The following is a 55,507-nucleotide window of genomic DNA, read 5'->3' on the forward strand; positions in this document are numbered from 1 at the left end:
CGCTGACCGCGCTCACGGGCCGCGGCGCGACGATCTTCTCGGACGAACTGAACCACGCATCGCTGATCGACGGCGCGCGGCTGTCGCGCGCCGACGTAGCGGTCTATTCGCACGGCGACATGCACGCGCTCGAAGCGCGGCTCGCCGCATCCGACGCGCAAACGAAGCTGATCGTCTCCGACACCGTGTTCAGCATGGACGGCGACGTCGCGCCGCTCGCGCGCCTCGTCGCGCTCGCCGAAGCGCACGGCGCATGGCTCGTCGTCGACGACGCGCACGGCTTCGGCGTGCTCGGCCCGCAAGGGCGCGGCGCGCTCGCCGCATACGGGCTGCGCTCGCCGAACCTCGTCTACGTCGGCACGCTCGGCAAGGCGGCGGGCGTTGCGGGCGCATTCGTCGTCGCGCACGAGACCGTGATCGAATGGCTCGTGCAGCGCGCGCGCAGCTACATCTTCACGACGGCCGCGCCGCCGTCCGTCGCGTGCGCGGTGTCCGCGAGCCTCGAGGTGATCGCGAGCGACGAAGGCGACGCGCGGCGCGCGCATCTCGCCGCGCTGATCGACCGCACGCGTGCGATCCTGCGCGCGACGCCGTGGCGGCCGGTCGATTCGCACACGGCCGTGCAGCCGCTCGTGATCGGCAGCAACGAAGCGACGCTCGCCGCGATGGCCGCGCTCGACGCGCAAGGCCTGTGGGTGCCCGCGATCCGGCCGCCGACGGTGCCGGCCGGCACGTCGCGGCTGCGGATCTCGCTGTCGGCCGCGCATTCGTTCGACGATCTCGCGCGCCTCGAAGCGGCGCTCGTCACCCCGGTCGAGGCCGCCGCATGAGCGCGCCGCTTTCGCTGTTCGTGACGGGCACCGATACCGAGATCGGCAAGACCTTCGTGTCAGCCGCGCTGCTGCACGGCTTCGCGCGCGCCGGGCTGCGCGCGGCCGCGCTGAAGCCGATCGCCGCGGGCGCATACGAGCGCGACGGCGTATGGCGCAACGAAGACGCGGACCAGCTCGACGCCGCCGCGAACGTCGCGCTGCCCGCCGCGATCCGCACGCCGTTCCTGCTGAAAGCGCCCGCCGCGCCGCACATCGCCGCCGCGCGCGAAGGCGTGACGCTCGACATCGACACGATCGTCGCCGCGCATCGCCGCGCGTGCGAAGCAGCGGATGTCGTCGTCGTCGAAGGCGTCGGCGGCTTTCGCGTGCCGCTGACCGACACGCGCGACACCGCCGATCTCGCGATCGCGCTCGGCTTGCCCGTCGTGCTCGTCGTCGGCGTGCGGCTCGGCTGCATCAGCCACGCGCTGTTGACCGCCGACGCGATCGCCGCGCGCGGCCTCGCGATCGCCGGGTGGGTCGCGAACCGCGTCGATCCGGCGATGCGCTTCGCCGACGAGAACGTCGACACGCTGCGCGCATGGCTCGAACGCGAGCACTGCGCGCCGCTCGTCGGCGACGTCGCGCACATGCGCCCGCCGTCGCCGGAGGCGGCGTCGGACGCGCTCGACGTGAACCGCTTGCTGAACGCGCTGCGCGCCGCCGCGCCGCGCTGATTTTTTGCCGGCTTATCGCCGATCGCCCATGATTTTTCGAATCGATCCCTGTTCCGAAGGATGACCGACATGACCCAAGCTCAAACCGCTTCCGCGACGACCGAAACGCCGGTGGCCGCGCCCGTCGCGCCGCGTTGGCGCGTCGCCGACGTGATCGCGCTCTACGAGCTGCCGTTCAACGATCTGCTGTTCCGTGCGCAGCAGGTGCATCGCGAGCACTTCGACGCGAACGCGATCCAGCTGTCGACGCTGCTGTCGATCAAGACGGGCGGCTGCGAAGAGGACTGCGGCTACTGCTCGCAGTCCGCGCATCACGACACCGGCCTGAAGGCGGAGAAGCTGATGGAAGTGGATGCGGTGCTCGCCGCCGCGCGCGCCGCGAAGGACAACGGCGCGACGCGCTTCTGCATGGGCGCGGCGTGGCGCAATCCGAAGGATCGGCACATCGAGCCGATCAAGGACATGATCCGCGGCGTGAAGGAGATGGGCCTCGAGACCTGCGTGACGCTCGGCATGCTCGAGGCGCATCAGGCGAAGGCGCTCGCCGAAGCGGGCCTCGACTATTACAACCACAATCTCGACACGTCGCCGGAGTTCTACGGCCAGGTCATCTCGACGCGCACCTACCAGGATCGCCTCGACACGCTCGAGCGCGTGCGCGACGCGGGCATCAACGTGTGCTGCGGCGGGATCATCGGAATGGGCGAATCGCGCCGCGAGCGCGCGGGCCTGCTCACGCAGCTCGCGAACATGAGCCCGTATCCGGAATCTGTGCCGATCAACAATCTCGTCGCGATCGAAGGCACGCCGCTCGAGAACGCGGAGCCGCTCGACCCGCTCGAGTTCGTGCGCACGATCGCGGTCGCGCGGATCACGATGCCGAAGGCGATGGTGCGGCTGTCGGCGGGCCGCGAGCAGCTCGACGATTCGATGCAGGCGCTGTGCTTCCTCGCGGGCGCGAACTCGATGTTCTACGGCGACGTGCTGTTGACGACCGGCAATCCGCGCGCGGAAGCGGACCGCAAGCTGCTCGCGCGGCTCGGGATGTCGGCGAGCGAGGCGACGCAGTTGAGGGCTTGATGGCTTGATGGCTTGATGGCTTGAGGGCTTGAGGGCTTGAGGGCTTGAGGGCTTGAGTACGAGGGCCGATGTCGGCGGTGCGCGCGGAAATGCGGCTGCCGGTCAACGCAGGCTCGGCGCTTATCGCTCGGTGCTCGGTGCTCGGTGCGGAAGTTGAACGCCGAACACCAAACGCCAGCATGATCGATACAAAAATGCCGGGACGATGAACTGCCCCCCGAAAGTTGGACGCCGATCCAATCTTTGAGGTGTTTTTCATGATCATGAGATCCCGGTCCTTTTTGTCACGCATCGACGAATCCTCGCACGCACACGTGCCCGCGTTCGATCGGGGCCCTACTCCCGCCCCGCCGCATCGAGCGTCGCACGCGCCTTCGCGACGAGCCGCTCGTCGATCGGCGCGAGCACCTCGCCGCGCTCGCGCACGCCCGAGCCCAAGTGCACGGCCCGCACACCTGTCGCGCGCACGAAGCCGCCGACCGCATCGACAGTAAGCCCCGCCCCCGCGAGCACCGTGCACGTCGAGCCTTCGGCGCGGCGCACCATCCGCGCGACGACTTCGCGTGCGTCGAGCACCGACGGATGCCCGCCCGACGTCAGAACCGACGTGACAGACGGCACGCGCAGCAGCGTGTCGAGCGCGGCATTCAGATCGCGTGCAACGTCGAAGGCACGATGAAACGTGAGGTCGCGCCCGTCGGCCGCATCGGCGATGCGCTGCAACGCATCGAGATCGACGTCGCCGTGTGCATCGAGCATCCCGAACACGACGCCGTTCGCGCCCGCCGCGACGGCCGCGCGCACGTCGCGCGCGATCGCCGCGAGCTCGCTCGCGTCGTAATGGAACGAGCGGCTGTGCGGCCGCACGATCACGTTGACGGGAATCGGCGCCGCGGCCGCGACGGCCTCGATCACGCCGATGCTCGGCGTCAATCCGCCTTCGCTGATCGCGGTGACGAGTTCGAGACGATCGGCGCCCGCGCGGGCGGCGGCTTTCGCATCGCCGATCGTCGTCGCGATGACTTCGAGAAGGATCGAGGAAGCTGGCATCGAAGCGGCCCGGGTCGAATTGAACCAGCCAGCATCGTAACCGACGAAAAACCCGCGTGCGCGTGCGCGTGCGCGGCGCAGCGCGGCACGACGAAACGTACCTACGCGCGCCTTGCCTTGCCTTGCCTTGCGCAGCATCGCACGCGAACGTATCGCGCTTCGCACGTCAGTCGAGATAGTCCGCGTATTCCTTGCGCGCATACGACTGCAACTGCTGCCACGGCAGCACCTTCGCGCGCGGCGCCGGCGTGAGCGTCAGCTTGCGCGCCGCGTGGCCGTCCGCGCTGCGATACTCGATCGCGAGCGGCGCCTGCAGCGTGTCGCTCCACAGAATGCGGTTCATGCCCTGCGCGCGCGGCGCGCCGACCGTCTGCTCGTACCAGCGCGTGCCGGGCGTCGGCCCCGGCTTCGACTTCGCGGCGAAGCGCTTCAATTGCGACGGCGGCGTGATGTAGTACGCGTTGTCCCACGAGCCGTCGAAGCCCGTCGTCTCGTACTCGGTGGACGGCACCGCGACGATCGTGCGCTGCGCCGCATCCACGTATTCGATGCGGACCCGGCCGCCGTCGTACGTCACGTGCCGCGTCGCCGCATCGAAGTTGAAGTGCTTGTGGCCCGCGTGCGCGTCCGTCGTCGCCGCGGCGGGACGCACGCCGCCGCGCGGTGCTTGCGCACGCGCATCGTCGTGCGCGTGATCGCCATGCGCGTGCGCGTCGTTTGCTTCGGCATGCTTCACACCCGCAGGCAGCACGCGCTCGATCCACACGTGCCCGTCGCGGCGCACCATCCGCTCGCGATAGACGACGGTGCGCGTCACGCCGTCCGCGCTCACCGATGTACTTTCGTGCAGCAGTACCGCGTCGAGATCGGGTGCGGAAGACGCGGCAACCGCTGACGCAGTGGCGAGCGTAACCGCCGCACCAAGTACAACACACACGCGCCGCGCGACGGTTCGTTTCATCGCGAACATCCGCATCGCCTCCCGTTTGCTCAGAACCCGAACGCCGACTTCACGAGGCCGAACACCTTCGTGTTGTCGAGCGTGCCCTTGAACGCCTTCGCATCGGCGCCGTCCGCGAACAGCATCACGTCGCCGCCGCCGTGCGTCTCGGAGCCGGGGCTGCCCATCCGCACGCCGACTTCCTGCAGGTACGCCTCGCCCGTCGCGGTCGCCGAATCCACCGACGCGCGCAGGTTCGGCCGGTTCGCGCCGTTGCCGAACACGAGCGTCGTATACGTGTTGCCGTCCGCGTCCTTGCTGGGCTGGCCGTCGCGATAGCTGCGGCTGATGTCGAGAATCGGATTGCCGCGCTTCGAATAGCCGTTGATCGTCATCGTGTGGTCGTGGTCGGCCGTTACGACGATCAGCGTGTTCGACAGATCGACCTTCGCGAGCGCGGTGCGGATCGCCTCGTCGAACGCGACCGTGTCTTCGAGCGCGCGCTTCGCGTTCGTGCCGTGCAGCGCGTGATCGATCCGGCCGCCTTCGACCATCAGGAAATAGCCGTTCGGATTCTTCGACAGCACGTCGATCGCCTTCGCGGTCATCTCCGCGAGGCTCGGCTGCGCCGGGCCTTCTCCCTTGCCCGCGACACGATCGAGCTCGTACTCGAGATGGCTCGTCGTACTGAAGAGTCCGATCAGCTTGCCGCCGCCCGCCTGCGCGAGCTGGTCCTTCGTCGCGGCAACCACGTAGCCCTTCGCCTGCAGCTCGGCGAGCAGATTGCGCCCGTCCGGGCGACCGCGCTTGTTCGCGACCGGATCGAACGGCGTCCAGTGATTTCGGCCGCCGCCCATCAGCACGTCGACGCCGTCGCCGAGCGCCGCGTTGTAGCCCGCGCCGCCCGGCACCGCCTGCGCGGCGATGTCGTACTGCGCATCGCGATGGCAGATGTGCGAGTAGGTCGCGGCGGGCGTCGCGTGCGTGAGCTCGGTCGTCGTGACCGCGCCGACCGCCTTGCCGCGCGCCTTCGCGAGCTCGAGCAGCGTCGGCGCGGCCTTGCCGTTGTTCGCGCCGCAGTTGTTCACCGTCTTGTTGCCGTTCGCGTCGCTGCCCGGCGCGATCGCGCGCGTGTCGGACGACATCGACAGCACTTCGTTGTTCATCTTCACGCCGGTCATGTACGCGGCCATCGACGGCGCGCTGTCGGTCGTCTGCGCGTCATTCGAGAAAGTCTTGATGCGCGCGGTGCGCGGCAGCTTCTCCATCGTCAGTTGACCGGCCTCGCCGACCTTGTAGATGCGGCTCGCCGTCACGGTCGTCGGGCCCATCCCGTCGCCGAGGAAGAAGATCACGTTCTTCGCCTGGCCCTCGGCATGCGCCGCGTTGCCGAAACCGCCCGCGAGGGCCGCCGCGGCGAACGCCGCCGCCGCGATGCGCTTCATAGTCGACATCCTGTTTTCCCCTGTTCCGTCAAAGCCGCGCTCAGAGCTGCGCCGCGCTGCGCACGAGCTCGAACACCTTATTGTTCTCGATCACGCCGTGGAAGCCGTCGGCGCCGCGCCCGATCGCGCCGAGGAACACATCGGTGCCGCCGTGCGTCTCGCCGCCCTTCGCCATCCTAACGACCGCTTCCTGCCGGTAGTCGTCGGCGCCCGTCACCGCGTCGGTGAGGCTCGTGCCCGCGCGACTGCCCTGCACGCGGTTCTCGCCGTTGCCGAAGCCGATGATCGTGTACGGCGCGCCGTCCGCGTCCTTCGCGATCGCGCCCGTCTGATAGTTGCGCAGCACGCCGAGCACGCCCGGCTTGCCCGCTTCCGTCTTGCCCGTGCGCGCCGCGTAGCCGTTCAGCACGAGCGTGTGGTCATGGTCGGCCGTCACGACGATCAACGTGTTCTTCAGATCCGGATCGGTCTGGCGGACCTTGTCGAGCGTCGCCTTGATCGCGCCGTCGAACGCGACCGTATCCTGCAGCGCGCGCTTCGCGTTCGTGTCGTGCAGCGCGTGATCGATCCGCCCGCCTTCGACCATCAGGAAGTAGCCGTTCGGGTTCTTCTGCAGCAGGTCGAGCGCGCGCGCCGCCATGTCGGCGAGGCTCGGCTCCTTCGTCGCGCCGCGGTCGAGGTCATAGCTCATGTGGCTCGATGCGAAAAGGCCCGCGAGCTTGCCGCTCTTCGTCGCATCGGCAGCGAGGAGCGCGTCGCGGTTCTGCGCGATCGCGTAGCCCTTCGCCTTCAGCTCGTTCACGAGATTGCGGCCGTCCGCGCGCTTGCCGCCCGCGTCCTTCGGCACGAAGAACTGCGTGCCGCCTCCCAGCACGACGTCGACGCCGTCGCCGAGCGCCGCGTTGTAGCCCGCGCCGCCCGGCACGAGTTGCGCGGCGATGTCGTTCTCGGCGTCGCGATGGCACACGTGCGCGTAGGTCGCGGCGGGCGTCGCGTGCGTGACGCGGGTCGTCGTCACGACGCCCGTCGCGAGTCCCTTCGCCTTCGCGATCTCGAGAAGCGTCGGCACCGATTTGCCGTTGTTCGCGCCGCAATTGCCGGTGAGGCTCGCGGTCGGCTCGATCGCCTTCGTGTCGGGCGTCATCGAGATCACTTCGTTGTTCGTCTTCACGCCCGTCATGTACGCGGACATCGACGGCGCGCTGTCCGTCACCTGCGCATCGTTCGAATAGGTCTTCACGAACGCGGTCTCGGGCAGCGTGTCGAGCGTGAGCGCGCCGTCCTCGCCGACCGCATAGATCCGCGCGGCCGTCAGCGTCGTCATCCCCATCCCGTCGCCCAGAAAGAAGATCACATTGCGCGCGGCGGTCGTTTGCGCGCCGTCGTCCGATGCGGCTGGGCTCTTCGGCTCGTCGCTGCCGCAGCCCGCCGCCCCGAAGACGCTCGCGCAAAGGAGCGCCGCCAGTCTCACTCGCTTCATGTTTTCGGCTTCCCGTTGGTGTGGTTTCTTTCAAAAACGAAAGGACGATACGGGGGAGATATGACGCCGACATGAATGAAATTGAAAGAACTGAGATTGGAAATTGAATGGTTTTGTGCAGCGCAGAAGGCTTCGCGCGAAGGATCGACGGCGTCACGGGCTGAGCGGCGGACGGCGCGGCCAGGCACACCGACTCGGCCGTGCTTCGCCGTCGTGCGGCAGACAATCCGCCGAGGTTCCGGCAAGCGTGCGTCAGTCGCCGCTGCGCGTAGCAAACCGCCAGCCCGCGACGCCGATCGCAAGCGCGAGCAGCGCCGCCCACACGAAATCCTGAAGCGAGAACGCAAGCCCCGGATGCTGCGCGGTCGCCATCGCGAGCAGATCCGGCGACAGCCGCAGCCCAACCATCGCGAGCACGTCGAGGAGCACGAGCCCGGACGACACGACGAGCGCGATGCCGACGGGCCGCAGTCGCGGCCTGAACGCGCCGATCGCCGCACCGGCCGCATACAGCGCGCCCGCGCCGACGAGCAGCGCCGCAATCCAGACGAGCCGCCGCGGCATCGCGGGTTGCAGCCAGACGATGAGCATCGTCGCGGTGATTGCGAAGAAGCTGCCGAGCACGTGCAGCAGCACGGCGAGCACGTCGCGCAGCACGTTCATGACGCTGCCTGCCTGAAGTAGGCCGTCGCGGCCGGGCGATACAGAATGAGCAGAAACAGCGCGATCAGCGCGGCGACGACGATCAGCATGCCCTTGAACGGCGTCGTGAACGCGGAGATCGCGAATCCGACGAGCGCGACGAGCGCATAGAGATTGCGTCCCCAGATCCGTCCCTTCAGGATCGCGACCCCGGCGACGAGATGCAGCGTCTCGCTGACGACGGCGAGCGCGACGGTCGCCTCGAGCGGCAGCGGCGAGTGGCGCAGCACCGCGAGCGAGGCGGGATCGCGAAGCGAAAACGGCAGCGAGATCAACCCGATCACGTTCGAGACGATGGCGAACCACCCCAGGACTGTCAGCGAAAGCGGTCTTTTCATGATCTTTATCCGCGTAGTGCCGATGGCGGGATCGCGCGACATCGGCCCGGCGCAATCCTCAGCGCATTCTCGGCCTCGCATTCTGAAAAAGCAACGCCGCGTGCTCGCGGCTCCGGAGCGCGCCGCTTCGTGCGAACGAAGCGCCGCCGTCGTCGATGTCGGAAAGCCCGACGCACGAGACACGGGATACTGTTCGTCGCGCTTCGAGAAGCGGCGGCCGCCGCGCGATCCGCACGATGGCGCGAATCGGCAGCCACGCCCGCGACAGCGCCCCCTGGCGCCTGCGAAGCACGCGCCGGCGGCCGCCCCGTTACTATCTTCATGCCCCGATAATTGGGGATTTGGCCAGCCAGGCCCGGCATGATTCCCGCCCCCAGTCGCCCATGATCCGGGGGGTGTTGTCACCGGGCCTGGTGGGCGGCTGGTGATCGCTAATAGGGGCTCGGCTGGAATATCTTGAGGCCGTCCGTAACGTGGATGCCGAGACTTGCCACTGTTGTTGCAGGCCAACCAGTTCAATCTGCACAAACTTCGATGCAAGAAAACCAACAACATGACAAGTGTTGAGCCTCCAAATTATTCGATTAGTTTAGATCATCAGGCTTCCGCATCTATCTCAAATTTATTGGAATCATATTTTGTAAATTATTATATTTGATATTTCTGTGGTGTGCGAACTGCTACCAAAATGGGTGGCTTTTTTTTCATGAGATGGATATATATGCTTTAAGTGCCTTGATGTGATCGGGGTGTGTGATAAATCGATTGAATGTAATTCGTAAATTTAAGGAGTTAGCCATGCCGCGTCGAGATTTTTTGGCTGGAGGGCCGGCCACGATTGATATCGTAATGCTTTTTGACATTTCTTTAATTTTTCACGATTTCCCGCCTACGCAAAATACTGTGCGGAATCCGATTGGCCTTCCTCACGGGGACAGTGTTCAGAAATATGCTTATATGGTTGCGCCGGACGAGTATCTTTATAATATTAAATCTAATGCTACCCCCGATCTTGAGATTGCTGCACTCACCAACGATCAGATTAATTGGCGGGCGCTTACCTATAATGGCAATATCAATCATGGTGTTGGCATAGCAGAGTTGATTCATTTTAATGGCCCCCCCTGTTGTTAATGGATTCAGTCCGCTTGACAATCCGGGAGCTTATGTGGACTATGATCCGGTAAAAAAGGAGCCGTATGTCACCAAAGAAGTTACGGACTGTCACTTTAATTCTCTTGTTGTTGGGTATGGAAAGGAGTACTACGGCGTAACGGTATTCCTTGGGGAGGTTAGTCGAAGGACTGGTCAACTTGATAAATTCGGATATTACTATTGGGATCCGATTATTCACTGCGTTCGCCCCTAGTCGATTCTGATAACGAGATGAGGGGCAAGCCAAGCGCTAAACAGGTTCCCCTCATTGATCTAAATCGCATTACGCGCGGCCGGATATTCCCGCCCTCCCGTTACACACGGCGCGCGGCGGCCGGCATGGCCCGGCTCGCCGACGTGCCGGCCGTCAGGTGCCGAGCGGCTCCTCGTCGTCGATCCAGTCGATATCGCCGCAGAGCACGCACAGCGTGTCGTTCACACGGACCGCGATCGACAGCGTCACGCACGGCAGCGCCTCGTTGATCGACAGATACGGCCGCGTCACGTGCACGCGCCCCGGCTCGGCGATCGCCGTCCGAAAATACGGGCGCCTCAGCCAGTTCGCGCCCTGCGCGTCGGCGAGCGGCAGAAAGCGCGTCTCGTGCGCGGCGCGATCCGCGCGCAGCACGACATTGCGGCCCGCCTGCCGCCCGCGTTCGTCGAGCAGGAAGCAGCGCGCGGCGTGATCGAGCGCGAGAAAGTTCCAGCAGACCTCGTCGAGCGGCTCGCTCGCCGCGAGGCGCTCGGCCGCGCGCTCGAACGCACGCTGATACGGCGCGAGCCGCTGCGCGTCGCGCCGCTCGGTCGCTTCGGTCTGCTTGCGATAGCGTTCGGTCAGCTCGCCGATGCAGGCGGACACCGCCGCGCCGTCGGGCAGCCCCGGCCCCGGACGCGCGAAAAAATAGCCCTGCACGAAATCCGCCTCGCACGACAGCGCGATTTGCGCCTCGTGCTCGGTCTCGATTCCTTCGATCAGCACGAGCTTGCCCGCCTCGTGCAACAGCGTGACGAGCCCGTGCAGGATCGCGGTGAGCCCCGTGCGATGTTGCGCGTGCGACAGCATGATCCGGTCGAGCTTCACGATGTCGGGACTCAACTGCCAGATTCGTTCGATGTTCGAATGACCCGCGCCGAAATCGTCGAGCGCGATCAGGAAGCCGTGCTCGCGAAACTCGCGCAACGCGTCGGCGAGCCGCTCGAGATCGTCGGCGCACTGCTCGAGCACTTCGAGCACGACGCGCCGCGGCGGGATGTCGAGCCGTTTCAGGTTCGCGAACAGCGCGGCGGCCTGGAACGGATCGGTGAGCGCGCCGGGGTGCACATTGAGGAACAGCCACTCGCGCTCCGCGCCGAAGCGCGCGAAGTTCTCGAGATGCAGCGCCTGCGCGAGGCGGTCGACCTGCGTCGCTTCGCCGTGGCGCGCGGCTTCGCCGAACACGTCGAGCGGCGACACCGGCCGGTCGAGCGCATCGTGCGCGCGCAACAGCGCCTCGTAGCCGACCGCGCGCATGTGCGACAGGCTGAAGATCGGCTGGAACACGCTCGTCAGCGTGAGATCGTGGTGGTGCGCGGCGACGCGCTCGAGACCCGACGTCATCTCCGATTCGAAGCGATACGGCGACGCGGCGACGGGACGCTCCTGCTGGACGGTGGTGGTCATGCGGCGGCCCTCCTCATGACGAAAACGTCTGCAGGCGAAACATGCGGCTCGCGGGTTTTCATCGGTGATCCTCGGTTGTTCAATCGTAGTTGTCGCATTGCTCCAAGCAAGCTCCGTGCTCAGTCGTCCGAACCCAGGCGCCGATGCGTCGGCCCCCGATACGTTGCGTATGCGTTCGAACGGGGATTGTGCGCACCATGACAGTGCGGCCGTGCGCAACCCTCGCTTCCCGACGCGCATTTCGTGCGCACGCTACACTGCGTACCGTCGTTTCATCCCCGTTTCAATCATCGATGGCAATCGTCTTCACTGTTTTGATCTTGTTGCTCGCGGTCGCGCTGTCGGGCGTCGCGACGCGCGTGCTGCCGCTGCGTCTGCCGTTGCCGCTGATGCAAATCGCGATCGGCGCCGTGCTGGCATGGCCGAGGTTCAACCTGCACGTCACGTTCGATCCCGAAATCTTCATGCTGCTGTTCATCCCGCCGCTGCTGTTCGCGGACGGCTGGCGCATTCCGAAGCGCGAGCTGTATCTGCAGCGGCGCGCGATCCTGATGCTCGCGTTCGGCCTCGTGTTCATGACGGTACTCGCGGTCGGTTACTTCGCGCATTGGTTGATTCCCGGCCTGCCGCTGCCGATCGCATTCGCGCTCGCCGCGGTGCTGTCGCCGACCGACGCGGTCGCGCTGTCCGGCATCGCGGGCAAGGGGCGCATCCCGCCGCAACTGATGCATATTCTCGAAGGCGAAGCGCTGATGAACGACGCATCGGGCCTCGTCGCGCTCAAGTTCGCGATCGCGGCCGCGCTGACCGGGATGTTCTCGCTGCGCGACGCGTCGATCAGCTTCGTGATCGTCGCGTCGGGCGGCCTCGCGACGGGCGCGGCCCTCGCGTGGCTGTTCAGCGCGCTGTCGACGCGCTTCCTGAACGCCGCGCAGGAAGGCGATCCGGCACCCGGCATCGTGATGACGCTGCTCGTGCCGTTCGCGTCGTATCTGATCGCCGAGCACCTCGCATTGTCAGGAATCCTGTCGGCCGTCGCGTCGGGGATGATGATGAACTACACGAGCTTCTCGAAGAGCAGCACGGTCGCCGCGCGCGTGCGCGCCGAGAGCACGTGGGCAATGATCGAGTTCGTGTTCAACGGCATGGTGTTCATCATGCTCGGGCTGCAGCTTCCGCACATCATCGGCCGCGCGCTCGTCGACGCGCACCATACGAGCGATGCGCTCGTCGGCGCGCTGATCGGCTACGTCGCCGCGATGCTCGCCGCGCTCTACGCGATCCGCTTCGCGTGGGTGTGGCTGCTGCGCTGGATCGCGAGCCGTCGCGCGGCGAAGCAGGGCCTCGCCGGCACGATGGCGGGCGTGCGCACGATCGCGGTGATGACGGTGGGCGGCGTGCGCGGCGCGATCACGCTCGCCGGCGTGCTGTCGATTCCGGTCGCGCTCGCCGACGGCGCCCCGCTCGCGGGCCGCGACATCGCGATCTTCGTCGCGTCGGGCGTGATCCTCGGCTCGCTCGTCGCCGCGGTGATCGGTTTGCCGTTCCTGCTGCGCGGCGTGCGCCCGATGCGCAACCCGCACGCGGAGGAAGAGCGCGCCGCGCGCGCGGCGGCCGCGCAGGCGGCGATTCGCGCGGTCGACGCGGCGCACGACACGCTCGCCGTCGATCTCGACGAGACGGCTGCCGCGCGCTGCGCGGACGTGACGGCGCGCGTGATGGACCTGTACCGCCGCCGGCTCGCGGGCCTGGCCGACGACGGCGCGACGCCGCGCGAGGAAGCGCGGCAGACCGAGAAGATGGAATTGCACCTGAAGATCGCGGCGATTCGCGCGGAGCGGACGGTGCTCTATCGGCTGCGCGGCGAGCAGAAGATCAACGATGAGACGCTCGCCAAGCTGATGCGCGAGGTCGATCTGGCGGAAACGGCGCTGTCGACGCGCAAGAAGGGGATCGTCTGACGCAGCGCGCGCCGACGCGCGTCATCGTCGCTCGATGAGCGGACGGCGGAGCGGCGAAACAACGGACGGACGAAGGGCAAAACGAAGAAGCCGAAGCAGCGCAAAAACGGCGGGCTGCCGCGCGATGCCCCGCGCAGCCGCCCGCCGCTGCTCAAACGGCGCTCACGCCGCGCTCAAGACTTCGCGACGACGACCGGAATCCCGCGCAGCGCGCCCGCGCCCTTCATCTCGTCGAGCGCGCGCTGCACGGCCGCGCCCGTCGCCGCGTCGATCGAAAGACGCGCGGCCAGTTCGCGCTCGGCGCGCTTCACGCTCGCGACGTTCGCGAGCTTCACGTGCCCGTAGCCGCGCGCCTTCGCGTGCAGCTCGGCGAGTCGCGCGACCGTATCGGCCGTCTGCGGCGAGAGCGCCGCGAGTGCGCGGCGCATCGTCGCCTCGTAGTCGTCGGCGAGCGCGCGCTCCATCTTGCGCTCGACCGTGCCGCCGAACGGATCGAGCCACGTGCCGCGCAGGCTGCGCACGCGCGCGAGCAAGCCGAGCACCGGCCACAGCCATTGGCCGAACACCTGCTTTCTCGGCGCGGCGCCGCCCCGGCCAGCCTTCGCGGTCGCGGGCGGCGCAAGATTGAACCTGACGCGAAAGTCCTTGCCCGCGGCACCTTCGAACTGCGCTTCGAGCGCCGTGCGGAACGCGCCGTCCGCATAGAGCCGCGCGACCTCGTACTCGTCCTTCACCGCGAGCAGCCGATGGAACGTCGTCGCGACCGCGCGCGCGATACGCTCGTCGCCTGCCGCGCGCGCTGCGCCGACGAGCGCGCGATAGCGCTCGACGTAACGCGCGCCGCCATAGTCGGCCAAGCGCGCCTCGCGATCGGCGACGAGCGCGTCGAGCGTCTGCGGCGGCAGCGGTTCGTGCACCGGATGGCGCGCGTCCCACAGCGCGTCGAGGCCAGCCGCATCGCCCGCCGCCATCCGGCCGATCGAGAACGCGAGCTTGTTCATCGGCACCGCGACGTCGTTCATCTCGATCGCGCGCATCAGCGCATTGAGCGACACCGGCACGCGCCCCTGCTGCCACGCGAAGCCGAGCATCAGGATGTTCGCGCCGATCGTGTCGCCCAAGAACTTCGTCGCGAGCGCCTGCGCGTCGCAGCTCGACAGGAAGCCGTCGCCCGCCGCGTGCCGCATCTTCGCGACGAGCGCATCCGCGTGCAGGTTCGCATCCGGATCGCGAACGAACGCCGCGTTCGGGATCGCATGCAGGTTGACGACGATCCGCGTGCGCTCGCGGCGCACCGTCTGCAATGCGTCGGCGCTCGCGCCGACGACCATGTCGCACGCGAGCAGCACGTCGGCCTGCTGCGTGTCGATCCGGACTTGATTGAGCCACGCGTCCGACGACGCAATCCGCACGAACGACAGCACCGCGCCGCCCTTCTGCGCGAAGCCCATGAAGTCGAGCACCGACGCGCTCTTGCCTTCGAGATGCGCGGCCATGCTGACGAGTGCGCCGACCGTCACGACGCCCGTGCCGCCGACGCCCGTCACGAGCATGTCGTACGGCGCGGCGTCGAGATGCGTCGCGGGGCGCGGCAGCGCATCGACGCGCGCGGCGAGCGCGGCCTCGTCGAACGCGACGCCCGCCGCCTTCTTCAGCTTCGCGCCCTCGACCGTCACGAAGCTCGGGCAGAAGCCGTTCACGCACGAGAAATCCTTGTTGCACGACGACTGATCGATGCGCCGCTTGCGGCCGAGCACGGTCTCGACGGACTCGACCGACAGGCAGTTCGACTGCACGCCGCAATCGCCGCAGCCTTCGCAGACGGCTTCGTTGATGAAGAGCCGCTTGTCCGGATCGGGGAACGCGCCCTTCTTGCGGCGGCGGCGCTTCTCGGCCGCGCAGGTCTGGTCGTAGATCAGCACGGTCACGCCCGGCGTGTCGCGCAGCTCGCGCTGCACCGCGTCGAGCTCGCGGCGATGGTGGAATGTCGTGCCTTGCGGGAACAGATCGTGATGGCCGTCGTACTTCTCCGGCTCGTCGGACACGACGACGAAGCGCGACACGCCTTCCGCTTCGACTTGCCGTGCGATCTGCGGCACCGAGATGCTGCCGTCGACGGGCTGGCCGCCCGTCATTGCGACCGCGTCGTTGTAGAGGATCTTGTAGGTGATGTTCGCGCGCGCGGCGACCGCCTGCCGGATCGCTAGGATCCCTGAATGAAAATACGTGCCGTCGCCGAGATTCTGGAACACGTGGCGCGTGTTCGTGAACATCGCGTGCGCGGCCCAGTCGACGCCCTCGCCGCCCATCTGGATCAGCCCTGTCGTGTCGCGCTCCATCCACGACGCCATGAAGTGGCAGCCGATCCCCGCCTGCGCGATCGAACCCTCCGGCACCTTCGTCGACGTGTTGTGCGGGCAGCCCGAGCAGAAGTACGGCGTGCGCCGCACCGCATCGGCTTCGTTCGACAGGATCGTCGGCGCGACGAGATCGACGACGCGCGCGCGGCGATCGAGCGCGGGCTTGTGGCGCGCGAGCCAGCCGGCGAACACGGGCAGGATCCGCGACGGCCGCAGCTCGCCGAGCTCGGACAGGAGCGGCGCGCCCGCCGCGTCGTGCTTGCCGAGCACGACAGGCCGCGCGTGTGGCGCGCGGTTGTACAGATGGTCCTTGATCTGCTGCTCGATCACGGGGCCTTTCTCCTCGATCACGAGCACTTCGGCGAGGCCGTCGACGAACGTGTCGATCCGCGACGTCTCGAGCGGGAACGACAGGCCGACCTTGTAGATCCGCACGCCGGCCGCGTCGAGATCGGCGAGCGTCAGGTCGAGCCGGCGCAGCGCCTCCATCAGATCCAGATGCGCCTTGCCGCACGTGACGATGCCGACATTCGCGTGCGCGCTCTTCGCCACCCACTTGTCGATGCTGTTCGCGCGCGCGAAGTGCCGCACCGCGTCGAGCTTCGCGGCGAGCCGCGCCTCGATCGTGAGGCTCGGCAGATCGGGCCAGCGGTTGTGCAGGCCGCCCGCGGGCGGCGCAAAGCCTTCGGGCGCGGGCCAGCGCATCGTCAGCGCGTCGAGATCGACGGTCGAGCCGGACTCGACCGTCTCCGAGATCGCCTTGAAGCCGACCCACGCGCCCGAGTAGCGCGACATCGCCCAGCCGTACAGGCCGAACTCGAGCATGTCGGCGATGTTCGACGGATTCACGATCGGCATGTGCCACGCGATCATCGCGAAGTCGCTCTGATGCGGCATCGACGACGACACGCAGCCGTGATCGTCGCCCGCCACCACGAGCACGCCGCCGTGCGGCGACGAGCCGTACGCGTTGCCGTGCTTGAGCGCGTCGCCCGCGCGGTCGACGCCCGGACCCTTGCCGTACCACATCGCGAACACGCCGTCGACGGTGCGCTCCGGATCGGCCTCGACGCGCTGCGTGCCGAGCACCGCCGTGCCGCCGAGTTCCTCGTTGATCGCGGGCAGGAAGCGCACGCCGCACGCGTCGAGCTGCTTCTTCGCCTTCCATAGTTGCTGGTCGACCATTCCGAGCGGCGAGCCGCGATAGCCGCTGACGAAGCCCGCCGTGTTCATGCCCTGCTCGGCGTCGAGCGCGCGCTGCATCAGCAACAGGCGCACGAGCGCCTGCGTGCCCGTCAGGAAGATGCGGCCGCGCGTCGCGGAAAGATTGTCGGTCAGGCGATAGTCGGCCAACGCGGGCGGGCGGTCGATCGGCAGGCGAGCGTTCATTGTCGTCTCCTCGATGTGCTGTTCGCGATTGCGGCATCGCCTCGCGCCGGAAAGGCGTGGCTCTCCATTTCGATGCGCAACCCAATACACTTTATTTTTTTACGCCAATAGAAGAATTTCTTTGCTCATCTTGATATCGATCAGCGTTTTCGAGAAAGACGGCTGAAGCTTTGCTTGCAATTTGAGAAGGATTTCGCTTCGAGCCGAATCAGCAGGGTCAGACCAGGCGGGCGCCGCCTTCGGCGGACGGCGTAGTCGGCGTGGTCGGCGTACCGGCCGTGCCGGACGCATCGGTCACGTCCGACACGTCGGCCGCCGGCTGCGATTCGATCGGCTCGACGTCGTTGAAGCGCGTGTAGTCGATGTGCGTCATGCCGTCGACCTCGCTCATCAGATCGACATAGCGGTGATGCCAGCGGATGTCGCCGTGCTCCCACGCGTGGCGCGCCTGCATCATCTGCGTGGTGGTTTCGTCGGAGCCCTCGATCATCACGAGCAGCAGCGCGCGGCGAGCGGCGAGCGATTCGGCCGTCTCGCCGAACAGCGGGCTCGATTCGTCGATCACGTGCATCAGGTTCCAGCCGAGCAGGAAGATCGGATGCTCGCTGCGCACGAGCGTCAGATCGTGGATCTTCAGCAGCGAATAGCCCTCGGACGATAGCTCGCGCCGCATCAGCCTGGGCTTCGCGCGCGCCTCGGCGATCACGTTCTGCCGCGCGTTCGCCGCGCGCACCATCAGCGTCATCCGGCCGTTGAGCGGACGCACGATCGCATGGCGCGCGAACATGATCTTCGCGCGCGGCCGTGCGAAGCGCGCGAACACGAGCCCCGTCGACAACGCGATCCCCGACATCCCGACGAAGATCTCGAGCGTCGCGACGACGTGCGCGTAGACGGTTTGCGGATGCATGTCGCCGTAGCCGACCGTCGCGAGCGTCTCGACGCTGAAGAAGAACGCGCCCGCGAAGCCGGGTGGCGACTGGTTCGCGATCGGCGCGTCGCCGAGCAGATACAGCAGCGCGAACAGCGTGTTGTTCACGACGAACAGCGCGGCGAGCGACGCGAAGAACACGGGCCAGCTCACCTTGAGCGCCCAGTAGTAGAGATCGCGCCAGACCGAGGCCGGCATGCCGTACGCGATCACGTCGCGCGTGCCGGACCAGAGCCTGCGGCCGCCGCGCGGCGGCTTGCGCGCGCCTGAGCCGCTGCCGGCGGGATGCTCGGGGGGGTGCGGGGAAGAGGAATCGACGTTCATCGCAGTCTCGCCGGGGTCGGGTGCGGCGAGCGTAGCATGCAGCGCTTACGATGCGGTCGTCACGCCGCCCGGCTCGCTCGATGCGCGCGACGCGCCCGGCCTTCCGCGGGCAGGTGCCGGGCCCCGCCGCCCGTCACTGGCGCGGCTGCTCGATGAATTGCTGAACCTGCTTGAGCGTGACCTTGCCGGTATGCGCGGCGTCGATTTCATCGAAATGCTTCGCGACGTAGCCGAGGCCGCTTGCTTGCGCCTGCGCCTTCGTGACCGCCGCGCCGTTGCCGAGCGCGCCGCTCGCGCCGAGGCTCGCCGCGAGCCGGCTTTGCGCCTGCTGCTGCAACTGCGCGCCCGTCGTCGCGGAAGCCGACGCCGGCACGGCGGAAGCGTCCTTCGGGAAGAACGGACCGTCGACGCCGCCGTGCAGCGGCGGAACGGACGAGACGGCCTGCAAGGTTTCAGCGGATGCGCTCAACGCGAACGTCGCGGCGACAATGAGTGCGATAGCCGGGAACACGCGCTGCAACTGAAGAATCTGGAACATGACGTGACTCGCAATATCGGGTTTCAAGGAGCGGGCCGCCGATGGCGCGGTCCGCTCGCCGCAAACTCAGCGGGCCGCGGCGGCCCGCGCGATTTTCGCCGTCGGCGTATTGGCCGGGCTCTCGTCGGGCCACGGCGACGGCAGCGCCGCGAGCGTCAGCGCGTTCGCCACGGGCTGGTTCTGGTAGAACGCGACGAGATCCGACTTCATCTGCGGCCTCGCGGCATCGTCGAGGTAGATCATGTGGCCGCCCTGATAGAACGTGACCTGCAGATTCGGATCGAGACCGGACACCGTCTGCAGCCGCGCGAGCTCCTTTTCCGTTTTGAAATACGGCGTCGCGAGATCATGATAGCCGTTCGACGCCAGCACCTTCAGCTTCGGATTCAGTTGCAGCGCGGCGAGCAGATCCGGGATCGTGTCCGGATACGGCTGCCCCGCATGGCTGAAATTCCACGCGCCGATGATGTCGGGATTCAGCGTCTGATACGTCGCGTTCGGCGCGGTGTAGCCGAGGTCGTTCGGCATCTGCGACGCCAGCGCCGTCGTGAACGGCTTCGAGATCAGGATGTCTGACGGGTCGTCGTCGCTCGCAAGACGCGGATCGCCGTTCGGCAGCGACACGCGGCCATCGTAGCGGCCGATCGTGTAGCCCGGCACGAGCGTCGTCTGACCGGGCGAAGCCTCGGTGTCATAAAAATACAGGAAGTACGCGTTGAGCGATGCGGTCGTCATGCTCGTTTGCGTCGACCATACCGCGAGCGTGCCGCCGTCCGGAGACACCGCCGTCGAGGCCGTCGCGTAATGCACGATCGGCGTGTACTGCGCGGTTGCGAAATCCTGAATGCGCTGCGCATACGCGCCCAGATTCGTCGGCGACGGCGACACCTGGTTGAAGTACGCCGCCACCTGCGCATACGACGGGAAGGCGCCGACCGCCTGATCCCCGGTCGCCGCCATGTAGTTCAGGATCGACGACTGCAACACGATGCCCGTCAGCTGCACGCCCGCCGATTCGAGCGCAAGCGCGAGCATGTCCGTGCGCGGCGTGCCGTACGATTCGCCGTACAGGTAGATCGGCGATCCGCTGCGGCCGTTGACGGACAGATAGCGGCGAATGAAATCGCGCATCACCTTGACGTCGGCGTCCGCGCCCCAGAACGTCTGGTTCGTGTTCGGCTGGATGGCCTCCGACAGGCCGGTGCCGGGCGGATCGATGAACACCATGTCGGTGGTCGCGATCAGGCTTTCCGGATTGTCGACGAGCGGGAAATTCGGCCAGTTGGTCATCAGCGGATCGGGCGTCGCGACGCGCGTCGGCGCGAACGAACCGAGCCGCAGCCACACCGACGACGAACCGGGCCCGCCGTTGTAGAAGAAGGTGACGGGCCGCGGCGAACCGTTCTGGCTCGGGGCGGTATAAGCGACATACGACATCGTCGCTTCCGCGTTGCCGTTCGGATCGCAGGCCGTCAAATGTCCTGTCGTGGTCAGGTAGTCGACCGACGCGCCGTTCGACGACCATTGATGGCTCATCACCGCGGCGCGCTCGGATGCCTGCGACGCGGGGAGCCCGTCACCCGCCTTCGGCGAGTAAGCGGTCGTGTCGGTGTACGGTTGATTGAGCTGCGCGGGCGTCGTGCTGCTCTGCAGATCGTCGCCACACCCTCCCAGTGCCAGCAGCATCGTCGAAACAACCGCCGCCGCCGACATCCGGCGACGCCATCCCGCCGATCCGGCGCGCCCTCCATCCATCGATCTTTTCATTTTCGCTTTCTATTTATTTCAATACGTAAGGCATGACGACGCAATGCCTTCCTCGGTATTATCTCAATTGATTTACTCAATTTTTCGCATCGTAATTATGAAAAAATGGCTCGTCAACCACCATTTCCACCGTTGATTATTCGATGGCAAAAGGATAAATCCGGCCGCATTTGCCTCTTGCTGGAACGCAATCTCGTGCGACGAGCGAGATGCGATGCACACGACGCGCATCTCGATATATGGACATCTGTCGCGCCAACAGAGAATCGGCGAACATCGAAGAGCCGCAGCTCGGCGAGTTGCGATAAACCGCGATTCCGCCGCAACAAGACACTTATCGGGAAATGCCAAAGCGCGCGGACGGAATCGGCATCCAAACCGGAGAATGAAAACAAAACGGGCACATTCCGATTGAATGGAATGCGCCCGTGAATTTCCGAAAGAATAATGCAAGCATCAACCAGCGGAAAACAATGAAACGGTCGCGCGGCAATTCCGATCCGGGCGGATGCCGAGCGGTGCGCGCGAACCGTCGACTGGCCGACGCTTACTTGCGATCGACGATGATCTTGTCGAACGTGCCGCCATCGGCGAAATGCGTCTTCTGCGCGTTCGCCCAGTTGCCGAAGATCTGCTCGACGCTGAACGTCTTGAGCGGCTTGAACTCGCTCGCGTACTTCTTCAGCACGTTCGGATCGCGCGGACGCAGATGGTGCCGCGCGACGATCTCCTGCGCGGCGGGCGAGTACAGATACTCGAGATACGCCTGCGCCTCTTTGCGCGTGCCCTTCTTGTCGACGACCTTGTCGACGATCGCGACGGGCGGCTCCGCGAGGATGCTCGCCGACGGATAGACCGCGTCGAAGCTCGCGCCCGCCGCGCCCGTGTCGATCAGCGCGACCTCGTTCTCGAACGTGACGAGCACGTCGCCGATCCCGCGCTGCGTGAACGTCGTCGTCGCGCCGCGGCCGCCGGAGTCGAGCACCGGCACGTTGCGGAAGATCGCCTTCTCGAAATCGAGCGCCTGCTGATCGGTCGCGCCCTTCAGCTTCTGATAGCCCCACGCGGCGAGATACGCGTAGCGGCCGTTGCCCGACGTCTTCGGATTCGCGATGATCACCTGCACGCCCGGTTTCGCGAGATCACTCCAGTCCCTGATCTGCTTCGGATTGCCGTGGCGCACGAGGAACACCATCGTCGTCGAGTACGGCGAGCTGTTGTTCGGCAAGCGCGTGCGCCAGTCCTTCGGCAGCAGCTGGCCGCGCTCGGCGAGGAGATCGATGTCGTTCGGCTGGTTCATCGTCACGACATCCGCCTGCAGCCCTTGCAGCACCGACAGCGCCTGCGCGCTCGACGCGCCGTGCGACTGACGGATCGACACCGCCTCGCCCGTCTTCTGCTTGTACGCGGCAGTGAAGCTCGCGTTGATGTCCTTGTACAGCTCGCGCGTGACGTCGTAGGACACGTTCAGCAGCGACGTGTCGGCGTGCGCGGCCGTCACGAGCATCGCCGCGGCGATGCCGGCGAAGAGCCGGCGGCCGATTCCTTGGGTGTGCTTCATCGTTGGTGCTCCGCTGGTGGTTCGGGGTGATTCGTCAGGTTTTGGTAAGCGACGATTTTAGCGGCGAATGCTGCGATACGAGCCAATCTGTCGTGGATAGCGATGCGCGAAAGCTGATTTGGCGGGACAGGCGGGGAAGGTTCGGCAGCTCGATGGTCGGGCGACTCGGCAGCTTGGCGATTCGACGGTGTGCGCCGAGCCGCGACGCCCCATCGCACCGCGCACCGGTGGAAGCGCCGCGCACGACGCTCGAACCTGATACCACCGGGCCAGTACAACGAGCCGCGCACGCAGCGTATTGAGCGACGGCAACGGAGAGGTGCCCGCGAAAATTCGGACAGTCGGATAGTCAAGCGTCCTGGCCGCGACAGATCGCTGCGGTGTGCCGATGCGGTTTAAATCGGTTCGCTGTTCCGTTGCTCCCCCCACCCGATCTTGGCCGATCTGGCTGATTCGACGCACACAACTTGACATAGGAGCGTCGATGCGCCAACCGAAAGCCTGTGGGGTTCGCTGAAGGTCGCACGACTGCACGGTCGGCACTTCGCGACGCGGCGTGCCGCGATGGATGAAATCGTCGACTGGCCCGGCTTCTACAATGCTCGCCGACTACATTCGACATTGAACTACGTCAGCCCCATGACGTTCGAGAAGAATTGGGCTGCCCCTCAACAGGGGCAAGCGGCCTGATAGCCTCGGCTATGGGATTCGTGAAACGGTAGCACGCTCAGGAATTGGCGCGAACGATTTCAATATCGAAAAAATAAATTTCAATATTTTAAGTTTTGCGAATATCAAAATTAAGATTCAAATCCTTACGAGTCAATTTGATCGGGTCTGGTCGATATTGATTTGCGGTTGTTTTTACTTGCATTGCGCCTTTTAAATTCATGCTGGAATTATAGAATGGGCATTGAGGTTTGCGGTTTATGCCCGGATGCGATACCGCCCTCAATTTAATAAATTGATTGGTCAATTAAATCAAATAGGAGTTTTCATCATGAGGAAAGTTCTCGATAGAATCCGCGTAAAAAAAGAATCCCTTGCCGATCATCCGTTCTTCCCGCAGCTCGCCAACGTCACAGTTCCGGAAATCAAGGAATTGATGCGGACATGGGCGCCGCTTCTCATTCATTTTGCGATGACGTTCAGGGACATCAACCGGATGTACTACCACTACAAGACGCCGGCGGACAAGCTGCAGCGGGCAATCAACGAGCATGTCGACGTCGACAGCTCGCATTGGCAGCTGATGGTGGCCGATCTCAAGACCCTGGATGCGAACGACAAGGCCTTCGATTGCGAAAGCGCGATCAAACTGATCTGGGACGATACCGGCGAACCAGTTCGCGAGTACATGTATTCGGTCATGGCTCGCGCGCGGCGCTGCGGCGACTGCCCGCTGTTGCGAATGGCCGCGATGGAGGCCGGCGAAGCGACCTCGAAGATCTTCTTCACCACATCCCGCAGGATTGCGGCCGCTTACGAGGCGGATACGGGCGACAGGCTGTGTTATCTGGGGGCCGAGCACATCGACAGCGAGATGGATCACCCGATTGATTCATCGGTCTTCCTCGAACAGCCGTTATCCAATGAAAAGCGGGCCGAAGCGATCGCGCTCGTCGACGAGCATTTCAGCAGCTTCCGGGCGTTCCTCGATTACAAATATGAAATCAACCAGCTCACTCTGACCGATCGACATTTCGAACATTCGCCAGGCTGAGGCTCGCGCGGGCGCACGCGTGTCCCGATAGGGGTAATCGTCCGATTCGCGCGAAATCTGCGGCTACCTAGCGCCGGACCGCGGCCGGCAAGGCTCGCGGGTCTTGTTGATCGCCCGCCCCGCTAAAGACAGCAGTCCATTGAGATAACGCCTTTCTGGACAAAACCGCCAGAAATTGCACGAATCGGACGATTACCCCTTGAAGCTCGGCTGCTGTTTGATCTGCTGGAATACGCTCAAGTGTGATTCGCAGTCTTGATGAAACCGTTTCTTACCCGCCTCCCGCGAGCAATTTCAGAATGCGGCTATCGTGCGGCGCTTGCACGATTTCGACAATTCGCACGACACCGGCGTCAGGATGGGCAGGATTCAGCAGGCAGTTATGCGCGAACGGCACGACCGCGCTCGGCACGCGCAGCAGGGCGCTCGGTTGCGCGCCCAGCCATTCGGTGCCCGCGCCGCGGGTCCAGCCGGGATTCTGCCGCCAGTCGACGGGCGTGTCGGCCTCGGCAATCTCCGCCACCGTCACCGCGTCGGGGATCTCGACGCGCAGCAGCTGATAGCCGTCCGGCAGTTGGTCGACGCTGCGAATCTCCAGATGCACCAGCGTCTCGAGCAAGGCGAGCGCCGGATGCTCGGCGAGATAGACGACGGGCTGGCCCGCGTAGTGCCATCGCCCCGCCGCGCGCAGCCCGCCGATGCCTTTCAGATCGGCATAGTTACTGATTCGCCATAGCAGCATCAGGCAAAGTACCCTTCGTCGATCTGGATCAACGCCTCTTCGACCAGCCGTGCGCCATGCTCGGTACTCGCCATATCGAGGGCCGATCTGCCACCGAAGCGCGTCAGGCCTTCGCGCAACCACGTCATCGCCTTGTCCGGCGAGCCGAAGGTCGCGGTCGCCTGCGCGAGGATCTTCGCGAGCCGAATCGCCTTGTCCGACTCATCGGTCGACAAACGCTCGTGATGCTGGCGACGATGGGTCAGCGTACGACGCGGAATGATGAACGCCAATTCGTCGTTCTTCAGCCCCAGCTCCGAGAACCGGTCAATCACGCTGACCTCGACTCGCGCGCTGGCAAGCTCGGCCAGATCGGCGCCGGATCGGACGCGAGCCTCCAGCAAGCGCTCGAGCACGCCGAATTCGGTGCGGCGGGGATCGGCGGTGCCGGTCGGCTTGAATGCGATGGTGGTCATCGTCATCTCCGTGGCAATTTGCCCGTTCATTATAGGCGTTTTGCCGACGCAGCGCACTGACGGGAAGCGTCGCCAGCGCTCACCCAACCGCAGGCGCCGGCTCGACGTGCCTCGTCCGGTCGCCGTCGCTTGCCCGATCGAACCCGCTTGCGCCGCTGCGCGCGCCATGTCAACGTCCCCGGCCATCCGCTTCGGTGCTCGTCCGAAAATGAAGGGCGGATAGCTCCAACTATCCGCCCCTTCATTTCGTTCGCGCCGCTCGGCTGACGCGCGCCTCACGTGCTCGTTCGCATCCAAATAACGCAGCTATGTCACGACAGCAAACGGGAACTGCGGGGAGATCATGTTCAATTCCCTTTTCATCGATATGCTTGGAGATGGACTTGGCAATGTAATCCGTGGCACCGCCTTTCGCCGACTTGACGTGCTCGAAACGAATACGGTGAATCCACGTGTCAGGTTCGTCAGACAAGTCGTTCAACAGGAAATGGCGATTAATGGCCGCGCGCGAGAGCTTCACGTGCGCAGAGTCGCGGACGAACACCATGAGGCTCCAGTGCAGCGGACCATCCTGATGCGCTTCGATCGTTCTCATCCCATAGCAGCAGACCTGCTGGCGATGCAGCCACGCACGACAACGGCTCCATTGCCATTGAAGGTAGTTGTGCGTATCACGCGGCGTTGCACCGTCTCATCGCTTCTCATGAACAGTGCTAAAGTGCTCTTGTTATATATTTTTGTGACACAGTAATACCAGAGGATGCACATGCAATCACGTTTCGAAGGTATCTGGCTTCCGATCATCACGCCGTTCCACGATGGCGAGATCGACTATCCGGCGCTCGCGCGCCTGGCGCGTCACTACGCAGCCGAAAGGATCGCGGGCTTCGTCGCCGGCGCGACGACGGGCGAAGGCGCGCTCCTGCACGCGGGCGAACAGGAAGCGATTTTCGCGACGCTGCGCGACGCCGCGCCGAATCTTCCGATCGTGCTCGGCTTGACGGCGAGCGCAACGCACGCGGCCGCCGAGCGCGCGCGGGAACTCGCGTCGCTGCGCCCGGACGGGCTGCTCGCGACGCCGCCCGTCTACATGAGGCCGACGCAAGCCGGCGTGCAGCGGCACATCGAAGCGATCGTCGAAGCGGCGGATCTGCCCGTGCTCGTCTACAACATTCCGTATCGGACCGGCGTAAACGTCGAACTCGACACACTGCAGGCGCTCTCGCGCGATGCGCGCGTCGTCGGCGTGAAGGAATGCGGCGGGACCCTCGAGCGCATGCTGCGTCTCGTGCACGAAACGCCGCTACGCATCTTCTCCGGCGACGACAACCAGAATTTCGCGGCGCTGTGCGCGGGCGCGCACGGTGTGATCGCGAGCGCCGCGCACGTACTGCCCGCGTGGCACGTGCGCATCCATGCGCTCCTGCGCGAAGGCAGGCTCGACGACGCGCGACGGGTCGCGGTCGCGCTGCAGCCGCTCGTCGCCGATCTGTTCGCGGAACCGAATCCTGCGCCCGTGAAAGCGCTGCTCGCCGCGCAGGGCTGGTGCGACAACGCGCTGCGGCTGCCGTTCCTGCCGGTGAGCGACGCGCTCGCGGCGCGGCTGGTCAGGCATTGGGAAGCGCTGCGGCGGAGCGAGACGGCCGAAGTCTGAGCGCGCGGACATCCGTCGATCGCCGGCGGATTCGTCATGCGGCGACGGCTCGAGTCCACCGATTCGAGCGCCGCCTCATCGCGCGATGCGCCGATTTGCCGATTTGCCGATTTGCCGATTTGCCGATTTGCCGATTTGCCGATTTGCCGATTTGCCGATTTGCCGATTTGCAGCCCCGCAAACGCGGCAGTTGGCCTCCGCTGGCGCTCGCCCCGGAAAGCCCGGCCGGCACCGCCGACCGGCATACGGCCTATTCGTCGACGCCGCGTCGATTCGCGCCGATGAATCCGGCGACGCGCTCGGCCACCCAACGCTCGCGCTCGCGATGCGGCACATGCCGCACGCCGCGCACGATTTCGATCTGCGCCGGTCCGCCGACCGAGCGCACGATCGTCTCGGGATGAAGGTTCGACCCGTATTCGTCGTCGCTGCCGTGGATCGCGAGCGTCGGGCACGTCACCTGCGGCAGGACATCGTTCAACGACCAATCGGAAAACGCCGGCGACAGCCACGTCTCGATCCACGCGTCCAGCACCCAGCGCGTCTTCTCGCCGTGATACACCTGCAGACGTTCGAAGGTCTCGCGCTGCTTGAACTGTTCGCGCGCGTCGACGATGCCGGCGCGCGTCCTGCCTTCGACGAACGCCAGGGCGGATTCGGTGATCAACGCTTCGCACGCCGACGGATACGCCGCCGCGCAGTGCACCGCCATGCCGCCGCCGACGCTATGGCCGAACGCGACGAAACGATCGAAGCCGAGCTGTTCGCGCAGCATCGGGAAAAATCGCCGGGCCTCGTCGCGAACGAAGTCGGCGCCGAGCGCGTCCGTGCGGGGATCGGACTGCCCGAAGCCGAGGCGATCGTAGACGATCACCCGCCGCCCCGTGCATTCGGCCAGCGCGTTCGGAAACGTCCGCCACAGGTGAACGCAGCCGAGCGAATCGTGAAGCAGGACGATGGGCGGCAGGCTGTCGGGCGCGTCCGCATGATGCGGCGCGGGCCAGCACCGCACGAACAAGCGCCCCCTTCCGGTGTCGACCCAGCAGTCTTTCGTCGCGTTTCGGCGGTTGTCCATGTTCCGCTACTGACCGAGCAGATGCCGCAACAAGCCGGTCGACACGACGCCGATGATCACGGTCGGCAAAATCGACAGTCGGGTGGCCGCGAGCAGCGTAATCGCCAGCGCGAGCAAATTGGCCGGCTTGTCCGAGACGAACGCCGGCGCGATCACCGACACCAGCACGCATCCCGGCACATTTTCCATCACCGACAGCATGCGCGGGCTCAGCGTGCGATTACGCAGCACGACGTAGCCGAGAATCCGGCTCAGGTAAGTGGACGAGGCCATCAGCGCGATCGTCAGCAGCGTCGATACATCGATCATGACGGCTCTCCCCAGGCGACGGCGGCGACGAGGCCGGCGAGCGCGCCCGCCGCGACGTACCAGGCGCCCGGCACGAGCAGGTAAGTCGCCGCCGCGACGACGAGGCTGACGAGCCACGGACGGCACGCGCGCGCGCCTTTCCACATGCCCCGGAGCAGCACGAGGAAAACCGCGGTGAACGCCATGTCGAAGCCGTATTGCTCGACGTCGCCGATCGTGGGCCCCAATGCCGCGCCGAGCGCGGTGCACGCGATCCACGTGAGGTACAGCCCTGCCGACACGCCCAGGTAATACGGAAAGCTGATGCGGCTGCGCGATTGCTGCCGCGCGTCGGCGAGCGCCATCGCCCAGCTCTCGTCGCACATGAAGAAGAGCGCCGGAAAAGTCCGCTTGCGCGACAGGTGCCGGAGATACGGCGCGAACGCCGCGCCCATCAGGATGTGCCGGCAGTTCACCAGAAACGACATCGCGACGATGAGCAGGATGTGCGGCGGCGACGTCCATAACCGGATCGCGGTGAATTCGGAGCCGCCGCCGAAATTCAGGCCGGTCATCAGCGGCACTTCGACGACGCTCAAGCCTTTTTGCGTCGCCTGCGCGCCCAGCACGAGCGCGAACGGAATGAAGCCGAGCATCACGGGCAGCGATGCGCGCAAGCCGCGCCAGGCTTCGGATTTTGCGGTGGATTCCTCGGAAATGACGGTTGACGTCGGCAAACTGTTCATTACACCTCCTTCGAGGGGCAATATTGTCTGCCAAATTTGATGAAATCGGGTTGCGTTGTTGCTATATTTCGGTATCGAATTAGTATGAACAACCCATTTTTTTAATCTTCCTGGAATTGGATTCCAATGAAATTCGACGCCATCGATCGACGCATCCTGCAAGCCCTGCAACGCGACGGCCGGCTGCAGAACGTCGAGCTCGCGAAAGAAGTCAGCCTGTCGCCTTCGCCGTGCCTCAGACGAGTCCGGCTGCTCGAGAAAGCCGGCGTGATCGAACGGTACGTCGCGGTGCTCAATCCCGCGAAGGTCGGCAAGGGGTTGACCGTGTTCACGCGTGTCTGGCTGAAAGAGCAGGACGCCGACACGGTCGATCACTTCGCCGAAGCGGTCCGGCAACTGCCGCAGGTCGTCGAGTGCCACCTGATGGCGGGCGACTGCGATTTTCTGCTGCGAGTCGTCGCCGCCGACATCGACGACTACCGGCAATTCCAGATGCATCATCTGACGCGGATCAAGGGCGTGCAGAGCGTGAAGACCGAGATCCCGCTGCAGAAGGTGAAGTTGACTTCGGAGGTGCCGGTTTGACTTTGCGCACGCCCGCGGAGGACCAACCGAAAATGGGCCGGCTGCGCACCAGCGGGCGTTGCCGTCGTCGTGCGGACTGACCAGCTTGACGAACGAGACCGTCGGCATGCCGGTGCCGCCCGACGCCGCCCGTTATTACCACGAGTACATCGTAGCCGCCGACCGGCCCCTGACCATCAGCGCCCGGATTTCGCGTCGGATCTTGCGAGGCGCGACGACGTATATCGAAACGCCGCAGCGCGGAGCGGGCACGTTCACGCCGAAGCCCGGGCAGGATTCGAAGTCTCCGCCGAAGGCGACGTCGGTCCCGCGCGCATCCGGGTGCGGCAATTGCATGAGGACGCCAACGGCATATCGACCTCGCCGGTCACGGTCGCGGCGGCTCCGCCTTGCCCATGAAACGGCGCCGTCGTCGGCCCGGACCCGACACCATCGGGCGCGCGCAAGATTGAGCACGCCGACGAGCGAATTCGGGCCGACGACGGCGCGCCTGCATCGCTGAGCGCCTCACCGCCCCTCCCGCTCCAACGCCCGCTTCGCCGCGTCACGCTCCGCGACCCGCGCCGCGTGCGCACCCCATGCTTCGCAGCGGTCCATATCGAGACCGACCGCGCGCCCCCATCGATACAGCACGAGCAAGAACGGATCGACGATCGAATATCCGTCCGGCTCGGCCCATTGCCGCCCGTCGCGCAGCGCCGCCTCGATCTCGCCGTTCGCCGCTTCGATCACGCGCCGGCCATGCGCGGAGATCGCCGAATGAGTCGACGCGTCGTCGATGAACCGTCCCGGCCGCCACAGCGCGCCGTATCCGACGCCATGCACCCACCCGACGAGCCACGCGAGCCACTCGTGACACCGCGCCTCACGCAACGGATCGTCGATCGGCAGCAGACCCGCTTCCGGATGCTTGCGCGCGAGATACGTGAGAACTGCGGGCGTCTCGGTCAGCACGCGCGTCTCGCCGGGAATCGCGAGTGCGGGCACGCGCGCCTTCGGATTGATCGCGAGATAGCGCTCGCCGAGGTGCTCGCGGCGCGATACGAGCACCGGCTCGGCGTCGAACGGCGCGCCGGTTTCTTCGAGCGCGATGTGCGCGGCGAGCGAGCACGCGTCCGGCGAATAGTAGAGTCGATAAGCGCTCATGGTTCCCGTCCCCCCTCCATCGAATGGCAATGACAGCGAGTGTAGGAACCGGCCAGGCACGCGGCAAACGATGAATTGTCGTGCTCAGGCATTAGTGTTACTAATACACGGATGACACGACCCCGCATCCCCCCGTTGCAGACGCTGCGTGCATTCGAAGCTGCCGTGCGGCTGCAGAGCTTCACGCGCGCAGCCGACGAGCTCGCGCTCACGCAAGGCGCCGTCAGCCAGCACGTGCGCGCGCTCGAAGCGCAGCTCGGCCGTCCGCTCTTCACGCGCGAGCGCAACGGCGCGACGCCGACGCAAGCCGCGCACGCGCTCGCGCTGCAAGTGCGGCAAGGCCTGAGCGTGCTCGCGCGCGCATTCGAAGCGACGCGCGCACCCCGCTTCTCCCGCGCGGCGAGCACGACGCTGCACGTGAGCGTGCTGCCGAGTTTCGCGACGCGCTGGCTCGCGCCGCGTCTGCCGCGTTTTCGCGCCGCGCATCCGGCAATCGACGTCACGCTTCATCCGGACGTCGCGCTCGCGCCGCTCAACAAGCGCAGCCGCATCGACGTCGCATTGCGTTACGGCCCCGGCACGTGGCCCGGCGTCGTCGCGGAAAAGCTGATGAACGAGGCGGTGTTTCCGGTCGCGAGTCCGACCTATCGAAACCGCGACGGCGTTGCGCCGCGCGAGGCCGTCGACCTCGCACGCTCGACGCTGCTGCGTCATCCCGCGCAGCCGTGGGAGCCGTGGTTTCAGGCGGCGCGGCTCGATCTCGTCGAATCGCGCCGCGCGCCGCAATTCGACGATGCCGAAGCGCTGATCGAAGCCGTGCTGAAAGGCCGTGGCGTCGCGCTCGCGCGCCGCTCGCTGATCGCGCCGGAGCTCGCGTCGGGCGCGCTCGTGCGCGTGTCGAAGGCGAGCATCGCCGACGTCTACGCTCACTATCTGGTCTGGCGGCCCGGACATCCGAAGGAGCGCGCGATCGCCGCGTGGCTCGACTGGCTGCGCGACGAGGTGCGCCGCAAGACGCCGCGCCGCAAGCTCACCGCCGACGCGCCGCCTGCCCACCGCCGCCAGCCGACCGAAAGCAAATCGTCATAATATGGCCGTCGCAAACGGTTCACGTAACCGACGCATCGTTTCCTCAAACTAGCGGACGTCCAAGACACGCGATCGATTCTCAGGAGGCTCCCCGATGCGCCAGCGTCTCGCCGCCCTCGTCACCGCACTTTGCGTCGTGCCGCTCGCCGCCGCGTGCGGCGACGATGCGTCTCACGCTCGCGCGGAGACGAACGCCGGCGCGCAAACGGCATCGCCGCCGGACACCGCCGCCAATTCGTTCAACGGCGGCGCCGTGGCCAGCCACACCGCGCCGGCGAGTGCGCCGCTCGCAACGCCCGTGATCCACTACCCGCCCGAAGACGAAGCCGGCGACGCATCCGGCACGACGGCGGCATCCGCGCATCCCGCATCAAATCCTGGCTGATCGCGTTCCGCCGCGCCCTCTTCCCCGCAGAGCCAAAGGTGAAAACATGACGTCAGAAAGCCGCCGCCGTTTCCTGCAGACCGTTGCGCAATCCGCGAGCGCCGCCGCCGCGCTCACCGTGTTCCCCGAATCGATCCGCCGCGCGCTCGCGATCCCCGCCGCGTCGCGCACGGGCACGATCCGCGATGTCGAGCACATCGTCGTGTTCATGCAGGAAAACCGCTCGTTCGACCATTACTTCGGACACCTGCGCGGCGTGCGCGGCTACAACGACCGCTTCCCGATCGCACTGCCGAACGGCAAACCGGTCTGGTATCAACCGTCGAAGGCGAATCCGTCGAGACCCGTGCTGCCGTTTCGCCTCAACACGCTGACGACGAGCGCGCAATGCATCGGCGACCTCGATCACTCGTGGTACAAGACGCACGCGGCGATCGACGGCGGCCGCTACGATCAGTGGCCCGCGAACAAGACCGACATGACGATGGGCTATCACGTGCGCGAGGACATCCCGTTCCACTACGCGCTCGCCGATGCGTTCACCGTCTGCGACAACTACTTCTGCTCGCTGCCCGGCCCGACGCATCCGAACCGCTCGTATCTGATGACGGGCACCGTCGACCCGACCGGCAAATACGGCGGCCCGCTCCTCGACAACAACGACTACGTCGACGGCGACGTGCCGCCGAAGTACGACCTGCTCACGTGGACGACGTATCCCGAGCGTCTCGAAGCGAACGGCATCTCGTGGCAGATCTACCAGCAAGGCACGACAGGCAGCGATCCGCTGAACGGCAACTACGGGACGAACGTCCTGCAGAACTTCGCGAACTTCATCAACGCGAAGCCGGGCTCGTCGCTGTATCAGCGCGCGCAGGCGGTGCGCACGCTCGACGACCTGAAGGCCGACGTGCTCGCGAACAGGCTGCCGCAAGTGTCGTGGCTGCTGCCGCCCGCCGCGTTCTCCGAGCATCCGAAGTACACGCCCGCTTACGGCGCGAACTACACATCGCAGATCCTCGACGCGCTGACGTCGAACCCCGACGTATGGCGCAAGACCGTGCTCTTCATCATGTACGACGAGAACGACGGCTTCTTCGATCACGTCGTGCCGCCGCAGCCGGCGACGACGCGCGCGCAGGGCCTGTCCACCGTCGCCGTCGACGGCGAGATCCACAACGTCGTGAATCCGGGCCGCGGCGGCAGCTACACCGCCGACGGCCTGCCGTACGGCCTCGGCCCGCGCGTGCCGATGACGGTCGTGTCGCCGTGGACGAAGGGCGGCTTCGTCTGCTCACAGGTGTTCGACCACACGTCGGTGATCCGCTTCATCGCCGCGCGCTTCGGGATCGACGAGCCGAACATCACGCCGTGGCGCCGCGCCGTGTGCGGCGATCTCACGTCCGCGTTCGACTTCCGCACGCCGGACGCGACGCTGCCGCCGTTGCCCGACACGAGCAACTATCGGTCGATCGCCGATCAGCTTTGCTCGACGAAGCCCGCGCCGACCGTGCCCGCCGCGCCGAGCCCCGTCGATCCGCAGGAACCCGGCGTGCGTCCGGCGCGCGCGCTGCCGTACGAACTGCACGTGAACGCGTCGGTGCGCGGCGGCACACACTTGCGGATCGAGTTCGCGAATCGCGGCGAGCAAGGCGCGCACTTCTATGTGTATGCGTCGAACCGCAGCGACGGCCCGTGGCGCTACACGGTCGGCGCGCATCGTTCGCTGCACGACGAGTTCGATCTCGGCGCGACGAACGGCGCGTATGCGTTCTCGGTGTACGGCCCGAATGGCTTCGTGCGCGTGTTCGAAGGCGTCGCCGCCGCCGAGGGCCATGGCCGGCACGCAGCCGCGCATCCGGAAGTGAAGGCGGGCTACGACATCGCGAACGGCAACCTGTATCTGAAGCTGCAGAATCACGGCGGCCAGAGCGTGCCGCTGACGCTGACCGACAACGCGTACGGCGCGCAGTCGCGTCAGATCACGCTGCGCGGCGGCGACGAGCGGATCGAGCAATGGGCGCTCGCGCCGAGCCATCACTGGTACGACGTGACGGTGTCGGACGGCGCGGCGGGCACGTTCCTGCGCCGCTTCGCGGGCCACGTCGAGAACGGCAAGACGAGCTATTCCGATCCGGCGGCGGTCGCGCCCGTCACGGCCTGAAGGTGCACGCGCGACGGCGTGCTTGATGGACGCCGTCGCGCGATCGATGCAGTTCGATGCGGAAAGAAATGCGCGCGACGACAAGCGTCGAAGTGAAACCCGGATGCGTGTTGCGTGTGCCGAACATCGTTTCCGAAGACACGACGTGACGCACATCGCACAAGAGGCACTGGCGATCGCGCTCGAACGCGTCACGCTGCTGTGCGTCGTCGATCACATCGACGCCGCCAATCGAGCGCACTGGGTCGCGCCCGTCTATCTTGCGCGCGCGTTCGCGGGCGAGCCGCGCATCGTCGAGCCGGACGAGCACGACGCATTCGGCTGGTTCGCGCTGAGCGATTTGCCGCAGCCGCTCACACACGCGACGCGCGTTGCCGTCGCGCAGCTCGTGACGGCGGCCTGAAATGTCGAGCCCGGCGATTGCGGCAAGCGCATCAAGCCGCCGTCACGAGCACATCGCGCGCGATCGCGCCGATTACCGGCGAGTCGTCCCGAAACCGCAGCGGCGCCGCGCAATGCACGAGCGCATCGACGAGATATTTCGCGCGCGGCCACGGCCCGTAGCCCGCTGCGGTATTGATGTGGCCGGCGTCGCCGAGATTGACGAACGCGCTGCCGAGCCGGTGTGCGAGCTCGCGCGCTTCGGCGAGCGTCATCCACGGGTCGCTTTCGCTGCCGATCACGATCGACGGCGCGGCCAGGCGGTGCGGATCGAAGTCGCCCGCGAACGCGAACTTGCTCGGATTCGCGGGCGCGACGAACAGCGCGCCGACGACGTTCGCCGCCGGCGCGTCCGCGACCGATGCGTGCTGTGCGAGCGCATGCGCGGCCGCGAGACAGCCGAAGCTGTGCGCGGCGAGCACGAACGGCCCGCGCTCGCGCGCGAGCAGATCCCGCACTTTCTGCGCCCAGCGCGCGAGATGCGGTGCGTCCCAGTCGTCCTGTTCGACGCGCAGCGCGCGCGCGAACTGTCTCTCGAGCCAGGTCTGCCAGTGCGCGCCTTCGCTGCCGTGCAGACCGGGCACCGTGACGAGCCGCGGCGGCCACGTCGATTTGCTGCATGAGCGCATGTGTCCCTCGCGAAGCTAGGAGCCTGGCGTCGATTGTCGCGTGCGCGCGATGCGCGGCGAACCAATTTTTTGTGCTTTGCATTTCCGCGCATGGCGACGCAAAGCGCGGCAAAACCGTAGAATGAGGGCTTCATTTGAGGAGACGATGCATGTCCGCCACGCCGTCAGGCGCGTTGCGCCCGTTTCATCTCGCGTTTCCGGTCACGAGCCTCGAGCGCGCGCGCCGCTTCTACGGCGGCCTGCTCGGCTGCCCGGAAGGCCGCAGCTCCGATCGCTGGGTCGATTTCGATTTCTTCGGACACCAGCTCGTCGCGCACCTCGCGCCCGACGAGACGGGCCGCCCGGCCGTCAACCCGGTGGACGGCGACGACGTGCCGGTGCGCCATTTCGGCGTCGTATTGTCGATGGACGAATGGCACGCGCTCGCCGGCAAACTGAAGGCGGCCGGCACGGCTTTCGTGATCGAGCCGCACATCCGCTTCAAGGGCGAGGCCGGCGAGCAGGCGACGATGTTCTTCTTCGATCCGTGCGGCAACGCGCTGGAATTCAAGGCATTCGCCGACATCGGTCAATTGTTCGCGAAGTAGACGCATGCGAATACTGCTTTATACGCCGCATCAGGACGCGCAAGACTGGAAGCGCGACATCGAGCGCGCGCTGCCCGGCGCGCAATTGCGCGCGTGGACGCCCGGCGACGACGCGCCTGCCGATTACGCGCTCGTCTGGCGCGCGCCGCGCGCGTTCTTCGCGCCTCGCGCGGATCTGAAGGCCGTGTTCAATCTCGGCGCGGGCGTCGACGCGGTGCTCGCGCTCGAACGCGCGCATCCGGGCATGCTGCCGCGCGACGTGCCGCTCGTGCGCCTCGAGGACGCCGGGATGGCGCGGCAGATGGTCGAATACACGACGCACGCGGCGCTGCGCTATCTGCGCCGCTTCGACGAATATGCGCTGTTGCAGCGCGAGCGCCGCTGGCAGGCGCTCGCGCCGCATCCGCGCGACACGTTCGTCGTCGGCGTGCTGGGGCTCGGCGCGTTGGGCGCCGAAGTCGCGCGCGCGCTCGCGGCGCTCGGGCTGCCGGTGCGCGGCTACAGCCGCGCGGCGAAGACGCTCGGCGGCATCGCGACGTTCGCGGGCGTCGCGCAGCTCGACGCGTTCCTCGACGGCGTGAAGCTGCTCGTGAACCTGCTGCCGAGCACCGCCGACACCGACGGCATCCTGAACGCACGCGCGTTCGCGAAGCTCGCGCACGGCGCGTATCTCGTGAACATTGCGCGCGGCGCGCATCTCGTCGAAGCGGATTTGCTCGACGCGCTCTCGAGCGGCCGCATCGCCGCGGCGACGCTCGACGTGTTCGCGACCGAGCCGCTGCCTGAAGATCACCCGTTCTGGCGCGAGCCGCGAATCGTGATCACGCCGCACTGCTCGGCGGATACACTGCGCGCCGAAGCGGTCGAGCAGATCGCCGCGAAGATCGGCGCGCTCGAGCGCGGCGAGCCGATCGGCGGCGTCGTCGACCGCGCACTCGGCTATTGACCGCGGCGGCCCGCGAATACGCTCGCAGGAAAATCCCATGCAGCGATCCATTCATCAGAAGACAGGAATCAGGAGACTCGGATGACGCTCCCCCAATCCGTGAAGATCGTCGAAGTCGGCCCGCGCGACGGGCTGCAGAACGAGCAGGCGTTCGTGCCGACCGACGTCAAGATCGATCTTGTGAACCGGCTGTCGCGCGCCGGTTTCCGCAACATCGAGGCGGCGTCGTTCGTGTCGCCGAAATGGGTGCCGCAGATGGCCGACGGCGCCGACGTGATGGCCGGCATCGAGCGCCGCGCGGGCACGATCTACTCGGCGCTCACGCCAAACCTGAAGGGCGTCGAGAACGCGCTCGCCGCGCGCGCCGACGAAGTCGTGATCTTCGGCGCGGCGAGCGAGGCGTTCTCGCAGCGCAACATCAACTGCAGCATCGCGGAGAGCATCGCGCGCTTCGAGCCCGTCGCGCGCGCGGCGAAGGACGCGGGCGTGCGGCTGCGCGCGAGTGTGTCGTGCGCGCTCGGCTGCCCGTATCAGGGCGACGTGCCGGTCGACGCCGTCGTCGACGTCGTGAAGCGCCTCGCCGCGCTCGGCTGCGACGAGATCGACATCGCCGACACGATCGGCGTCGGCACGCCGGGCCGCACGCGCGCGGTGCTCGACGCGGTCGCGAAGGCGTTCCCGCGCGAACGGCTGTCGGGGCACTTCCACGACACCTACGGGCAGGCGCTCGCGAACATCTACGCGGCGCTGCTCGAAGGCATCGGGATCTTCCACGCGTCGGTCGCGGGCCTCGGCGGCTGCCCGTACGCGAAGGGCGCGACCGGCAACGTCGCGACGGAGGACGTGCTGTACATGATGCGCGGCCTGAACATCGATACGGGCGTCGATCTCGGCCAGGTCGTCGCCGCCGGCGATTTCATCTCGACCGCGATCGGCCGCGCGAATGTGTCGCGCGCGGGGCGCGCGCTGCTCGCGAAGCAGCGTGCGGCCGCCGAACCGTCCGCCTGCGCGTGATCCGCGCGGCGCCCATCACACCACTACTCCACGAGGATACGAAGCGCACCCATGGCTACCCCCGCCCCCATCGACAAGCTTCCGGATTCCGCCCGTCGCGTCGCGTTGCTGCTGCGCGAGCGCGGCCATGCGAAGGGCATCGTGATGCTCGAGGAAACCGGCAAGACGTCGGCCGAAGCCGCCGCGGGTCTCGGCTGCTCGGTCGCGCAGATCGCGAAGTCGATCCTGTTCCGCCGCCGCGCCGACGGCGCGCCCGTGCTCGTCGTCGCGAGCGGCGCGAATCGCGTCGATGAGAAGAAGGTCGCCGAACACGTCGGCGAAGTCGGCCGTGCGGACGCGAAGTTCGTGCGCGACAACACCGGCTACGCGATCGGCGGCGTGTGTCCGATCGGTCATCTCGTCGAGCCCGTCATGCTGATCGATCGCGACCTGCTCAAGCTCGACAACCTGTGGGCAGCGGCCGGCCACCCGCACGCAGTGTTCAATCTGTCTCCGCAGGAGCTGGTGACGTTGACGGGCGCGCCGGTGGCCGACGTCGCGGAGCGCAGCGACGCATGAGCGACAAGACGGAGATCGGCGGCATGGCGAAGGTCGAGGGGACGCCGGGCGCGGCAGCGGCCGATGCGGCGGCAACGCATGCAGCGGCGAGCGAGGCGGCGGTGAGCGCGGTCGCCGCGAGCGAGACGACGGCTGCGCCGGGCACGAACGTGCCGTCGCCATGCACGAACGTCTGCAGGATCGATGCGAAAACCGGCTGGTGCGAAGGCTGCCGTCGCACGCGCGACGAGATCGCCGGCTGGCGCAAGTTCGACGACGACGCGAAGCGCGCAGTGCTCGCGCGGCTGGCGGCGCGGCAGACGGCCTGCGCGTGATGCGGCGCCGGCAGCGGGCCGCGCCCGCGCGCGTTGCCGCAAGCGGCAGGCACGGCGCAAAAAAATGCCGTTCAGCCAGATTGGCGAACGGCGAGCGTAATGAGAATTCTTTGGACGTGATCAACGTCACTGCGCATCATACGAGCGCCCTCGCTGCATCGCATCAGGAGTTTCCCTACAACTTTTTTGCGCGTGTCGGAATGTCTCGGTCTGGCTTCGCGTCGCGCGCGATGTCGTCTACGCGAATCAGCGTGCATCGCCCGATCGCGGCGCTGCGTCCGTCTGTCCGGAGCGCCGCCGGCGCACCGCGCATGCGTCGCGTGCGATCCCTGTCAACCGACGCGCGCCGATCGATCGGACGACACGTCGTGCGCCTCCGTCATTGCTGACGCGCCGCGCTTGCACGGCGCGCCTCGCCTCCCGATAAGCCGCCGCACGCCGCTCGACCAGCCGATGCTTTATCCGCGCTCATCGCCGCCGCCCGCCGTGACGCGCTGCGCGCATCGCCTTTCCGCCAGACGATGCTCGCCGCTCGATCGGACTGCGCCCGCGCCATTCGATGCGCACTGAAGCGAAGCGCCGATCGCCCGCGCACCGCCACGCATCCACCGCGCCGCGCACCGCCACGAACCGCCGCGCACTCCGCCCGGCACACTCAGCCCCGCGCCTCGACCCGCCGCGCCGGCACGATCCGCCAGCCGAGATTCACGCCGGCCGCCGCGAGCAGGATCAACGCCGCGCCGAACACCTGACTCCACGCGAGCGTCTGCCCGAACGCGATCCGATCGACGACGATCGCGACGACCGGATAGACGAACGAAAGCGCGCCGATCGTCGCGGTCGGCAGCTTCTGGATCGCGCCGTACAGCAACACGTACATGATCCCCGTGTTGACGACGCCGAGCACGACGAGGTCGAGCCACTGGCTCGGCGTCGCGGGCAGCGCGTCGTAGTGGACGAACGGCGCGAGCGCGAGCACGCCGACGCCCGTCTGGAACAGCGCCAGCAGATGCGGCGGCGTGCCCTTCAGATGCTTCGTGACGATCGACGACACCGCGTACAGGAACGCCGCACCGAGCGCGAGCACGACGCCTTCGAGATACTGACCGGGCACCGCGAGCACCGCGGGCTCGACGCGCACGACGAGCGCGAGCCCCGTGAACGCGAGCACGAGCCACGCGACGGCCGACGCGGTGAGCCGTTCGCGGAACACGATCGCGCCGAGCGCGACCAGCATGAACGGCTGCGTGTTGTAGACGGCCGTCGCCATCGAGATCGACGCGCGCGAGTACGCGGCGAACAGCAGCACCCAGTTCGCGACGATCGCGACGCTGCCGAGCGCGGCGAGCGCGACGACGCGCTTCGACAGCAGATCGCGGCGCAGGAAGCCGAGCGCCGCGCAGATGATCAGCATCGTCGCGCCGCCGAACAGGCAGCGAAAAAACACGACGTTCATCGGATGCTGCCGCGACGACACGACGAGCCAGCCGATCGTCCCGGACATCAGCATCGCGATCACCATTTCGAGCGCCCCGCGGCGCATATCGTTCGAAGCCATGTGAATTCTCGCGAGAGGAAAGCCTGACTTCGATTCTAGGCACTTGATTGGCCTCTCTCCATCGCTAAACTGAGTGAGATGCGTCTATCCACCTTTGAAAAGAAGGCTTCCATGCAAAAACGCCTTTCGCCGCCGCCTGCGGCGAGCACACTCGATTCGATCGACCGCGAACTGCTGCGCGCGCTCGCCGACGACGCGCGCCAACCTGTCAGCGAACTCGCGCGGCGCGTCGGGTTGTCCGCGCCGAGCACCGCGGACCGCCTGCGCCGGCTCGAAGCGCAAGGCGTGATCGCGCGCTTCACGGTCGAGCTCGATCCGCGCGCGCTCGGCTACACGCTGCAGGCGATCGTGCGCGTGAAGCCGCTGCCCGGCCAGTTGCATCTCGTCGAGGAATTGCTGCGGCGGATTCCCGAATTCGTCGAATGCGACAAGGTGACGGGCGACGATTGCTTCGTCTGCCGGCTCTATCTACGCTCGATCGAGCAGCTCGACGGGATACTCGCGAAGGTGACCGAGCGCGCGGAGACGAGCACGGCGATCGTCAAATCGACGCCCGTCGCGCGGCGCTTGCCACCACTCGTGATCGAAGAGGATTGACGCAAGCGTGGAGCGGACGCGAAGCGCAGCGCCACTCCGTGTGAAATCGACGGAAGCACCGTGCGCGCGAAAGCGGCGCGGCGCTCGCATCGGAGAAACGAGGGCTTCGGGTAACGAAGCCCGCGCCGCGGCGTCACGCCACCTCGCGCGCCTCGAAGAACGCGACGATCTCGTCGATCAGCACGACGGGCGCCTCTTCCGGGATGTAGTGTCCGCAGGCAAGCGCGCGGCCGCTCACGTCGCGCGCGACGCGCCGCCATTCGTCGAGCGGCTCGAAGCAGCGCCCGACGACGCCGTTCTCTCCCCACAGCACGCGCAACGGACACGCAACCTTGTTGCCGCGTTCGAGATCCGCGCGATCGTGATCGAGGTCGATCGTCGCCGACGCGCGATAGTCCTCGCACATCGCATGCACGGCGCCCGGCTGCCGCAGCGCTTCGCGATACGCGTGCAGCGCCTCCGGCGAGAACGGCGTGAGGCCGGCCGACCGATTGCCCATCACCGATTCGACGTACGCATCGGAGTTGCCGCCGATCAGCGTCTCCGGCAGCGGCTCGGGCTGGATCAGGAAGAACCAGTGGAAGTACGCGGTCGCGAACGCGCGATCGGTGCGCTCGTACATCGCGAGCGTCGGCGCGATGTCGAGGAGCAGCATCCGCTCGACCGCGTCCGGATGGTCGAGCGCCATCCGATGCGCGACGCGCGCACCGCGATCGTGCGCGCACACATGGAAGCGCGGGAAGCCGAAGTGACGCATCACCGCGACCTGATCGGCCGCCATCGCACGCTTCGAATACGGCGCGTGCCGCGCATCGCTCGCCGGCTTGCCCGATGCGCCGTAGCCGCGCAGATCGGTGGCGATCACAGTGAAATGCCTGGCGAGCGTCGCAGCGACGCGATGCCAGATCACGTGCGTCTGCGGGTGGCCGTGCAGCAACAGAAGCGGCGGTCCCGAGCCTCCTTTGACGCCGAAGATGTCGACGTCCTGCGCCGTCACGCGAAACGGCGCGAACTCCTCAAACGACATGGTCTTGTTCTCTCGGATTGTTGTGATCGTTATTGTAGGAGCGCGATCGTCGCGTCATCGCCGGCATGCCCGCGCAAAGCATAGAAACAGAGCACTCATTCGACAGCCCGGCCGCAGCGCGTTCGTCGAAGCGCGTCTATAATGGCACGACCGTTCGTATTAATTCATCGCGAGCGCGCAGTCGGCACGACACTCACATAACATATCGACCGCGCGCGACGGCCCCGGCGAGGACGACGCAACGCGACGACGAACTTCACGCATTTGCCGCACGCGCGGCGACGATTCAGGAGACACCGCATGGCCCTGCCCGCCATCCTGCAAAACCTCGCGCTGCCCGTCATCGCGTCGCCGATGTTCATCGTCAGCTATCCGGAACTCGTGCTCGCGCAATGCAAGGCGGGCATCGTCGGCTCGTTCCCGGCGCTCAACGCGCGCCCGGCCGAATTGCTCGACGAATGGCTCACGCAGATCCAGGCGCAGCTCGCCGAGCACCGGGCCGCGACCCCGGACGCCGTGATCGGGCCGATCGCCGTAAACCAGATCGTCCATCAGTCGAACGTGCGGCTCGAGCACGACATCCGCGTGTGCGTCGAGCACAAGGTGCCGATCTTCATCACGAGCCTGCGCGCGCCCGCGCGCGAGATCGTCGACGCCGTGCACAGCTATGGCGGCATCGTGCTGCACGACGTGATCAACCTGCGGCATGCGCAGAAGGCGCTCGAAGCGGGCGTGGACGGCCTGATCCTCGTCGCGGCGGGCGCGGGCGGCCACGCGGGCACGACGTCGCCGTTCGCGCTCGTCGGCGAAGTCCGCAAGATCTTCGACGGCCCGATCGTGCTGTCCGGCTCGATCGCGAACGGCGGCTCGATCCTCGCCGCGCAGGCGATGGGCGCCGATCTCGCCTACATGGGCACGCGCTTCATCGCGACGCAGGAAGCGCACGCGGTCGACGGCTACAAGCACGCGATCCTCGACGCGAAGTCGGCCGACATCATCTACACCAATCTCTTCACCGGTGTGCACGGCAACTACATCCGCGAGAGCATCGTGAACGCGGGCCTCGATCCGGACGCGCTGCCCGTCGCCGACAAGTCGAAGATGAACTTCGGCAGCGACAAGGCGAAGGCATGGAAGGACATCTGGGGCGCGGGACAGGGCGTCGGGCTGATGGACGACGTTCCGTCCGTCGCGGAGCTCGTCGCGCGGCTCAAGCGCGAATACGACGACGCGAAGACGCGGCTCGGGATTCGCGCGTAATCGTCGCCGCCGTGCTCGGTCGTCGCCGTGCGTGTCGGGCGGCGTGCGTGTCGGGCGGCGTGCGTGTCGGGCGGCGTGCGTGTCGGGCGGCGTGCGTGTCGGGCGGCGCGCGATTCACGCGGCGCCGCAGGCGCGAGGCATGCATGATGCGCATGCGAAGCACAGGCGACGGGCGATGCGCCGCATCGAAGCATTAAATCAAATCGAATCGAATCGCCCCGGCGTCGAACGCGAATCAACAAGCGGTAAACAACAAAACCCTCGCCACGCGAGGGTTCGTCTTCAGTCTGAGCGCGGCCCCGCCGGTCCGCGTTTTTTGTCGATGCGCGGCGCTCGTACCACGCTCGCGTTACCCGAGCCGCTTCATCCGCGGCATCGTGAGCTGCCGCAGCCGCTCGTCGATCGACGGGCACAGCGACTGGCCGGCGAAGCGGTCCGCGAGGAAATCGACGAACGAGCGCACCTTCGCCGACACGTGGCGACGGCTCGCATACACCGCATAGATCGGCAGCTCGCGCGGCGGCAGCGCGTCGAGCAACAGCGGCACGAGGCGGCCGGACTCGATGTCCTCGCCGACCACTTCGGTGCCGAGGAGCGCGACGCCCGAGCCGCCCAGCACGGCGACGCGCAGTCCCTCGAGATGATTGACGATCACGTTGCCCGACAGCGGCATGCGCGACGCGGCCGCGACATCGGCGATCGTCGCGTCGAGCAGCGTCTCGTTCGGCTCGCGGCGAATGATGTTGTGCTGCTGGAGATCGGCGATCGTCGTCGGCGTGCCGTGCTTCGCGAGATACTCGGGCGACGCGACGAGCAGGATGTGCGCGGTCGCGATCTGCCGCGCGACGAGCGACGACGACTTCATGCCGGCGGGCGCCGCGCGCACCGCGACGTCGTAGCCTTCGTCGATCAGTTCGACGACGCGATCGGACAGCGTGATCTCGACCGTCACGTCCGGGTAGCGCTCCGCGTACGACGTCACCGCGTCCATCACGTGCCGCAGCCCGAACGCGGACAGCGACGTCACGCGCAGCCGCCCTTGCGGCACGACGCTCGCGGCGCCCACTGCCTGCCCGGCCTCGTCGAGTTCGGTGAGCGCCTGCACGAGCCGCTCGTAGTATTCGCGCCCCGCCTCCGTCGGCGCGACGCGGCGCGTCGTGCGATGCAAGAGACGTGCGCCGAGCTGGTGCTCGAGATGCATCACGTGCTTGCTCGCCATCGCCGCCGACATCTCCATGCGCTCAGCCGCGCCGACGAAGCTGCCGACTTCGACGACGTAGCGAAACACATTCATGCTGACGAGGGTATCCATCCAGAATGCTCACAATCGAGGGGAATTATGCAATCGCAAGCAACTGTAACAAAGCTGGAGAATTGAAAACGTCAAAAAAGGCAAAACGGCGCCATTTAGTGTGACGCCGCTCACTTTTTCGTGCATTGCCCGAGCGACGCGCGCCCGGGTTCCGAATCGTTAGAACTTCGCACGAATTCCCGCGCCGAACGTGTCGCCGCTCGACATGCCCGAGTAGCGATCGTTCATGTATGCGGCATACACGTCGGTGCGCTTCGACAGCGGATAGTCGTAGCCGAGCGCCCACGTGCGATGCGTCTGGTCGAGTCCGCCCGAGTCGCGCGAATACGCATACGATGCGAGCGCGCTGCCTGGCCCGAGCGGCACCGACACGCCGCCTTGCGCGGTGTTTACGTGCCAGCTGCCGGTGTTTTGCTCGTTCTTCGTGTACATGTATTGCGCGTAGACCTTCGCGACCTTGAAGTCGTACGACAGACCGACCTGCGCGACACCCTGGCTCTTCATGCCGGACACGAGCGCGCCGAGATCGCCCGGGCCGCCGTTGAAGTTCACGTACTGATAGACGGCCGTCGCGGCGAACGGGCCGTTCGAATAGTTCACCTGGCCGCTCCATTTCTTCGAGCGGTTGTCGCCCGCCGTGTTGCCGAACGCGTACATCGCGGCCGCGTTGAGGCCGCCGAAGGTCGGGCTCGTGTAGTCTATCGCGTTGTTCCAGCCCGAATCGCCGACGGCGCCCTGATCGGTCGCGTACGTCGGGAACGTGCCGAGGCCGAGGAACACGTGATAGACCATCGGCGAGAACACGTACGAATCGATGAACGGATTGAAGAGGATCGTCGAGATGAAGAGTTCCGTCGTCAGGCGACCCGCGCGCACCGTGCCGTACGGCGTCGCGAGTCCGACGTACGCGTTGCGGCCGAAGAACGTGTCGCCGTCGAAGCGGCCGTAGCGCCCGTTCTGCGCGCGGAAGAAATCCTCGAGCGTGAAGATCGCCTGATAGCCGCCGCCGAGATCCTCGGAGCCGCGCAGGCCCCAGTACGACGTCGACATCCCGCCGCCCTGCACGCCCCATGCGCGTTGCCCGCCCGGGAATTTCTGCGCACCGATCCATTCGTCGACCTGCCCGTAGAGTTGAACGCTCGACTGCGCGCGAACGCCCGACGCGCCCGCGGCCAGCGCCGCGACGGCGGCGCACGCGAAAGTGGTTTTCAGCGCGCGGCTGACGGATGACTTCATTGTGATCTCCAGATTGTCGTCTAACGGAAGCGAGGCGAACGGGCGGGCGACGTCCGGAAGACACGACGCCGTTCGGGGGCGTCGCCATCTTCCCGAGCCATTTTTCCGGTCAAAAAAGGAGGGACTTATTGCGGATATAGCGTCAGCGTTAACTTCCCGGCGATTTGTCGGGCGTCGGCGACGGGCGCGCCGGTTTCAAACTGACGAACGGCGCTCCTGCGCGCGACGATCGAGCGCCGGCAACGATGGCCAGCGGCAATTCGAACGCGGCGAAAACGCCGGCTTGCGCGCGTCGTCCTCGCAACGAGGCGCGAAAGATAGCGTAACCAAGGAAATGCGCGGGAGGATTTCGCGCGAGTGTCGCGAATTTGCGTCAGCCGGCGGCGCACACCCCGGCCGAATCGAGGCTCAGTTGCGGTAGAACGGCGCGAAGAACGGCAAATGCGGCGCTTCGTCCTGGCGCGGCGGAGGCGCCGGGCGGCCGCCGCGTTCCTCGTTATAGCGCGCGACGTCGGCGCGGATCGAGCCGGTGCGCATCGGCACGTTGCCCGAGCCGGGCCCGTGCGGGGCCTGGCGCGCTTCGGCACTGATCGGCCGGTACGGGTTTTGCGCCGCGTAGCGGCCGTACGACGGCGTCGGACGCAGCCCCCAGCGCTGGCGGTAGCCGTTCACGCCGATCCGCGCTTCGCGGCCTTGCGGCGCCGCGTGCATGGAGCCGGGCGCGCCGCGCCAGCCGCCCGCGCCGCCCGCCGCGTACGGTGCGCCGCCGCGACCGCCGCCGAAGCCGGGCCCGCCGCCATGCGGCGGCTGCGCGAAGACGAGCGTTGCCGCGAGCGCGCACATCACGCTCGCCGCCCATTGCCCGATCTTCCGTATTGCCCGTTCCGTCGTCATGATTGGTCTACCGCTTGCTTTTCTGCCCCGCGCGCACCCGAATCGCGCGCGAAAGGCTTTCAGCGGTAATTTATGGGCGGGGCGAAATCGTGTCGAGCGCAAAAGTGTTAGACCAAAAGCATCGGTGTAACACCGTGTTACTGCACGGCTTTTCGGGAATTCCGCGCCGTTTTGCACCCGTCGCGCGCCGCCCGTTTTTGACGTTTCCGCCGTAAGGTAGCGACGCGCCGGCAACGTGCATCGACATGCATTCGAATCATTAATCGATTCTTCGAATGAATTTGCCTATTCAATCGCCGGCCGCGACAATATCAAGCCGACAATCGCTGCGCTGTCCGCCCGCAGGCCGCCGGCGCTTTCACCGCATTCGCCCGAGATCCGAAATGGCGCGCTCCCGCTTCATTCCCGACAACTTCACGCTCGCGCTCGTCGGCACCGTCGTGCTCGCGAGCTTCCTGCCGTGCCGCGGCGAGGCCGCGCATGTATTCAACTGGGCGACCAACATCGCGGTCGGCCTCCTCTTCTTCCTGCACGGCGCGAAGCTGTCGCGCGAGGCGATCATCGCGGGCGCGACGCACTGGCGGCTGCACGCCGTCGTGCTGCTCAGCACGTTCGCGCTCTTCCCGCTTCTCGGGCTCGCGCTCAAGCCCGTCCTCACGCCGCTCGTCACGCCCGCGCTCTACGCCGGCGTGCTGTTCCTCTGCACACTGCCGTCGACCGTCCAGTCGTCGATCGCGTTCACGTCGATCGCGAAAGGCAACGTGCCCGCCGCCGTCTGCTCGGCGTCCGCATCGAGCCTGCTCGGCATCTTCGTCACGCCCGCGCTCGTCGGCCTGATGATCACGTCACAGGGCACGGGCGCGACGGCGTCGCCGTGGAGCACGATCGGCGCGATCGTGATGCAACTGCTCGTGCCGTTCATCGCCGGCCAGCTGCTGCGCCCCGTGATCGGCCGCTGGATCGAGCGCAACCGCGGCGTGCTGCGCTTCGTCGATCAAGGCTCGATCCTGCTCGTCGTCTACGTCGCGTTCAGCGAAGCAGTGAACGAAGGGCTCTGGCACCAGATTCCGCCGATCGCGCTCGCGGGCCTCATCGTCGTCAACGTCGTGCTGCTCGCGATCGCGCTCGCGGTCACAGCGCTCGTCAGCAAGCGGCTCGGCTTCAATCGCGCGGACCAGATCACGATCATCTTCTGCGGATCGAAGAAGAGCCTCGCGGCCGGCGTGCCGATGGCGAAGGTGATCTTCGCCGCGCACGCGGTCGGCGCGGTCGTGCTGCCGCTGATGCTGTTCCATCAGATCCAGTTGATGACCTGCGCGGCGCTCGCGCAGCGCTGGGGCGCTCGCGACACGAGCCGCGAGCGGGAGACGGGCGCGCACGGCGGCGGGTCGATCGGCCCGGGCGCGAGCGCCGGGGCGGCGAAGCGCTGAGCGCGACGGGGCGCGCGCGGCGAAGCGAGTTGCTTCGGCCGCGGCGCCGCGCTTGTTTGGCTTCGCAGCCTTCGCAGCCTCCCCCGCCTTTCCGCCTTTCCGCCTTTCCGCCTTTCCGCCTTTCCGCCTTTCCGCCTTTCCGCCTTTCCGCCTTTCCGCCTTTCCGCCTTTCCGTTTCCCCATTTCTCTCCTCGTCGTTCTTTCGCCTTTTTTCATCCTCCCGCCATTCGTTCATCCGGACGCTCGCGACTCGCCCGACGCTCCCCCGTCCGCGCCTTCGATCCTTCGATCCTTCGATCCTTCGATCCTTCGATCCTTCGATCCTTCGATCCTTCGGGCGCTTCGCGCCCGCAGTCCAGCCCGGCTCGCTGATCCCGTCAAGCTCCGCTCAGTCCCGCCGCTTTCCCCTGCGTCAGCCCGAACTCCGCGCAACGCGCTTCACAAACCCGACGCGCCAAAACAGGGCGTCGCTTCACAAAAAATTCATTCAATCTCGGTTCCCCGACGCCGTTAAGCCGGCTTCTCGTCACGGCTCGACGCGTCACGAGCGCGACGCTCCGCTTCCGGAATCGCCCCTGATGAACACCACCCGCCTCACCGTCAAAACCCGGCTGCGCGCCCTCGTCGCGGTCGTCGTCCTCGTGCTGGCCGCTGTCGGCGGCATCGGCCTCACTGGCGTCGCACGCGTCGGCGATGCGCTCGCGCACGTCTTCGAAGATCGCGCGAAGACGCTGCAGCGAATCTCGTCGATCGACGAACTCGTCACGCAAACGCGCTACGCGGTCGGCGACGCGGTGCTCGATCCGTCCGCCGCGAAAACCGAATCGGTCGCGGCCGCATCGGCGCGCGACATTGCCGCGATCGATCGCCTGCTCGCCGACTATCGCACGACGCCGCGCGCCGACACCGAACGCGCGCAGGCCGAGCGTCTCACCGCCGACTGGGCGATGCTGCGCGACACGGGCATCAGGCCCGCCGTCGATCTGCTGAAGGTGAACAACCTGTCCGAAGCGCAATGGGTCGTCACGCAGACGCTCGACCCCATTGCGCAGCGCGTCAAAGGCGAAACCGCGCAGTTGCGCCAGTGGCAGCTCGAAGCGGCGCAGCACGCGTACGACCGCGCACGCGGCGACGCGCGGCTCGTGCAGTGGGCGGTCGCGGGCTGCGTGGTCGCGGGCGTCGCCGCCGTCGCGATGCTGTGCGCGGCGATGGCGCGCGCGCTCGCGCGGCAGCTCGGCGGCGAGCCGGACTACGCGGCGACCGTCGCGAACGAAATCGCGTCCGGCAATCTCGCGCTCGACGTGCATGCCGGCGCAGCCGCATCCGGCAGCGTGCTGCACGCAATGCACGCGATGCGCGCGCGGCTTGCCGGAACGATCGGCACGCTGCAGCGCGCGGCCGACGCGATCGCGCACGCGACGACCGACATCGCGCACGGCAACCACGACCTGTCGCGCCGCACCGACGAACACGCGGCCGGCCTGCAGCAGACGGCGAGCAGCATGGAACAGCTCGCCGCGACGGTGCGCACGAACGCCGATCACGCACGGCAGGCGAGCTCGCTCGCGCTCGCGGCGTCGACGCAGGCCGAGCAGGGCGACGCCGCCGCGCGCGACGCGATCGCGCGGATGGAGGCGCTGTCGGTGCGCTCGCAGCAGATCCGCAGCATCTCGTCGACGATCGAGGGGATCGCTTTCCAGACCAACCTGCTCGCGCTGAACGCGGCCGTCGAGGCGGCGCGCGCCGGCCAGGCGGGCCGCGGCTTCGCGGTCGTCGCGCAGGAGGTGCGCGGCCTCGCGCATCGCAGCGCGCAGGCGGCGAAGGAGATCTCGGCGCTGATCGCCGGCGTGACGGGCGAAGTCGAGCTCGGCACGGACACGGTGAAGGCGGCAGGCAGCACGATCGTCGGCATGCTCGCATCGGTGCGGCAGGTCGCGACGCTCGTCGACGAAATCTCGCACGCGTCCGACGAGCAGCGCTCCGGCATCGACCAAGTGAATCACGCGGTCGCGCAAATGGACGAGATGACCCAGCACAACGCGCTGCTCGTGCAGAAGGCCGCGAGCGCCGCGGGCGCGCTCGCCGACGAGGCCGCCGCGCTGCGCGAGGCGGCCGCCATCTTCCGGGTCGCGGCGTGAGCGTCGCGAAAACGCACGCAAAGCAACTTGTTTAGTATTTTTAGTAAACAATTATGATCCGATTAACCATTCATATATAAGCACTTATGAGTCGGATCGGTGCAATCCTGGGGCGTTGCGCGGCGATTTTTACTATACAATCGCGAACACCCTAAACATCCCGGCTCAACCCGATGGGCACCACCATTCGCGACGTCGCACAGGCGGCCAACGTGTCGATCGGCACCGTGTCGCGCGCGCTCAAGCATCAGCCAGGCCTGTCCGAAGCGACCCGCGCTCGCATCGTCGAGATCGCGCACCGCCTGAACTACGATCCGACGCAGCTACGCCCGCGGATCAAGCGGCTCACGTTCCTGCTGCATCGCCAGCACAACAACTTCGCGACGACGCCGTTCTTCTCGCACGTGCTGCACGGCGTCGAGGACGCGTGCCGCGAACGGGGAATCGTGCCGTCGCTGCTGACGACGGGCCCGACCGACGACGTGATCCGTCAGATGCGCCCGCACGCGCCCGACGCGATCGCGGTCGCGGGCTTCATGGAGCCGGAAACGCTCGAAGCGCTCGCCGCGACGGGCAGGCCGCTCGTCCTCATCGACATCCGCGCGCCCGGGCTGCGCTCGATCAACGTCGACAACGCGGGCGGCGCGGCGCTCGCGATGCATCATCTGTTCGCATCGGGCCGCCGGCGCGTCGCGTTCATCGGCGGCTCGCTCGCGCACTACAGCATCGCGCAGCGCGCGCTCGGCTATCGCCGCGCGTTCTTCGACGCGGGCATGCTGTTCGATCCGTCGCTCGAGCTGTCGATCGACACGAGCCTCGGCCCCGATGCCGGCGCGGCGAACGCGATGCGGCAACTGCTCGACGCAGGCGGCCCGCTGCCCGACGCCGTGTTCGCGTACAACGACGCGGCCGCGCTCGCCGCGATGCGCGTGTGCGTCGAGCGCGGCATGCGCGTGCCGGACGACATCGCGTTCGTCGGCTTCGACGACATTCCGGCCGCCGCGCACGCGGCGCCGCCCCTCACGACGCTCGCGATCGACAAGGAAGCGCTCGGCCGACAAGGCGTCGAGCTGCTGCTCGCCGATTTGCCCGCGCAGGCCGAACTCAGCCTCCCGGTGCAGCTGATCGCGCGGGCCAGCAGCGCAGGCGCCGCCCGCGCGCCGCGCGCCCTCACCTCGGTACTCGGATCATGACGACCTCAGCCACGCCCGCTCCCCGTCCGGCGCCCGACGCGCCGCACGCCTCCGCGCCGTACGTCGCGAGCTTCCGCGACCCGCAGTTCCTGCTTTCGCACGTCGAGGAAACGCTGCGCTTCTACGCGCCGAACGTGTTCGATCCGACGGGCGGCTTCTACCACTTCTTCCGCGACGACGGCAGCATCTACGACCGCACGACGCGCCATCTCGTCAGCAGTTGCCGCTTCGTCTTCAACTACGCGATGGCGTATCGCCACTTCGGCGATCCGCGCAATCTCGACCGCGTGCGCCACGGGCTGCGCTTCCTGCGCGACGCGCACTGGAACGCCGAACTCGAAGGCTACGACTGGGAGATCGAGTGGCGCGACGGCGAAAAGCGCGCGACGCGCGACGGCACGCGCCACTGCTACGGGCTCGCGTTCGTGCTGCTCGCGGCCGCGCACGCGGCGATGGCGGGCGTCGAAGAGGCGAAGCCGCTCATCGCGCACACGTTCGAGCTGATGGAGCATCGTTTCTGGGATCGGGCGGCGGGCCTCTACGCGGACGACGCGACGGCGAACTGGACCGTGTCGAGCTACCGGGGCCAGAACGCGAACATGCACGCGACGGAAGCGCTCCTCGCCGCGTACGAGGCGACGGGCCACCTGACCTACCTCGACCGCGCGGAGAAGGTCGCGACGAACATCGTGCAGCGGCAGGCCGCGCTGTCGCAGGGGCTCGTGTGGGAGCACTTCCATGCGGACTGGTCGGTCGATTGGGAATACAACAGGGAAGACAGCTCGAACATCTTCCGCCCATGGGGCTTCCAGCCCGGCCATCAGACCGAATGGGCGAAGCTCTTGCTGATCCTGGAACGCCACCGTCCGCTCGACTGGCTGCTGCCGCGCGCGATCGAGCTGTTCGACGCGGCGTTCGCGCACGCGTGGGACAGCGACCACGGCGGCCTCTGCTACGGCTTCGGCCCCGACTACAAGGTGTGCGACCACGACAAGTACTTCTGGGTGCAGGCGGAGAGCTTCGCGGCCGCCGCGCTCCTCGCGCAGCGCACCGGCAGCGAGCGCTTCTGGGACTGGTACGACGAGATCTGGCGCTATAGCTGGACGCACTTCGTCGATCATCGCTTCGGCGCGTGGTACCGGATCCTCACCTGCGACAACCGCAAGTACAGCGACGAGAAGAGCCCGGCCGGCAAGACCGACTATCACACGATGGGCGCGTGCTACGAGGCGCTGCACGCGCTCGCCGAGAAGCGCGACGACGGCGGCCGCGGCGCACGCGGCGGCAACGGCGAAGCCGCGCCCGCGAAGCGCGGCAACCGACGCGGCAGCAACCGCGGCAACGGCGAGGACAAAGGCAACGGCGCCGCGCGCCGCCACAGCGGAGGAGCTCGATGAGCGCAGGGTTTCCGCAATTCGTGTCGGCGGGCGACATCCTCACCGACATGGTCCGCACGGGCGGCGCGCACTGGACGTCGCGCCCGGGCGGCGCCGGCTGGAACGTTGCGCGCGCCGTCGCGCGGCTCGGCGCGCCGAGCGCATGCGCGGGCGCGGTGGGCCGCGACTGCTTCTCCGACGAGCTGTGGCGCGAGAGCGAGGCGGCCGGCCTCGATCTGCGCTTCCTGCAGCGGGTCGAGCGCGCGCCGCTCCTCGCGATCGTCCACGAGACGCAGCCGCCCGCGTATTTCTTCATCGGCGAAAACAGCGCCGATCTCGCATTCGAGCCGAAGCGGCTGCCCGACGGCTGGCGCGAGCACGTCAAGTGGGCGCATTTCGGCTGCATCAGTCTCGTGCGCGAGCCGCTTGCCGCGACGCTCGTCGCGCTCGCCGCCGAACTGCGCGAAGCGGGCGTGAAGATCAGCTTCGATCCGAACTACCGCAATCTGATGACGGACGGCTACCGGCCGACGCTCGCGAAGATGGCCGAGCTCGCCGACCTGATCAAGGTGTCCGACGAAGACTTGCGCCATCTGTTCGCGGGCGTCGACGAAGCGAGTGCGATCGCGCGGCTGCGCGCGTTCAATCCGCATGCGGCGCTCCTCGTCACGCGCGGGCCGGGCATGGCGACGCTCTATGCGAACGGCGAGACGCTCGACGCGCAGCCGCCTCGCATCGAGGTCGCGGACACGGTCGGCGCGGGCGACGCGACCATCGGCGGCCTGCTGTTCAGCCTGATGGCGGTGCCGGCGCGCGGCTGGCGCGAGCATCTGTCGTTCGCGCTCGCGGCGGGCGCGGCGGCGTGCCGCCACACGGGCGCGCACGCGCCAACGCTCGACGAGGTCGTCGCGCTCGTCGCGTCGTGACGTGACGTTCTTGCCGGCCGGTCGCGCGTGAGCAGTCGCGCGCGGACGGGCCGGCCGCGCCGCGAACGGCGAGCCGCAGGCCGGGTGCCTCGGCCTGCCGCGCGCGGGCCGGTCGTACGTGCACGTGACCGGCCGTGCCTCGACCGGCCATGCCCGAGCCGGGCGGCCCCGCCCTCTCCGACCGACCGGGCCATGGCCTGACATGCGTTGGCTTGCCGCGCCCAGCCGGCCGTGTGCCTGACCGGCCCAGTCGAATCCGCCCAGTACCTGACCGGCCGCGCCTGAACCAGCCGTGCCCTTTTGCCGCCGCTGAAAGCGCGGCGTCGGGATGTTACGATGAGGCGTCCTTTCTCGGGAGAGGCAACATGGACGGCGGCAACACCTACACGAAGGGCCTTTATACAGCCAAGGCGCACACCCGCAAGACGGATGACGGACGCTTTCAGGGGTACGTGATCCTGTCCCGGGACGAAGGCGGCACGCCAGACAACACGGTCTACGAGGTCGACGCGACGAGCGCGAACGAAGCGGAAGCGTTCGACGAAGCGAAGGCGCTCGCGCACCGGATTCTCGGCGAGCTTGAGCTGTGAGACGGTCGCGGTCGGCGCCGCCATCCGGCCCGATCGCGCCGATAACGGCCTAGACGAGCCGTCGGCGTGAGTCTCCGTGGTTCGGAGATAGCCAGCCTGCACCGAACGCAGCGGCTCGCGGCCGCACCGTCGCGCATTCGCCGGCGCCGGGCGAGACGCGGCATGCCGCATCGAGCACGGCCACCGCGACTCGCCGCACGTCGGCGTCACCAGAGCCGCGCGATCACCGACACGACGCCCATGATCACGAGCGTCGACATGAACGGAAACGGATAGACGCGCGAGCCGAACCGCAGCGTCACGTCGCCCGGCAAGCGCCCGACCCCGAGCTTCGACAGCCACGGCCACGCGCGCGTCAGCACCATCACGGCGATGAACGTGGTGAGCAGCCAGCGCAGCATCGCGTCGCCTCCCGTCGGCTACAGCGTGTGCGAGCGGTCGCCGCGCGCAAACGCGTCGAGCGTGCCGTCGATGCCGCGCGAGAACGCGATCACCTTGAAGAGCTCGCCCATCTCCGCTTCGGAAATCAGCTTCTGCACTGCGTTCGCGGCGGGCAGGAAGTGCTGGACGTCGGACGGGTCGATCTCGGCGAGCACGTCGGTGATGCCCGCGTTCAGCAGGAAGCGCGCCTGCGACGTGTAGCCGAGCAGATCCGCGCCCGCGCCGACGCCCGCTTCGTAGATCGCGCTGAACTCGACGTGCGAGGTGATGTCCTGCAACCCCGGATAAAGGAAAGGGTCGCCGTGCGCGCGGTGCCGGTAGTGACACATCAGCGTGCCCTGCGCGCGCTGCCGGTGGTAGTACTCGTGGCTCGGAAAGCCGTAGTCGATGAAGAACGCCGCGCCGCGCGCGAGCATCGTGCAGACCGTGCGAACGAAGGCCGCCGCCGCGTCGTGCGTCTCGGTCACGTAGCCCTCGTCGGCGTCGATCTCCACCAGCCGCGCCGCGTCTTCGGCGCGCGCGCGCGGCCGGTCGGCGAACGCGAACGCGCCCGCGTCGTCGATCGCGACGCCGCGCTCGCGCCAGCCGTCCGCATATTTGACGACGAGCTGCACCGGCATCGCGTCGAGCACTTCGTTGCCGACGACGACGCCTTCGAAACGCTCGGGCAACGCATCGAGCCAGCGCACGCGCGCGGCGAGTCCGGGTGCTTCCGCTTCGAGCGTCTCGCGCTGGCGCGCGCGCAGCTCGCCGGACAA

At 66.9% G+C, this 55,507-nt stretch carries 51 protein-coding genes and 3 pseudogenes (2 of these 54 cut by a window edge); 27 read left to right on the top strand and 27 right to left on the bottom strand.

Annotated elements, in window-relative coordinates; all coding sequences use genetic code 11:
• The 3 genes from bioF to bioB form a co-directional block, all read left to right on the top strand.
• Positions 1 to 830 carry the 3' portion of an 8-amino-7-oxononanoate synthase gene (gene bioF, locus WS69_RS17100; RefSeq protein ID WP_059471994.1) on the top strand. Its footprint begins 355 nt before the window's first position, so only the last 830 of its 1,185 coding nucleotides appear in the window; its start codon lies off the left edge, out of view; its stop codon occupies positions 828 to 830.
• Positions 827 to 1,549 carry a dethiobiotin synthase gene (bioD, locus tag WS69_RS17105; RefSeq protein ID WP_059471891.1) on the top strand — a complete coding sequence of 241 codons (723 nt, stop codon included), beginning with the start codon at positions 827 to 829 and terminating at the stop codon, positions 1,547 to 1,549. Before bioF ends, bioD begins: the two co-directional genes overlap by 4 nt.
• 69 nt (positions 1,550 to 1,618) lie before the next feature.
• A complete protein-coding gene (bioB, locus tag WS69_RS17110; protein WP_059471995.1) occupies positions 1,619 to 2,629 on the top strand; it encodes a biotin synthase BioB in 1,011 nt (336 codons plus the stop codon).
• Positions 2,630 to 2,965: 336 nt separating this feature from the next.
• Here the strand turns inward: bioB and WS69_RS17115 are convergent, their stop codons facing one another.
• The 6 genes from WS69_RS17115 to WS69_RS17140 all read right to left on the bottom strand — a co-directional run bounded on the left by WS69_RS17115 (position 2,966) and on the right by WS69_RS17140 (position 8,584).
• Positions 2,966 to 3,679 carry a copper homeostasis protein CutC gene (locus WS69_RS17115; RefSeq protein WP_059471996.1) on the bottom strand — a complete coding sequence of 238 codons (714 nt, stop codon included), beginning with the start codon at positions 3,677 to 3,679 and terminating at the stop codon, positions 2,966 to 2,968.
• Between the two features lie 166 nt (positions 3,680 to 3,845).
• Complete coding sequence (locus tag WS69_RS17120) at positions 3,846 to 4,655, bottom strand: hypothetical protein (protein ID WP_059471892.1); 810 nt, start codon at positions 4,653 to 4,655, stop codon at positions 3,846 to 3,848.
• Between the two features lie 14 nt (positions 4,656 to 4,669).
• Positions 4,670 to 6,073, bottom strand: coding sequence for an alkaline phosphatase (locus WS69_RS17125; protein ID WP_059471893.1), 1,404 nt, complete (start codon positions 6,071 to 6,073; stop codon positions 4,670 to 4,672).
• A 31-nt stretch (positions 6,074 to 6,104) separates the two neighbouring features.
• Positions 6,105 to 7,544: an alkaline phosphatase gene (locus WS69_RS17130; protein WP_059471894.1), complete on the bottom strand. Its 1,440-nt coding sequence runs from the start codon at positions 7,542 to 7,544 to the stop codon at positions 6,105 to 6,107.
• A gap of 252 nt (positions 7,545 to 7,796) precedes the next feature.
• A complete protein-coding gene (locus WS69_RS17135) occupies positions 7,797 to 8,207 on the bottom strand; it encodes a hypothetical protein (RefSeq protein WP_059471895.1) in 411 nt (136 codons plus the stop codon).
• The gene (locus WS69_RS17140; RefSeq protein ID WP_059471997.1) at positions 8,204 to 8,584 is read right to left on the bottom strand and encodes a hypothetical protein; all 381 of its coding nucleotides are present in this window, start codon (positions 8,582 to 8,584) and stop codon (positions 8,204 to 8,206) included. Before WS69_RS17140 ends, WS69_RS17135 begins: the two co-directional genes overlap by 4 nt.
• A 798-nt stretch (positions 8,585 to 9,382) precedes the next feature.
• Between WS69_RS17140 and WS69_RS35310 the strand changes: the two genes are divergently transcribed.
• Both WS69_RS35310 and WS69_RS35680 read left to right on the top strand, forming a co-directional pair.
• Positions 9,383 to 9,718, top strand: a complete 336-nt coding sequence (locus WS69_RS35310) for an AidA/PixA family protein (protein ID WP_082716246.1) — start codon at positions 9,383 to 9,385, stop codon at positions 9,716 to 9,718.
• Positions 9,699 to 9,953: an AidA/PixA family protein gene (locus WS69_RS35680; RefSeq protein WP_442854908.1), complete on the top strand. Its 255-nt coding sequence runs from the start codon at positions 9,699 to 9,701 to the stop codon at positions 9,951 to 9,953. Before WS69_RS35310 ends, WS69_RS35680 begins: the two co-directional genes overlap by 20 nt.
• Positions 9,954 to 10,106: 153 nt before the next feature.
• On the opposite strand, the gene WS69_RS17145 is transcribed toward WS69_RS35680, so the two are convergent.
• A complete protein-coding gene (locus WS69_RS17145; protein WP_059471896.1) occupies positions 10,107 to 11,399 on the bottom strand; it encodes a sensor domain-containing phosphodiesterase in 1,293 nt (430 codons plus the stop codon).
• Between the two features lie 293 nt (positions 11,400 to 11,692).
• Here WS69_RS17145 and WS69_RS17150 point away from each other — a divergent pair, with 293 nt between their 5' ends.
• On the top strand, positions 11,693 to 13,360 hold the full coding sequence (locus WS69_RS17150; RefSeq protein ID WP_059471897.1) for a Na+/H+ antiporter: 1,668 nt from the start codon (positions 11,693 to 11,695) through the stop codon (positions 13,358 to 13,360).
• Positions 13,361 to 13,533: 173 nt separating this feature from the next.
• Here the strand turns inward: WS69_RS17150 and WS69_RS17155 are convergent, their stop codons facing one another.
• The 5 genes from WS69_RS17155 to WS69_RS17175 form a co-directional block, all read right to left on the bottom strand.
• Positions 13,534 to 17,109, bottom strand: coding sequence for an indolepyruvate ferredoxin oxidoreductase family protein (locus WS69_RS17155; RefSeq protein WP_059471898.1), 3,576 nt, complete (start codon positions 17,107 to 17,109; stop codon positions 13,534 to 13,536).
• A 217-nt stretch (positions 17,110 to 17,326) separates the two neighbouring features.
• The gene (locus tag WS69_RS17160; protein WP_059471899.1) at positions 17,327 to 18,364 is read right to left on the bottom strand and encodes an ion channel; all 1,038 of its coding nucleotides are present in this window, start codon (positions 18,362 to 18,364) and stop codon (positions 17,327 to 17,329) included.
• A gap of 133 nt (positions 18,365 to 18,497) precedes the next feature.
• Entirely contained in the window at positions 18,498 to 18,902 is a 405-nt protein-coding gene (locus WS69_RS17165; RefSeq protein WP_059471900.1) for a hypothetical protein, read from the bottom strand.
• A gap of 66 nt (positions 18,903 to 18,968) precedes the next feature.
• A complete protein-coding gene (locus WS69_RS17170; RefSeq protein ID WP_059471901.1) occupies positions 18,969 to 20,669 on the bottom strand; it encodes a S10 family serine carboxypeptidase-like protein in 1,701 nt (566 codons plus the stop codon).
• A gap of 547 nt (positions 20,670 to 21,216) precedes the next feature.
• Positions 21,217 to 22,230: a sulfate ABC transporter substrate-binding protein gene (locus tag WS69_RS17175; protein ID WP_059471902.1), complete on the bottom strand. Its 1,014-nt coding sequence runs from the start codon at positions 22,228 to 22,230 to the stop codon at positions 21,217 to 21,219.
• Between the two features lie 483 nt (positions 22,231 to 22,713).
• Between WS69_RS17175 and WS69_RS31335 the strand changes: the two are divergent.
• Positions 22,714 to 22,920, top strand: a pseudogene (locus tag WS69_RS31335) (IS3 family transposase); the annotation flags it as partial.
• Positions 22,921 to 23,230: 310 nt separating this feature from the next.
• A complete protein-coding gene (locus WS69_RS17180; protein WP_059471903.1) occupies positions 23,231 to 23,953 on the top strand; it encodes a hypothetical protein in 723 nt (240 codons plus the stop codon).
• Between the two features lie 271 nt (positions 23,954 to 24,224).
• On the opposite strand, the gene WS69_RS17185 is transcribed toward WS69_RS17180, so the two are convergent.
• The 3 genes and pseudogenes from WS69_RS17185 to WS69_RS17195 form a co-directional block, all read right to left on the bottom strand.
• Positions 24,225 to 24,698: an RES family NAD+ phosphorylase gene (locus WS69_RS17185; protein ID WP_156438205.1), complete on the bottom strand. Its 474-nt coding sequence runs from the start codon at positions 24,696 to 24,698 to the stop codon at positions 24,225 to 24,227.
• Positions 24,695 to 25,150 (bottom strand): type II RES/Xre toxin-antitoxin system antitoxin, encoded by a 456-nt coding sequence (gene parS / locus WS69_RS17190; protein WP_059471998.1) that lies wholly within the window; start codon positions 25,148 to 25,150, stop codon positions 24,695 to 24,697. Before parS ends, WS69_RS17185 begins: the two co-directional genes overlap by 4 nt.
• 241 nt (positions 25,151 to 25,391) lie before the next feature.
• Positions 25,392 to 25,826 (bottom strand): annotated as a pseudogene (locus tag WS69_RS17195) (replication endonuclease); the annotation flags it as partial.
• Between the two features lie 90 nt (positions 25,827 to 25,916).
• Here WS69_RS17195 and dapA point away from each other — a divergent pair.
• Positions 25,917 to 26,804 (top strand): 4-hydroxy-tetrahydrodipicolinate synthase, encoded by an 888-nt coding sequence (gene dapA / locus WS69_RS17200; RefSeq protein ID WP_197419274.1) that lies wholly within the window; start codon positions 25,917 to 25,919, stop codon positions 26,802 to 26,804.
• Positions 26,805 to 27,054: 250 nt separating this feature from the next.
• On the opposite strand, the gene WS69_RS17205 is transcribed toward dapA, so the two are convergent.
• Genes WS69_RS17205 through WS69_RS17215 form a run of 3 tightly spaced genes read right to left on the bottom strand, consistent with a single transcriptional unit; the run spans position 27,055 to position 28,913 of the window.
• Positions 27,055 to 27,879 (bottom strand): alpha/beta fold hydrolase, encoded by an 825-nt coding sequence (locus WS69_RS17205; protein WP_059471907.1) that lies wholly within the window; start codon positions 27,877 to 27,879, stop codon positions 27,055 to 27,057.
• Positions 27,880 to 27,885: 6 nt separating this feature from the next.
• Positions 27,886 to 28,188, bottom strand: coding sequence for an AzlD family protein (locus tag WS69_RS17210; protein WP_059471908.1), 303 nt, complete (start codon positions 28,186 to 28,188; stop codon positions 27,886 to 27,888).
• Positions 28,185 to 28,913: an AzlC family ABC transporter permease gene (locus WS69_RS17215; RefSeq protein ID WP_059471909.1), complete on the bottom strand. Its 729-nt coding sequence runs from the start codon at positions 28,911 to 28,913 to the stop codon at positions 28,185 to 28,187. The genes WS69_RS17210 and WS69_RS17215 overlap by 4 nt, the downstream gene beginning before the upstream one ends.
• Before the next feature lie 126 nt (positions 28,914 to 29,039).
• Here WS69_RS17215 and WS69_RS17220 point away from each other — a divergent pair, with 126 nt between their 5' ends.
• Entirely contained in the window at positions 29,040 to 29,498 is a 459-nt protein-coding gene (locus tag WS69_RS17220; protein ID WP_059471910.1) for an Lrp/AsnC family transcriptional regulator, read from the top strand.
• Positions 29,499 to 30,005: 507 nt separating this feature from the next.
• Here the strand turns inward: WS69_RS17220 and WS69_RS17230 are convergent.
• Entirely contained in the window at positions 30,006 to 30,644 is a 639-nt protein-coding gene (locus WS69_RS17230) for a glutathione S-transferase family protein (protein WP_059471912.1), read from the bottom strand.
• 111 nt (positions 30,645 to 30,755) lie between these two features.
• Between WS69_RS17230 and WS69_RS17235 the strand changes: the two genes are divergently transcribed.
• The 4 genes and pseudogenes from WS69_RS17235 to WS69_RS17250 form a co-directional block, all read left to right on the top strand.
• Entirely contained in the window at positions 30,756 to 31,733 is a 978-nt protein-coding gene (locus WS69_RS17235) for a LysR substrate-binding domain-containing protein (RefSeq protein WP_082716249.1), read from the top strand.
• A gap of 94 nt (positions 31,734 to 31,827) precedes the next feature.
• Complete coding sequence (locus WS69_RS17240; RefSeq protein ID WP_059471913.1) at positions 31,828 to 32,118, top strand: hypothetical protein; 291 nt, start codon at positions 31,828 to 31,830, stop codon at positions 32,116 to 32,118.
• Positions 32,119 to 32,164: 46 nt separating this feature from the next.
• The gene (locus tag WS69_RS17245; protein WP_059471914.1) at positions 32,165 to 34,282 is read left to right on the top strand and encodes a phosphocholine-specific phospholipase C; all 2,118 of its coding nucleotides are present in this window, start codon (positions 32,165 to 32,167) and stop codon (positions 34,280 to 34,282) included.
• Between the two features lie 160 nt (positions 34,283 to 34,442).
• Positions 34,443 to 34,685, top strand: a pseudogene (locus WS69_RS17250) (ADP-ribose pyrophosphatase); the annotation flags it as partial.
• 31 nt (positions 34,686 to 34,716) lie between these two features.
• Here the strand turns inward: WS69_RS17250 and WS69_RS17255 are convergent.
• Positions 34,717 to 35,352 carry an RBBP9/YdeN family alpha/beta hydrolase gene (locus tag WS69_RS17255; RefSeq protein WP_059471915.1) on the bottom strand — a complete coding sequence of 212 codons (636 nt, stop codon included), beginning with the start codon at positions 35,350 to 35,352 and terminating at the stop codon, positions 34,717 to 34,719.
• 149 nt (positions 35,353 to 35,501) lie between these two features.
• Between WS69_RS17255 and WS69_RS17260 the strand changes: the two genes are divergently transcribed.
• From WS69_RS17260 to WS69_RS17280, 5 genes are all read left to right on the top strand, one after another.
• Positions 35,502 to 35,939 (top strand): VOC family protein, encoded by a 438-nt coding sequence (locus tag WS69_RS17260; RefSeq protein WP_059471916.1) that lies wholly within the window; start codon positions 35,502 to 35,504, stop codon positions 35,937 to 35,939.
• Between the two features lie 4 nt (positions 35,940 to 35,943).
• Positions 35,944 to 36,885: a 2-hydroxyacid dehydrogenase gene (locus WS69_RS17265; protein WP_059471917.1), complete on the top strand. Its 942-nt coding sequence runs from the start codon at positions 35,944 to 35,946 to the stop codon at positions 36,883 to 36,885.
• An 81-nt stretch (positions 36,886 to 36,966) separates the two neighbouring features.
• Positions 36,967 to 37,899 (top strand): hydroxymethylglutaryl-CoA lyase, encoded by a 933-nt coding sequence (locus tag WS69_RS17270; RefSeq protein ID WP_059471918.1) that lies wholly within the window; start codon positions 36,967 to 36,969, stop codon positions 37,897 to 37,899.
• Positions 37,900 to 37,950: 51 nt separating this feature from the next.
• On the top strand, positions 37,951 to 38,457 hold the full coding sequence (locus WS69_RS17275) for a YbaK/EbsC family protein (protein WP_059471919.1): 507 nt from the start codon (positions 37,951 to 37,953) through the stop codon (positions 38,455 to 38,457).
• The gene (locus WS69_RS17280) at positions 38,454 to 38,771 is read left to right on the top strand and encodes a DUF1289 domain-containing protein (protein ID WP_059471920.1); all 318 of its coding nucleotides are present in this window, start codon (positions 38,454 to 38,456) and stop codon (positions 38,769 to 38,771) included. Before WS69_RS17275 ends, WS69_RS17280 begins: the two co-directional genes overlap by 4 nt.
• 655 nt (positions 38,772 to 39,426) lie before the next feature.
• Here the strand turns inward: WS69_RS17280 and WS69_RS17285 are convergent.
• Entirely contained in the window at positions 39,427 to 40,329 is a 903-nt protein-coding gene (locus WS69_RS17285; protein ID WP_059471921.1) for a DMT family transporter, read from the bottom strand.
• A gap of 111 nt (positions 40,330 to 40,440) precedes the next feature.
• On the opposite strand from WS69_RS17285, the gene WS69_RS17290 reads away from it, so the two are divergent.
• Positions 40,441 to 40,926, top strand: coding sequence for an Lrp/AsnC family transcriptional regulator (locus WS69_RS17290; RefSeq protein WP_059471922.1), 486 nt, complete (start codon positions 40,441 to 40,443; stop codon positions 40,924 to 40,926).
• 133 nt (positions 40,927 to 41,059) lie between these two features.
• Here the strand turns inward: WS69_RS17290 and WS69_RS17295 are convergent, their stop codons facing one another.
• Complete coding sequence (locus WS69_RS17295) at positions 41,060 to 41,953, bottom strand: alpha/beta fold hydrolase (protein ID WP_059471923.1); 894 nt, start codon at positions 41,951 to 41,953, stop codon at positions 41,060 to 41,062.
• 300 nt (positions 41,954 to 42,253) lie between these two features.
• Here WS69_RS17295 and WS69_RS17300 point away from each other — a divergent pair, with 300 nt between their 5' ends.
• On the top strand, positions 42,254 to 43,213 hold the full coding sequence (locus tag WS69_RS17300) for an NAD(P)H-dependent flavin oxidoreductase (protein ID WP_059471924.1): 960 nt from the start codon (positions 42,254 to 42,256) through the stop codon (positions 43,211 to 43,213).
• A 349-nt stretch (positions 43,214 to 43,562) separates the two neighbouring features.
• Here WS69_RS17300 and WS69_RS17305 read toward each other — a convergent pair whose 3' ends face one another.
• From WS69_RS17305 to WS69_RS34185, 3 genes are all read right to left on the bottom strand, one after another.
• Entirely contained in the window at positions 43,563 to 44,525 is a 963-nt protein-coding gene (locus WS69_RS17305) for a LysR family transcriptional regulator (protein ID WP_059471925.1), read from the bottom strand.
• A gap of 159 nt (positions 44,526 to 44,684) precedes the next feature.
• Positions 44,685 to 45,761 (bottom strand): porin, encoded by a 1,077-nt coding sequence (locus tag WS69_RS17310; RefSeq protein WP_059471926.1) that lies wholly within the window; start codon positions 45,759 to 45,761, stop codon positions 44,685 to 44,687.
• Between the two features lie 408 nt (positions 45,762 to 46,169).
• Positions 46,170 to 46,655: a hypothetical protein gene (locus WS69_RS34185; RefSeq protein WP_059471927.1), complete on the bottom strand. Its 486-nt coding sequence runs from the start codon at positions 46,653 to 46,655 to the stop codon at positions 46,170 to 46,172.
• A 383-nt stretch (positions 46,656 to 47,038) separates the two neighbouring features.
• On the opposite strand from WS69_RS34185, the gene WS69_RS17320 reads away from it, so the two are divergent.
• The 6 genes from WS69_RS17320 to WS69_RS17345 all read left to right on the top strand — a co-directional run bounded on the left by WS69_RS17320 (position 47,039) and on the right by WS69_RS17345 (position 54,308).
• Positions 47,039 to 48,085 (top strand): bile acid:sodium symporter family protein, encoded by a 1,047-nt coding sequence (locus WS69_RS17320; protein WP_059471928.1) that lies wholly within the window; start codon positions 47,039 to 47,041, stop codon positions 48,083 to 48,085.
• Between the two features lie 578 nt (positions 48,086 to 48,663).
• On the top strand, positions 48,664 to 50,223 hold the full coding sequence (locus WS69_RS17325; RefSeq protein ID WP_059471929.1) for a methyl-accepting chemotaxis protein: 1,560 nt from the start codon (positions 48,664 to 48,666) through the stop codon (positions 50,221 to 50,223).
• Positions 50,224 to 50,396: 173 nt separating this feature from the next.
• The gene (locus WS69_RS17330; protein WP_059471930.1) at positions 50,397 to 51,416 is read left to right on the top strand and encodes a LacI family DNA-binding transcriptional regulator; all 1,020 of its coding nucleotides are present in this window, start codon (positions 50,397 to 50,399) and stop codon (positions 51,414 to 51,416) included.
• Complete coding sequence (locus tag WS69_RS17335; protein WP_059471931.1) at positions 51,413 to 52,813, top strand: AGE family epimerase/isomerase; 1,401 nt, start codon at positions 51,413 to 51,415, stop codon at positions 52,811 to 52,813. Before WS69_RS17330 ends, WS69_RS17335 begins: the two co-directional genes overlap by 4 nt.
• Positions 52,810 to 53,718 carry a carbohydrate kinase family protein gene (locus tag WS69_RS17340; protein ID WP_059471932.1) on the top strand — a complete coding sequence of 303 codons (909 nt, stop codon included), beginning with the start codon at positions 52,810 to 52,812 and terminating at the stop codon, positions 53,716 to 53,718. The genes WS69_RS17335 and WS69_RS17340 overlap by 4 nt, the downstream gene beginning before the upstream one ends.
• Positions 53,719 to 54,083: 365 nt before the next feature.
• Positions 54,084 to 54,308 (top strand): hypothetical protein, encoded by a 225-nt coding sequence (locus tag WS69_RS17345; protein WP_010101153.1) that lies wholly within the window; start codon positions 54,084 to 54,086, stop codon positions 54,306 to 54,308.
• A 206-nt stretch (positions 54,309 to 54,514) separates the two neighbouring features.
• On the opposite strand, the gene WS69_RS17350 is transcribed toward WS69_RS17345, so the two are convergent.
• Together WS69_RS17350 and WS69_RS17355 are read right to left on the bottom strand one after the other, a co-directional pair.
• Positions 54,515 to 54,709 (bottom strand): DUF2905 domain-containing protein, encoded by a 195-nt coding sequence (locus WS69_RS17350; protein WP_059471933.1) that lies wholly within the window; start codon positions 54,707 to 54,709, stop codon positions 54,515 to 54,517.
• A gap of 18 nt (positions 54,710 to 54,727) precedes the next feature.
• Positions 54,728 to 55,507, bottom strand: partial view of a class I SAM-dependent methyltransferase gene (locus WS69_RS17355; protein ID WP_059471934.1) — the 3' portion only. 411 nt of this gene lie beyond the right edge of the window; the window shows 780 of its 1,191 coding nt (coding positions 412-1,191); its start codon lies off the right edge, out of view — the gene reads right to left on this strand; the stop codon is at positions 54,728 to 54,730.

The sequence above is a fragment of the Burkholderia sp. BDU5 genome (assembly GCF_001522845.1).
In the GTDB taxonomy this organism is placed as follows: Bacteria; Pseudomonadota; Gammaproteobacteria; order Burkholderiales; family Burkholderiaceae; genus Burkholderia; species Burkholderia mayonis.

What these genes read in the sequence shown, in the direction of transcription:
- WS69_RS17335 (WP_059471931.1), top strand. Translation starts at nt 51,413, where the DNA reads ATGACGACCTCAGCCACGCCCGCTCCCCGTCCGGCGCCCGACGCGCCG.
- WS69_RS17275 (WP_059471919.1), top strand. Translation starts at nt 37,951, where the DNA reads ATGGCTACCCCCGCCCCCATCGACAAGCTTCCGGATTCCGCCCGTCGC.
- WS69_RS17265 (WP_059471917.1), top strand. Translation starts at nt 35,944, where the DNA reads ATGCGAATACTGCTTTATACGCCGCATCAGGACGCGCAAGACTGGAAG.
- WS69_RS34185 (WP_059471927.1), bottom strand. Translation starts at nt 46,655, where the DNA reads ATGACGACGGAACGGGCAATACGGAAGATCGGGCAATGGGCGGCGAGC.
- WS69_RS17325 (WP_059471929.1), top strand. Translation starts at nt 48,664, where the DNA reads ATGAACACCACCCGCCTCACCGTCAAAACCCGGCTGCGCGCCCTCGTC.
- WS69_RS17310 (WP_059471926.1), bottom strand. Translation starts at nt 45,761, where the DNA reads ATGAAGTCATCCGTCAGCCGCGCGCTGAAAACCACTTTCGCGTGCGCC.
- WS69_RS17120 (WP_059471892.1), bottom strand. Translation starts at nt 4,655, where the DNA reads ATGCGGATGTTCGCGATGAAACGAACCGTCGCGCGGCGCGTGTGTGTT.
- WS69_RS17345 (WP_010101153.1), top strand. Translation starts at nt 54,084, where the DNA reads ATGGACGGCGGCAACACCTACACGAAGGGCCTTTATACAGCCAAGGCG.
- WS69_RS17260 (WP_059471916.1), top strand. Translation starts at nt 35,502, where the DNA reads ATGTCCGCCACGCCGTCAGGCGCGTTGCGCCCGTTTCATCTCGCGTTT.
- WS69_RS35680 (WP_442854908.1), top strand. Translation starts at nt 9,699, where the DNA reads ATGGCCCCCCCTGTTGTTAATGGATTCAGTCCGCTTGACAATCCGGGA.
- dapA (WP_197419274.1), top strand. Translation starts at nt 25,917, where the DNA reads ATGCAATCACGTTTCGAAGGTATCTGGCTTCCGATCATCACGCCGTTC.
- WS69_RS17285 (WP_059471921.1), bottom strand. Translation starts at nt 40,329, where the DNA reads ATGGCTTCGAACGATATGCGCCGCGGGGCGCTCGAAATGGTGATCGCG.
- WS69_RS17340 (WP_059471932.1), top strand. Translation starts at nt 52,810, where the DNA reads ATGAGCGCAGGGTTTCCGCAATTCGTGTCGGCGGGCGACATCCTCACC.
- WS69_RS17135 (WP_059471895.1), bottom strand. Translation starts at nt 8,207, where the DNA reads ATGAACGTGCTGCGCGACGTGCTCGCCGTGCTGCTGCACGTGCTCGGC.
- WS69_RS17270 (WP_059471918.1), top strand. Translation starts at nt 36,967, where the DNA reads ATGACGCTCCCCCAATCCGTGAAGATCGTCGAAGTCGGCCCGCGCGAC.
- WS69_RS17300 (WP_059471924.1), top strand. Translation starts at nt 42,254, where the DNA reads ATGGCCCTGCCCGCCATCCTGCAAAACCTCGCGCTGCCCGTCATCGCG.
- WS69_RS17220 (WP_059471910.1), top strand. Translation starts at nt 29,040, where the DNA reads ATGAAATTCGACGCCATCGATCGACGCATCCTGCAAGCCCTGCAACGC.
- WS69_RS17235 (WP_082716249.1), top strand. Translation starts at nt 30,756, where the DNA reads ATGACACGACCCCGCATCCCCCCGTTGCAGACGCTGCGTGCATTCGAA.
- parS (WP_059471998.1), bottom strand. Translation starts at nt 25,150, where the DNA reads ATGACCACCATCGCATTCAAGCCGACCGGCACCGCCGATCCCCGCCGC.
- WS69_RS17205 (WP_059471907.1), bottom strand. Translation starts at nt 27,879, where the DNA reads ATGGACAACCGCCGAAACGCGACGAAAGACTGCTGGGTCGACACCGGA.
- WS69_RS17215 (WP_059471909.1), bottom strand. Translation starts at nt 28,913, where the DNA reads ATGAACAGTTTGCCGACGTCAACCGTCATTTCCGAGGAATCCACCGCA.
- WS69_RS17295 (WP_059471923.1), bottom strand. Translation starts at nt 41,953, where the DNA reads ATGTCGTTTGAGGAGTTCGCGCCGTTTCGCGTGACGGCGCAGGACGTC.
- WS69_RS17305 (WP_059471925.1), bottom strand. Translation starts at nt 44,525, where the DNA reads ATGGATACCCTCGTCAGCATGAATGTGTTTCGCTACGTCGTCGAAGTC.
- WS69_RS17210 (WP_059471908.1), bottom strand. Translation starts at nt 28,188, where the DNA reads ATGATCGATGTATCGACGCTGCTGACGATCGCGCTGATGGCCTCGTCC.
- WS69_RS35310 (WP_082716246.1), top strand. Translation starts at nt 9,383, where the DNA reads ATGCCGCGTCGAGATTTTTTGGCTGGAGGGCCGGCCACGATTGATATC.
- WS69_RS17150 (WP_059471897.1), top strand. Translation starts at nt 11,693, where the DNA reads ATGGCAATCGTCTTCACTGTTTTGATCTTGTTGCTCGCGGTCGCGCTG.
- WS69_RS17115 (WP_059471996.1), bottom strand. Translation starts at nt 3,679, where the DNA reads ATGCCAGCTTCCTCGATCCTTCTCGAAGTCATCGCGACGACGATCGGC.
- WS69_RS17165 (WP_059471900.1), bottom strand. Translation starts at nt 18,902, where the DNA reads ATGTTCCAGATTCTTCAGTTGCAGCGCGTGTTCCCGGCTATCGCACTC.
- WS69_RS17230 (WP_059471912.1), bottom strand. Translation starts at nt 30,644, where the DNA reads ATGAGCGCTTATCGACTCTACTATTCGCCGGACGCGTGCTCGCTCGCC.
- WS69_RS17145 (WP_059471896.1), bottom strand. Translation starts at nt 11,399, where the DNA reads ATGACCACCACCGTCCAGCAGGAGCGTCCCGTCGCCGCGTCGCCGTAT.
- WS69_RS17140 (WP_059471997.1), bottom strand. Translation starts at nt 8,584, where the DNA reads ATGAAAAGACCGCTTTCGCTGACAGTCCTGGGGTGGTTCGCCATCGTC.
- WS69_RS17280 (WP_059471920.1), top strand. Translation starts at nt 38,454, where the DNA reads ATGAGCGACAAGACGGAGATCGGCGGCATGGCGAAGGTCGAGGGGACG.
- WS69_RS17160 (WP_059471899.1), bottom strand. Translation starts at nt 18,364, where the DNA reads ATGAACGTCGATTCCTCTTCCCCGCACCCCCCCGAGCATCCCGCCGGC.
- WS69_RS17290 (WP_059471922.1), top strand. Translation starts at nt 40,441, where the DNA reads ATGCAAAAACGCCTTTCGCCGCCGCCTGCGGCGAGCACACTCGATTCG.
- WS69_RS17330 (WP_059471930.1), top strand. Translation starts at nt 50,397, where the DNA reads ATGGGCACCACCATTCGCGACGTCGCACAGGCGGCCAACGTGTCGATC.
- WS69_RS17320 (WP_059471928.1), top strand. Translation starts at nt 47,039, where the DNA reads ATGGCGCGCTCCCGCTTCATTCCCGACAACTTCACGCTCGCGCTCGTC.
- WS69_RS17240 (WP_059471913.1), top strand. Translation starts at nt 31,828, where the DNA reads ATGCGCCAGCGTCTCGCCGCCCTCGTCACCGCACTTTGCGTCGTGCCG.
- bioB (WP_059471995.1), top strand. Translation starts at nt 1,619, where the DNA reads ATGACCCAAGCTCAAACCGCTTCCGCGACGACCGAAACGCCGGTGGCC.
- WS69_RS17130 (WP_059471894.1), bottom strand. Translation starts at nt 7,544, where the DNA reads ATGAAGCGAGTGAGACTGGCGGCGCTCCTTTGCGCGAGCGTCTTCGGG.
- WS69_RS17180 (WP_059471903.1), top strand. Translation starts at nt 23,231, where the DNA reads ATGAGGAAAGTTCTCGATAGAATCCGCGTAAAAAAAGAATCCCTTGCC.
- WS69_RS17125 (WP_059471893.1), bottom strand. Translation starts at nt 6,073, where the DNA reads ATGTCGACTATGAAGCGCATCGCGGCGGCGGCGTTCGCCGCGGCGGCC.
- WS69_RS17350 (WP_059471933.1), bottom strand. Translation starts at nt 54,709, where the DNA reads ATGCTGCGCTGGCTGCTCACCACGTTCATCGCCGTGATGGTGCTGACG.
- bioD (WP_059471891.1), top strand. Translation starts at nt 827, where the DNA reads ATGAGCGCGCCGCTTTCGCTGTTCGTGACGGGCACCGATACCGAGATC.
- WS69_RS17245 (WP_059471914.1), top strand. Translation starts at nt 32,165, where the DNA reads ATGACGTCAGAAAGCCGCCGCCGTTTCCTGCAGACCGTTGCGCAATCC.
- WS69_RS17175 (WP_059471902.1), bottom strand. Translation starts at nt 22,230, where the DNA reads ATGAAGCACACCCAAGGAATCGGCCGCCGGCTCTTCGCCGGCATCGCC.
- WS69_RS17255 (WP_059471915.1), bottom strand. Translation starts at nt 35,352, where the DNA reads ATGCGCTCATGCAGCAAATCGACGTGGCCGCCGCGGCTCGTCACGGTG.
- WS69_RS17170 (WP_059471901.1), bottom strand. Translation starts at nt 20,669, where the DNA reads ATGAAAAGATCGATGGATGGAGGGCGCGCCGGATCGGCGGGATGGCGT.
- WS69_RS17155 (WP_059471898.1), bottom strand. Translation starts at nt 17,109, where the DNA reads ATGAACGCTCGCCTGCCGATCGACCGCCCGCCCGCGTTGGCCGACTAT.